48 protein-coding genes, 3 rRNA genes and 1 riboswitch (2 of these 52 only partly in view) are annotated in these 57,671 nt (G+C 67.5%); of the genes, 10 read left to right on the top strand and 41 right to left on the bottom strand.

Annotated elements, in window-relative coordinates; genetic code table 11:
• The 3 genes from sufD to ATL42_RS06255 all read right to left on the bottom strand — a co-directional run.
• Positions 1 to 1,051, bottom strand: partial view of a Fe-S cluster assembly protein SufD gene (gene sufD / locus ATL42_RS06245; RefSeq protein WP_098454608.1) — the 5' portion only. It extends 194 nt beyond the left edge of the window; only the first 1,051 of its 1,245 coding nucleotides appear in the window; its start codon is at positions 1,049 to 1,051; its stop codon lies off the left edge, out of view.
• Positions 1,051 to 2,499 (bottom strand): Fe-S cluster assembly protein SufB, encoded by a 1,449-nt coding sequence (sufB, locus tag ATL42_RS06250; protein ID WP_098454609.1) that lies wholly within the window; start codon positions 2,497 to 2,499, stop codon positions 1,051 to 1,053. Before sufB ends, sufD begins: the two co-directional genes overlap by 1 nt.
• Before the next feature lie 97 nt (positions 2,500 to 2,596).
• Positions 2,597 to 3,298, bottom strand: coding sequence for a helix-turn-helix transcriptional regulator (locus tag ATL42_RS06255; RefSeq protein WP_245862200.1), 702 nt, complete (start codon positions 3,296 to 3,298; stop codon positions 2,597 to 2,599).
• Between the two features lie 129 nt (positions 3,299 to 3,427).
• On the opposite strand from ATL42_RS06255, the gene ATL42_RS06260 reads away from it, so the two are divergent.
• From ATL42_RS06260 to ATL42_RS06270, 3 genes are all read left to right on the top strand, one after another.
• The gene (locus ATL42_RS06260) at positions 3,428 to 4,348 is read left to right on the top strand and encodes an ABC transporter ATP-binding protein (RefSeq protein WP_098454611.1); all 921 of its coding nucleotides are present in this window, start codon (positions 3,428 to 3,430) and stop codon (positions 4,346 to 4,348) included.
• The gene (locus ATL42_RS06265) at positions 4,345 to 5,157 is read left to right on the top strand and encodes an ABC transporter permease (RefSeq protein ID WP_098454612.1); all 813 of its coding nucleotides are present in this window, start codon (positions 4,345 to 4,347) and stop codon (positions 5,155 to 5,157) included. Before ATL42_RS06260 ends, ATL42_RS06265 begins: the two co-directional genes overlap by 4 nt.
• An 87-nt stretch (positions 5,158 to 5,244) precedes the next feature.
• Entirely contained in the window at positions 5,245 to 6,198 is a 954-nt protein-coding gene (locus tag ATL42_RS06270; RefSeq protein WP_425443188.1) for a COX15/CtaA family protein, read from the top strand.
• Between the two features lie 131 nt (positions 6,199 to 6,329).
• Here the strand turns inward: ATL42_RS06270 and ATL42_RS06275 are convergent, their stop codons facing one another.
• The 29 genes from ATL42_RS06275 to argC form a co-directional block, all read right to left on the bottom strand.
• Positions 6,330 to 9,110 carry a glycoside hydrolase family 48 protein gene (locus ATL42_RS06275; RefSeq protein ID WP_098454614.1) on the bottom strand — a complete coding sequence of 927 codons (2,781 nt, stop codon included), beginning with the start codon at positions 9,108 to 9,110 and terminating at the stop codon, positions 6,330 to 6,332.
• Positions 9,111 to 9,482: 372 nt separating this feature from the next.
• Positions 9,483 to 10,142, bottom strand: a complete 660-nt coding sequence (locus ATL42_RS06280) for an NUDIX domain-containing protein (RefSeq protein ID WP_098454615.1) — start codon at positions 10,140 to 10,142, stop codon at positions 9,483 to 9,485.
• Positions 10,139 to 11,821 carry a CTP synthase gene (locus tag ATL42_RS06285; RefSeq protein ID WP_098454616.1) on the bottom strand — a complete coding sequence of 561 codons (1,683 nt, stop codon included), beginning with the start codon at positions 11,819 to 11,821 and terminating at the stop codon, positions 10,139 to 10,141. Before ATL42_RS06285 ends, ATL42_RS06280 begins: the two co-directional genes overlap by 4 nt.
• Positions 11,822 to 11,835: 14 nt before the next feature.
• Positions 11,836 to 13,014, bottom strand: a complete 1,179-nt coding sequence (locus tag ATL42_RS06290; RefSeq protein WP_098454617.1) for a glycosyltransferase family 4 protein — start codon at positions 13,012 to 13,014, stop codon at positions 11,836 to 11,838.
• Complete coding sequence (gene murJ / locus ATL42_RS06295) at positions 13,007 to 14,623, bottom strand: murein biosynthesis integral membrane protein MurJ (RefSeq protein WP_245862202.1); 1,617 nt, start codon at positions 14,621 to 14,623, stop codon at positions 13,007 to 13,009. Before murJ ends, ATL42_RS06290 begins: the two co-directional genes overlap by 8 nt.
• Positions 14,620 to 15,390 carry a hypothetical protein gene (locus tag ATL42_RS06300; RefSeq protein WP_342748114.1) on the bottom strand — a complete coding sequence of 257 codons (771 nt, stop codon included), beginning with the start codon at positions 15,388 to 15,390 and terminating at the stop codon, positions 14,620 to 14,622. The genes murJ and ATL42_RS06300 overlap by 4 nt, the downstream gene beginning before the upstream one ends.
• Before the next feature lie 95 nt (positions 15,391 to 15,485).
• Positions 15,486 to 16,514: a copper transporter gene (locus ATL42_RS06305; protein WP_169925352.1), complete on the bottom strand. Its 1,029-nt coding sequence runs from the start codon at positions 16,512 to 16,514 to the stop codon at positions 15,486 to 15,488.
• A gap of 55 nt (positions 16,515 to 16,569) precedes the next feature.
• The gene (gene steA / locus ATL42_RS06310) at positions 16,570 to 17,757 is read right to left on the bottom strand and encodes a putative cytokinetic ring protein SteA (RefSeq protein ID WP_245862204.1); all 1,188 of its coding nucleotides are present in this window, start codon (positions 17,755 to 17,757) and stop codon (positions 16,570 to 16,572) included.
• 5 nt (positions 17,758 to 17,762) lie between these two features.
• Entirely contained in the window at positions 17,763 to 19,514 is a 1,752-nt protein-coding gene (gene recN / locus ATL42_RS06315) for a DNA repair protein RecN (protein ID WP_211281860.1), read from the bottom strand.
• Positions 19,515 to 19,518: 4 nt separating this feature from the next.
• Positions 19,519 to 20,436, bottom strand: a complete 918-nt coding sequence (locus ATL42_RS06320; protein ID WP_098454621.1) for an NAD kinase — start codon at positions 20,434 to 20,436, stop codon at positions 19,519 to 19,521.
• Positions 20,433 to 21,338 carry a TlyA family RNA methyltransferase gene (locus ATL42_RS06325; RefSeq protein ID WP_245862206.1) on the bottom strand — a complete coding sequence of 302 codons (906 nt, stop codon included), beginning with the start codon at positions 21,336 to 21,338 and terminating at the stop codon, positions 20,433 to 20,435. Before ATL42_RS06325 ends, ATL42_RS06320 begins: the two co-directional genes overlap by 4 nt.
• Positions 21,335 to 21,517, bottom strand: a complete 183-nt coding sequence (locus ATL42_RS06330; RefSeq protein WP_098454622.1) for a hypothetical protein — start codon at positions 21,515 to 21,517, stop codon at positions 21,335 to 21,337. The genes ATL42_RS06325 and ATL42_RS06330 overlap by 4 nt, the downstream gene beginning before the upstream one ends.
• Positions 21,518 to 21,675: 158 nt before the next feature.
• Complete coding sequence (locus ATL42_RS06335; RefSeq protein WP_098454623.1) at positions 21,676 to 22,695, bottom strand: HAD-IIA family hydrolase; 1,020 nt, start codon at positions 22,693 to 22,695, stop codon at positions 21,676 to 21,678.
• Positions 22,692 to 23,363, bottom strand: coding sequence for a hypothetical protein (locus ATL42_RS06340; protein ID WP_098454624.1), 672 nt, complete (start codon positions 23,361 to 23,363; stop codon positions 22,692 to 22,694). Before ATL42_RS06340 ends, ATL42_RS06335 begins: the two co-directional genes overlap by 4 nt.
• A gap of 38 nt (positions 23,364 to 23,401) precedes the next feature.
• On the bottom strand, positions 23,402 to 23,689 hold the full coding sequence (locus ATL42_RS06345) for a hypothetical protein (protein WP_098454625.1): 288 nt from the start codon (positions 23,687 to 23,689) through the stop codon (positions 23,402 to 23,404).
• A gap of 1,531 nt (positions 23,690 to 25,220) precedes the next feature.
• Positions 25,221 to 25,337: ribosomal RNA gene (gene rrf / locus ATL42_RS06355) — 5S ribosomal RNA — on the bottom strand.
• An 81-nt stretch (positions 25,338 to 25,418) separates the two neighbouring features.
• Positions 25,419 to 28,529 (bottom strand): 23S ribosomal RNA (locus ATL42_RS06360).
• Positions 28,530 to 29,008: 479 nt separating this feature from the next.
• Positions 29,009 to 30,532, bottom strand: a 16S ribosomal RNA gene (locus ATL42_RS06365).
• The 16S, 23S and 5S rRNA genes sit together here, the layout of an rRNA operon.
• 557 nt (positions 30,533 to 31,089) lie before the next feature.
• A complete protein-coding gene (tyrS, locus tag ATL42_RS06370; protein WP_098454627.1) occupies positions 31,090 to 32,355 on the bottom strand; it encodes a tyrosine--tRNA ligase in 1,266 nt (421 codons plus the stop codon).
• A gap of 60 nt (positions 32,356 to 32,415) precedes the next feature.
• On the bottom strand, positions 32,416 to 33,081 hold the full coding sequence (locus tag ATL42_RS06375; RefSeq protein WP_211281785.1) for a DNA-3-methyladenine glycosylase: 666 nt from the start codon (positions 33,079 to 33,081) through the stop codon (positions 32,416 to 32,418).
• The gene (locus ATL42_RS06380) at positions 33,078 to 33,704 is read right to left on the bottom strand and encodes a uridine kinase family protein (RefSeq protein WP_143556707.1); all 627 of its coding nucleotides are present in this window, start codon (positions 33,702 to 33,704) and stop codon (positions 33,078 to 33,080) included. Before ATL42_RS06380 ends, ATL42_RS06375 begins: the two co-directional genes overlap by 4 nt.
• A 49-nt stretch (positions 33,705 to 33,753) precedes the next feature.
• Complete coding sequence (argH, locus tag ATL42_RS06385) at positions 33,754 to 35,202, bottom strand: argininosuccinate lyase (protein WP_098456387.1); 1,449 nt, start codon at positions 35,200 to 35,202, stop codon at positions 33,754 to 33,756.
• A gap of 31 nt (positions 35,203 to 35,233) precedes the next feature.
• Positions 35,234 to 36,478, bottom strand: coding sequence for an argininosuccinate synthase (locus tag ATL42_RS06390; protein WP_098454629.1), 1,245 nt, complete (start codon positions 36,476 to 36,478; stop codon positions 35,234 to 35,236).
• A gap of 83 nt (positions 36,479 to 36,561) precedes the next feature.
• A complete protein-coding gene (locus ATL42_RS06395) occupies positions 36,562 to 37,089 on the bottom strand; it encodes an arginine repressor (protein WP_098454630.1) in 528 nt (175 codons plus the stop codon).
• A complete protein-coding gene (gene argF, locus ATL42_RS06400) occupies positions 37,086 to 38,030 on the bottom strand; it encodes an ornithine carbamoyltransferase (RefSeq protein ID WP_098454631.1) in 945 nt (314 codons plus the stop codon). The genes ATL42_RS06395 and argF overlap by 4 nt, the downstream gene beginning before the upstream one ends.
• Positions 38,031 to 38,032: 2 nt before the next feature.
• Positions 38,033 to 39,337, bottom strand: coding sequence for an acetylornithine transaminase (locus tag ATL42_RS06405; RefSeq protein WP_098454632.1), 1,305 nt, complete (start codon positions 39,335 to 39,337; stop codon positions 38,033 to 38,035).
• A complete protein-coding gene (argB, locus tag ATL42_RS06410; RefSeq protein WP_245862209.1) occupies positions 39,334 to 40,332 on the bottom strand; it encodes an acetylglutamate kinase in 999 nt (332 codons plus the stop codon). The genes ATL42_RS06405 and argB overlap by 4 nt, the downstream gene beginning before the upstream one ends.
• Positions 40,329 to 41,522, bottom strand: coding sequence for a bifunctional glutamate N-acetyltransferase/amino-acid acetyltransferase ArgJ (gene argJ, locus ATL42_RS06415; protein ID WP_098454633.1), 1,194 nt, complete (start codon positions 41,520 to 41,522; stop codon positions 40,329 to 40,331). Before argJ ends, argB begins: the two co-directional genes overlap by 4 nt.
• Complete coding sequence (argC, locus tag ATL42_RS06420; protein WP_245862210.1) at positions 41,519 to 42,601, bottom strand: N-acetyl-gamma-glutamyl-phosphate reductase; 1,083 nt, start codon at positions 42,599 to 42,601, stop codon at positions 41,519 to 41,521. Before argC ends, argJ begins: the two co-directional genes overlap by 4 nt.
• 86 nt (positions 42,602 to 42,687) lie before the next feature.
• Between argC and ATL42_RS06425 the strand changes: the two genes are divergently transcribed.
• Both ATL42_RS06425 and ATL42_RS06430 read left to right on the top strand, forming a co-directional pair.
• Positions 42,688 to 43,698, top strand: a complete 1,011-nt coding sequence (locus ATL42_RS06425) for a quinone oxidoreductase family protein (protein WP_098454635.1) — start codon at positions 42,688 to 42,690, stop codon at positions 43,696 to 43,698.
• A 25-nt stretch (positions 43,699 to 43,723) separates the two neighbouring features.
• Positions 43,724 to 43,972, top strand: a complete 249-nt coding sequence (locus ATL42_RS06430) for a hypothetical protein (RefSeq protein WP_098454636.1) — start codon at positions 43,724 to 43,726, stop codon at positions 43,970 to 43,972.
• On the opposite strand, the gene thiD is transcribed toward ATL42_RS06430, so the two are convergent.
• The 8 genes from thiD to infC all read right to left on the bottom strand — a co-directional run bounded on the left by thiD (position 43,960) and on the right by infC (position 52,713).
• Positions 43,960 to 44,820 (bottom strand): bifunctional hydroxymethylpyrimidine kinase/phosphomethylpyrimidine kinase, encoded by an 861-nt coding sequence (gene thiD / locus ATL42_RS06435; protein ID WP_098456388.1) that lies wholly within the window; start codon positions 44,818 to 44,820, stop codon positions 43,960 to 43,962. The two genes, ATL42_RS06430 and thiD, sit on opposite strands and share 13 nt — an antisense overlap.
• Positions 44,812 to 44,910, bottom strand: a riboswitch (TPP riboswitch). (Overlaps the previous gene by 9 nt.)
• A gap of 8 nt (positions 44,911 to 44,918) precedes the next feature.
• Positions 44,919 to 47,504, bottom strand: a complete 2,586-nt coding sequence (gene pheT / locus ATL42_RS06440; protein WP_098454637.1) for a phenylalanine--tRNA ligase subunit beta — start codon at positions 47,502 to 47,504, stop codon at positions 44,919 to 44,921.
• Positions 47,504 to 48,601 carry a phenylalanine--tRNA ligase subunit alpha gene (pheS, locus tag ATL42_RS06445; RefSeq protein ID WP_098454638.1) on the bottom strand — a complete coding sequence of 366 codons (1,098 nt, stop codon included), beginning with the start codon at positions 48,599 to 48,601 and terminating at the stop codon, positions 47,504 to 47,506. Before pheS ends, pheT begins: the two co-directional genes overlap by 1 nt.
• A 47-nt stretch (positions 48,602 to 48,648) precedes the next feature.
• Positions 48,649 to 50,028, bottom strand: a complete 1,380-nt coding sequence (locus ATL42_RS06450) for an amino acid permease (protein ID WP_098454639.1) — start codon at positions 50,026 to 50,028, stop codon at positions 48,649 to 48,651.
• 8 nt (positions 50,029 to 50,036) lie between these two features.
• On the bottom strand, positions 50,037 to 50,897 hold the full coding sequence (locus tag ATL42_RS06455) for a TrmH family RNA methyltransferase (protein ID WP_098454640.1): 861 nt from the start codon (positions 50,895 to 50,897) through the stop codon (positions 50,037 to 50,039).
• A gap of 70 nt (positions 50,898 to 50,967) precedes the next feature.
• Positions 50,968 to 51,354 (bottom strand): 50S ribosomal protein L20, encoded by a 387-nt coding sequence (gene rplT / locus ATL42_RS06460; protein ID WP_098454641.1) that lies wholly within the window; start codon positions 51,352 to 51,354, stop codon positions 50,968 to 50,970.
• Between the two features lie 69 nt (positions 51,355 to 51,423).
• Positions 51,424 to 51,618, bottom strand: coding sequence for a 50S ribosomal protein L35 (gene rpmI, locus ATL42_RS06465; protein WP_098454642.1), 195 nt, complete (start codon positions 51,616 to 51,618; stop codon positions 51,424 to 51,426).
• A 123-nt stretch (positions 51,619 to 51,741) separates the two neighbouring features.
• Positions 51,742 to 52,713 (bottom strand): translation initiation factor IF-3, encoded by a 972-nt coding sequence (gene infC / locus ATL42_RS16840; protein WP_098454643.1) that lies wholly within the window; start codon positions 52,711 to 52,713, stop codon positions 51,742 to 51,744.
• Positions 52,714 to 53,216: 503 nt separating this feature from the next.
• Here infC and ATL42_RS06475 point away from each other — a divergent pair.
• The 5 genes from ATL42_RS06475 to ATL42_RS06495 all read left to right on the top strand — a co-directional run bounded on the left by ATL42_RS06475 (position 53,217) and on the right by ATL42_RS06495 (position 57,322).
• Entirely contained in the window at positions 53,217 to 53,645 is a 429-nt protein-coding gene (locus ATL42_RS06475) for a Fur family transcriptional regulator (RefSeq protein WP_098454644.1), read from the top strand.
• Between the two features lie 71 nt (positions 53,646 to 53,716).
• Positions 53,717 to 55,210, top strand: a complete 1,494-nt coding sequence (locus ATL42_RS06480) for a catalase (RefSeq protein ID WP_098456389.1) — start codon at positions 53,717 to 53,719, stop codon at positions 55,208 to 55,210.
• Positions 55,211 to 55,326: 116 nt separating this feature from the next.
• A complete protein-coding gene (locus ATL42_RS06485) occupies positions 55,327 to 55,701 on the top strand; it encodes a DUF1844 domain-containing protein (protein WP_098454645.1) in 375 nt (124 codons plus the stop codon).
• Positions 55,702 to 55,820: 119 nt separating this feature from the next.
• Positions 55,821 to 56,567, top strand: coding sequence for a hypothetical protein (locus ATL42_RS06490; protein WP_098454646.1), 747 nt, complete (start codon positions 55,821 to 55,823; stop codon positions 56,565 to 56,567).
• A complete protein-coding gene (locus ATL42_RS06495; RefSeq protein WP_098454647.1) occupies positions 56,564 to 57,322 on the top strand; it encodes a S1C family serine protease in 759 nt (252 codons plus the stop codon). Before ATL42_RS06490 ends, ATL42_RS06495 begins: the two co-directional genes overlap by 4 nt.
• Positions 57,323 to 57,340: 18 nt before the next feature.
• Here the strand turns inward: ATL42_RS06495 and ATL42_RS06500 are convergent, their stop codons facing one another.
• On the bottom strand, positions 57,341 to 57,671 hold the 3' end of the coding sequence (locus ATL42_RS06500) for an SseB family protein (protein ID WP_425443189.1). The gene runs 431 nt beyond the window's last position; only the last 331 of its 762 coding nucleotides appear in the window; its start codon lies beyond the right edge, outside the window; it ends in the stop codon at positions 57,341 to 57,343.

The following is a 57,671-nucleotide window of genomic DNA, read 5'->3' on the forward strand; positions in this document are numbered from 1 at the left end:
CGTCGAAGCGTCCGGTGGCGCTCGCGTGGCCGGCACCCTCGATGAGACCGGTCTCGATCTCGAGGTTGGGGACGGAGTCGGCGCGCGCGCCCTCGGAGAGGACGAGGTTGCGGTTGAGCTCGTACGTGTCTGTGCCCTCGGCCTCGGCCCGGATGAGCACGTCGCCGATCCAGACGGTGTGGGCGGCTGCGCCCTGGAGCGCGCCCTTGTACGTGACGCGGGACTTGCAGCGCGGCACGGCGTGGTCGACGAAGAGGCGGTGCTCCTGGTGCTGGCCCGCGTCGGCGAAGTAGAGACCGATCATCTCGACGTCGCCGCCCTCGCCGGCGAACTCCGCGTCAGGGGTGACCCGCACGACGTCGCCACCGAGCGTGACGACGATGTGCTTGACCTTGGCGTCGCGGCCGAGGCGGATGCGCTGAGAGCTCGCGTGGACCGCGTCGGGCGCCCAGTCCTGGACGCTCACGAGCGTGAGGTGCGCGCCGTCGTCGACGACCACCTCGACGGTCTCCGTGAGGTGCGCAGAACCGACGTGGTCGAGGACCACGACAGACTCGCTCAGCGCCTCGGCGTGGACGAGCAGGTGGCTCGCGGCCGGGGCGAGGTCGATGCCCTCGACACGGATGGACGTCACGGACGACGCGACGACCTGTGACGGGATCGTGACGATGGTCGCTTCCTTGACGGAGCTCCATGCCGCGACCGCGCTGCGGTCACCGGGCTTGCCTGCCCGGCCGAGACGCGTGTCGGCGCGGTCGACGATCTCGACCTTCACCTCAGGCGCCTCGACGACCGTGGTCCGGACGCCGTGCGTGCTGAGGCCCAGCTCGAAGAGCGGCGCCAGCTTGGCGACGGGAGAGAAGCGCCACTCTTCCTCGCGGCCGTTCGGCACACCGATGACGTCGGGGTCGAAGGACGAGATCCGCTCGGCGCGGGAGCCCTGGGGCACTCCCCCGGCACCGTGCGAGTGTGCTCCCTCGGAGACGGCGCGCGTGTGGTCGGTGCTGAGGACCTCGGCGGCCGGGGTGTGATCTGTGGTGCTGGTGGTCATCAGCCGACGGACCCTTCCATCTGGAGTTCAATGAGGCGGTTGAGCTCGAGCGCGTACTCCATGGGCAGCTCGCGCGCGATGGGCTCGACGAACCCGCGCACGATCATGGCCATGGCCTCGGTCTCCTTCATCCCGCGGGACATGAGGTAGAAGAGCTGGTCTTCGCTCACGCGAGAGACCGTCGCCTCGTGGCCCATGGAGACGTCGTCCTCGCGGACGTCGACGTACGGGTAGGTGTCCGAGCGCGAGATCTGGTCGACGAGGAGCGCGTCGCAGAGCACGTTGGACGCTGAGTGGGACGCACCCTCGAGCACCTGGACGAGACCGCGGTACGACGTGCGGCCTCCGCCACGTGCGACCGACTTCGAGACGATCGACGACGACGTGTGCGGCGCAGCGTGCACCATCTTGGCGCCCGCGTCCTGGTGCTGGCCCTCGCCGGCGAACGCGATCGACAGCGTCTCGCCACGGGCGTGCTCGCCCATGAGGTAGATCGCCGGGTACTTCATGGTGACCTTCGAGCCGATGTTGCCGTCGACCCACTCCATCGTCGCGCCCTCGGCGGCCGTAGCGCGCTTCGTGACGAGGTTGTACACGTTGTTCGACCAGTTCTGGATCGTCGTGTACCGCACGCGGGCATTCTTCTTGACGATGATCTCGACGACGGCCGAGTGCAGCGAGTCGCTCTGGTAGATCGGCGCGGTGCAGCCCTCGACGTAGTGCACGTACGAGCCCTCGTCGGCGATGATGAGCGTCCGCTCGAACTGGCCCATGTTCTCGGTGTTGATGCGGAAGTACGCCTGGAGCGGGATGTCGACGTGGACGCCCGGAGGGACGTAGACGAACGATCCGCCAGACCACACCGCGGTGTTCAGGGAGGCGAACTTGTTGTCGCCGGCGGGGATGACCGAGCCGAAGTACTGCTCGAAGATCTCCGGGTACTCGCGCAGGCCGGTGTCGGTGTCGACGAAGATCACGCCCTGCTCCTCCAGGTCCTCACGGATCTGGTGGTAGACGACCTCGGACTCGTACTGTGCCGCGACACCGGAGACGAGACGCTGCTTCTCGGCCTCGGGGATACCGAGACGGTCGTAGGTCTCCTTGATGTCGTCGGGGAGGTCGTCCCACGTCGTCGCCTGCTTCTCCGTGGAGCGCACGAAGTACTTGATGTTGTCGAAGTCGATCCCGGACAGGTCGCTGCCCCAGTTCGGCATCGGCTTCTTGTCGAACAGCCGCAGGGACTTCAGGCGGAGCTTGAGCATCCACTCAGGCTCGTTCTTCAGTGCGGAGATGTTGCGGACGACCTCCTCGTCCACGCCGCGCCGGGCGAGACGGCCTGCCTCGTCGCTGTCGTGCCAGCCATAGCCGTACGAGCCGATCGAGGCGATGATCTCGTCATCGCTCTGTACCACTGGAGCATTTGCTGTGTCTTGCGTGGGGGCGCTCATCTGTTTCCTTCCACGAGCCGTTGGTCACGGGTGGTTCGATCGTTCATCGAGTGTGTGCAAGACGCCAGCCGGGCGGCAGCGTCCGAAGAGTGGTCTCTCATCCTGGCGACGACGGCCGGGCGGGCGTGTGGACAGGGATGTTGGTGGTGCAGACGTGGCCGCCGTTGGCGAGGGTCACGAGGCGTTGGGTGTGCGATCCGAGGAGACGGGAGAAGACCCTGGACTCGGCGTCGCACAGCTGGGGAAACTGCGCTGCGACGTGCTGGACGGGGCAGTGCCCCTGGCACAGCTGGACCGTCAGGGCTCCTTCGACGGGCCGGACGCTGGCGGCGAAGCCGTCCGCGGAGAGCGCTGCGGCGAGCTGCTCGACCCGGCCCCGCACGTCGGGAGCAGTGACCTGAGGGGCATACCGCTCCTCGAACGCGGCGAGCCGCCGGTTGGCGAACTCTTCGACGCCCTGCGCCCCGACCGCGTCTTCGATGAAGCGCAGCGCCTGGGCGGCGATGTCGGTGTACTCACCGTTGCGCGCCGCGTGCGCGCGCTCTGTCGCGACGTAGGCACGAGCCGGACGCCCACGCGCTCCGGTGCGCCGCCCGACCTCGCGGACAGTCACGAGGTCCGCTTCCTCGAGACACCCGATATGCCGACGGATCCCTGCGGCGCTCAGGTGAAGAGTGGCTGCGAGCGACGCGGTCGTGACCGGTCCCTCGGCGATGATGAGCTGGAGCAGCCGGGCCCGGGTGGTGGACTCGTGGTCAGCAGGCTCGGCGGGCACGGGGGCGCCGACGATCTCGTCCATCACGCTCTCCCTCCGTTGCTCATTCATTAGGCAACATCCTCGTTGGGTATATCCATTCCCGCAAGGTAGGAAACCCTCACCTGCGTCTGTAGCCGACCTCTCAGCGAGCGCGCACTAGACTCGACCACCGTGCCCCCAACCGCTCCAGCCGTCGAGATCGTCGGCCTCGTCAAGCGCTACGACGACCACGAGATCGTGCGAAGTCTCGACCTCGTCGCCGCTCGTGGGCAGGTGACCGCAGTCCTCGGACCCAACGGTGCAGGCAAGACCACCACCATCGAGTGCTGCGAAGGGCTGCGGCGGCCTGATGGCGGCACCGTCCGTGTCCTCGGTCTCGACCCGCTGACCGACGGACCGAGCCTGCGCCCCCGCGTCGGCGTCATGCTGCAGGACGGCGGGCTGCCGTCGTCGGTGCGCGCCCTCGAGCTGCTCGAGCACGTCTCGACGATGTACGCCGATCCCTGGGACGTGCCCGACCTCGTCGAGCGCCTGGGCCTGGCCGGGTTCGCCCGCACCACGGTCCGCCGGCTCTCCGGCGGGCAGCGCCAACGGCTCGCCATGGCCACAGCGCTCGTGGGCCGCCCGGAGCTCGTGTTTCTCGACGAGCCGAGCGCTGGCCTCGACCCCCAGAGCCGGCACGCGGTGTGGGAGCTCGTCCGAGCGCTGCGCGCCCAAGGAGTCTCCGTCCTGCTGACGACGCACCTCATGGACGAGGCCGAAGACCTCGCCGACCACGTGGTCATCGTCGATCACGGTCAGGTCATCGCGCAGGGCTCGCCGAGCGAGCTCATCGACTCGTCCGCACGAACCTCTCTCACCTTCGCAGCAGCACCGGGGCTCCCGACGATCTCTCTCGCATCGGCCCTCGGCGCCGGTGTGCAGGAGACGACGCCAGGCCACTACACGGTGAGCGGATCCGTCGTCCCCGCGACGTTGGCCACCCTCACCCGTTGGTGTGCCGACCGCGACGTCCTCCTCTCCCGGCTCTCGACCGGCCGACGCACCCTCGAAGACGTCTTCCTCGACCTCACCGGACGGAGCCTGCGATGACCTCGTCCACGCCGCCGAGCGACCAGCCCACAGCATCCCGGCCTGTTCTGCCCCCCAGCACCGCCGGCGCAGCGCCCGCGCGACGCAGGGTGCTCGCGCAGGCGACCTTCGAGGCGAAGACGATCCTGCGCAACGGCGAGCAGCTCATGGTGACGATCCTGCTCCCCGTCATGGCGCTCGTCGGGCTCTCGCAGACCTCGATCATCGACTTCGACACGGGCGGACGCTCCCGTATCGACTTCATCACACCGGGCGTCATCGCACTCGCAGTCATGAGTGCCGCCTTCACGTCCCAGGCGATCGCGACAGCCTTCGACCGACGCAACGGTGTGCTCCGCCTCATGGCCACGACACCGCTGGGCCGTGACGGTCTGCTCACCGCGAAGATCATCGGGGTGCTCACCGTCGAGGCGGTCCAGGTCGTCGTGATCTCGGCGGTCGCCCTCGGGCTGGGGTGGCGCCCGGACCTGGCCGGCATCCCGCTCGCGCTGCTCTCGGTGCTCCTGGGCACCGCGGCGTTCACCTCCCTCGCGATGCTGCTCGCCGGGACGCTGCGCGCCGAGGGTGTGCTCGCCATCGCGAACATCGTGCTCGTGCTGCTCACCGTCCTGGGCGCAGTGCTCATCCCCGCCGAGCAGCTGCCCGACGCCCTGCGCCACGCAGCTCTGCTGCTGCCCTCCGGCGCTCTCGGGGAAGCCGTGCGGGGCTCGTTCTTCGACGGCTCGATCCCGGCCTTCTCGCTCGTCGTCCTCGTCGCCTGGACCGTCGGGCTCGGCTGGGGTGCGGGCAAGCTCTTCAAGTGGGACTGACGCCTCCGTCCTGCGCCCCTGCCGACCGGACACATCTCACAGACCATGGGGGCCGGTCCCGCGTCGGGTGACCACTACGGTTGGAGCGTGAGCACCCTGCCGACACCGACCGCACAGACCGCCAGATCGAGCCGACGGTCGTGGGCAGCCATCGTCCAGCGCTGGACCCGGCCTGCGATCATCGCGAACCTCGTCGGCCAGATCGCCATCGTCGGGACCGGAGGCGCGGTGCGCCTGACCGGTTCAGGCCTGGGGTGCTCGACCTGGCCCTTGTGCGAGCCTGGCGAGTTCACTCCGTCGTTCCACGACGCCTCCTCGATCCATCCCTTCATCGAGTTCGGCAACCGGACCCTCACCGGTGTGCTCGGGGTGCTCGCGATCGCGGTGGCGATCCTCGTATGGACCAATCGATCCCGATCGATGTCCTATCGGCTCTTGGGCCTCGCTCCCCTCGTCGGTGTGGTCGTCCAGGCGGTCATCGGTGGGATCACCGTCCTCGTCGACCTCCACCCCGCCATCGTCGGAGGGCACCTGCTCATCTCGATGGCGCTCGTCGCGGTCTCCGCGATCCTGCTCGACCGCGCCGCTGAAGGTGACGGCCCGCGTGTCCCGCTCGTCGCACCCCGCGTCCGCCGGCTCACCTGGCTGCTCGAGCTCGCCCTCGTCCCGGTGCTCGTGCTCGGCGTCGTCGTGACCGGCTCGGGCCCGCACTCGGGCGACGCCGAGGTCGGCTACCGCTTCGCTCTCGACCCGGCTCACGTCACACGGTTCCACTCGGTAGCCGTCTGGCTGTTCCTCGCTCTGCTCGTCACGCTCACGATCTTCGTCTGGCGGACCCGTCCGGAGGTACCGCACGCACGACGAGTCGTGGTCGTGCTGCTCGCCCTCACCCTCGCGCAGGGTGCGATCGGCTACGTGCAGTACTTCACCGGCCTCCCCGAGATCCTCGTCGGGCTCCACATGCTCGGCGCCGCGGCGCTGACAGCCGGCGCCGCACGGGTTCCCGGAGCGTTTCGCACCCGCTCGTCGCTCCCTGCCTGAGCCCCGCACGCGTTCACCGCTCGTCTCGACCCAGCCACCATCTGGTGCTGGACGACCTGGTGCCCGTGCCTCTCGACGAGAGACACGGGCACCAGGCGTTCGAGCTGGTCGTGCGGGTAGTGCGGGTGGTGCTAGCTGCAGGTGGTGCCGTTGAGGGTGAAGGTGCTGGGTGCTGTGTTGGTGCCGGTGTGGGTGGCATTGAAGCCGATGTCGACGGAGGCTCCGGCGGCGAGGGTTCCGTTCCAGGCCTGGTTGGCGGCGCTGACGGTGGTTCCGGTCTGGGTGAAGATGGCTGACCATCCCTGGCTGATCTGCTGTCCGGCGGGGAAGGTGAAGGCCAGGGTCCAGGCGCTCAGTGCGGTGCTGGAGGTGTTGGTGATCTTCGCCGAGCCGGTGAAGCCGGTGTTCCAGTCGTTGGTCGAGTAGGTGACCTTGCAGGCTCCGGCGGGTGTGGTGGTGGCTGCCTTGGTGCTGGCGGTGACGGCTGCGCTGGCTGCGGAGACGTTGGCTGCTGCGTCCTTGGCGCGGACGGAGAAGGTGTAGGCGGTGTCAGCGGTCAGTCCGGTGACGGTGTAGCTGGGCGTCGTGGTCGAGGCGATCTTCACGGTGCCCTGGTAGACGTCGTAGCCGGTGACGGCGACGTTGTCGGTCGAGGCGGTCCAGGTCAGCGGGATGCTCGACGTGGTGGTGGTCCCGGCCGTCAGGCCTGCCGGGACGGTCGGCGAGCTCGTGTCAGCCGGGTCCGTCGTGGGATCCGTCGTCGGGTCCGTGGTGGGATCCGTCGTCGGGTCCGTGGTCGGGTCCGGCGTCGGGTCGACCGTCCCCTCGGAGAACAGCCGGTCGTAGTCTGCGAGCGCGGTCGCGACCGCGGTCTGCGCCCAGAACCGGTGGTAGTTGAACTCCGGTGCGGCACCTCCGTCGAGGTAGGCCTGGACCTTGGGCCAGTCAGGATCGTCGAGGTACCAGCTGCGGATGTCGAGGAAGCTCTTGCCTGCGACGATGTCGTCCCCGTTGGGCATCGTCCCGGTCCAGCCTGCAGGCACGTAGAGACCGTCGCCGGTCGTGTCCGTCAAGACGTCGTCGAAGCGCTTGAAGTCCTCGCGGACCTCTGTCGTCGAGACGCCGATGGCATCCTGGTCATAGGTCCAGATGCTGTCGAGGAGCGACTTGGCGACAGCCTTGGACTCAGCGTCCCCGGACTTCGCGGCGTAGTACATGAGCGTCCTGGCGTAGGCGCCGGCGACGCCGACGTCTTGGCCGGTGGACGTGACGGTCACGTGCAGCCCTGTGTTGGCGCCAGGGTTCGTGGCGTCCCACGTGTCAGGCGCGCCGGACCAGCCGAGGCTCGACGGGATGGACCAGTCGGCGCCGCCGGTGGCGTCGGTGTTGGCGAGGGCCCAGGGCACCCACTTGTCGAGGATCGCCTTCGCTTCGGCGTTCCCTGAGGCGTAGTAGAGCTGCGCGACCCGTTCCATCGACCAGGCCTGCATGCCGAACCACTCGTTGGAGGGCGGGTCGTGGTAGACAGGCGCCTCCGTGTAGCCCATGCCGTAGAAGGTCGGGGTACCTGCTGGCGGTGTGCCGTAGTCCCCGTCCCAGCTGTTCGTCGCGCCGCCGGCGATGCCGCCTTCGGCGGACTGCAGCCAGGCGTAGAACTCGAGCTGGCGGTCGAGGCTCTTGCCCCAGTCTCCTGCTCCGGTCGGCGATGCGGGCTCGAGGGCCGACTGCGTCGAGAGCGCCCAGGCGGCCATGGGGTTCTGGTAGCCGAAGTGGCTCGCGCTCGAGCCGATCCGCCAGGCCCAGCCGGAGGACGTGTCGAGAGAACCGCCCCAGGCGTAGTACCAGGACATGAGGTAGTGCGAGCTGTCCTTCCCTGTACCTGCTGCGCAGGTCAGGCTCGTGCAGCCGATCGCCTTGAAGTACTTGTCATACATCGAGTACCGGAGGTAGTCCCCCATCTTCGATGCCTTGGAGACCGTGGCTGCCACGTCGCTGGCCTTGCCCTGCTCGTTCGCCCAGGTGTAGGCCCAGTACGCTGCGTCGATCGCGCGTGCGTCGGCGTCCGGCGCGTTCGTGTACTTCCACTGCTTGGCGTAGTTCGCGTCCTGTGTGAAGAGGTCGAGATAGCCGTTGGTGCCGCCGTACGTGAACTCGTCGCACGAGGGCTGTGGGACTGTCTCCCAGACCGATTCCTGCGGACCGCGCTGGAACGTGTTGATGTAGGAGGTGCCGGTAGACGACGGGCCGAGCTCGCACCCGGCTCCTGGGGCAGCGCCGAACCCATACTTGTTGTCGACGTCGGCGAGCCAGTGCATCCCGTAGATGTCCGACGTCCCGTAGGTCGTCTTGAGCTCGTTGGCGATGGGGTCGACGCCGGTGGAGACGCCGCTGTTGAGCGCCGAGGGGTACTGGCTGGGGTGGTCGTACTCGGACGCGTAGGTCCCCGGGCTCTGCGGGTTGTAGAAGGAGTTCGTCGGCTGGTCCGCCGACTGCGGGATCATGTACGTCTCCATCGTCGTCCACGCGTCGTTGAACGGCGCCCAGTCGCCGGTCGCCTGACCGTAGGCCGCTTCGAGCCAGATCCAGAAGCTGTAGGCCTCCGACGTCGTCTCGTGACCGTAGTCGGGCGCCTCGACGATGAGAGTCTCGACCGAGTGGTACGGGATCCCCTGGGGACTGAAGTAGCCGTTGGCGGGGTCGTGGATCTTGTCGTAGAGCTCCAGGAACCGTTGCGTGTACTCGCCGTCCACCGCATCTGCGGCGGGAAGCACCGCGGCTGTGGTGGACCGCGTCGTGTCGACCGCCGGTGGCGCCGCTGCCTGTGCGGGCTGGAGCCCGGCCAGTGCGACGATCGATCCGGCTCCGAGGGCAGCGACCGCTGCCCAGGGAGCTCGTCGGGATTGTCTGAGCATGTGACTTCCCTCTCTGTGGGACCGGCACACGGTGCGCATCGAGCGCGACCAGCCACGGTGCCAGTAGGTGAGAGCGCTCCCACACCCACGACATCGGAGGTAGGTCACGCTCAGGACGTCACTGTCCATCGTCCGCCGTTGGACGATGCTGCCAGTCCTGCAACGACCACAGGCCTGGCCTGGTGACGGCCTGCACCTACCCTGGCAGGCTCGAACCAGAAATCGAGAGCCTTAACCGTTTCACGCTTCGGATTCACCCCGCCCGCAGATGAGGGCAGCGTGCGACGTCCGAGCGCCGGACCACGAGCATGCCGGGCTCTGTGACGAGGACTCTCTGAGCGGGCCGCTCGACTGTGGCGAGCTAGACGGGTATCAGCTCCGGCGCTCCGGCCACGGAGCGTCCGCCGGGCGCAGGCTGGCCCAGCCGCCAGCCTTGGAGACCGCCGCAGCGAGCAGCCCCACCACAGCTGAAGGGTTGTGGACGTCACCGGCCAGCACCGCGGTCACTGCGTCGTCGAGCGGCACCCACCTCACGCTGATGTCGGCTTCCTCGTCCTCGCGGACGTGACGCTCGGACTCTGGGACCGGTGAGACGTCACGAGCCAGGAAGACCCGGAGCGCCTCGTTGTTCCCGCCGGGAGTCGTGAAGTAGTCCACGAGCACGTGCCAGGACGCGGCCACGAGGTCGGCTTCCTCGGCCAGCTCCCGCGCGGCAGCGACCTGTGCGGGCTCTCCTGACACGTCGAGCAGGCCGGCCGGTGGCTCCCACAGCTCTCGGCGGACCGGGTGACGGTACTGCTTAAGCAGCAGCACCCGGTCGGAGTCGTCGAGGACGATGACCGCGACGGCACCCGGGTGGTCGATGTACTCGCGGCGCACCCGCGTGTGCCCGAGGTCGACCTCGTCGCTGACCAGGTCAAAGATTCGACCGGTGTAGAGCAGGTCGTGGCTGAGCACCTCCCGGGGAGCGCTGACGTCGGCTGGAGCCGAGCTGACGTCCCGACTCGTCGGACGCGACTCCTCGCTCGTCACACCGACACGCCCTGCCGCACCAGAGCAGCCTTGACGAGCCCCTCGAAGAGCGGGTGGGCACGGGTCGGACGAGACTTGAACTCCGGGTGAGCCTGCGTCGAGATGTAGTACGGGTGCACCGAGCGGTCGAGCTCGACGAACTCGACGAGAGTCGAGTCGGGCGAGGTCCCGCTCATCGCGAGTCCCGCGGCCTCGAGCTGCTCGCGGTAGGCGTTGTTCACCTCGTAGCGGTGCCGGTGCCGCTCGGAGACGAGCTCCTCGCCGTAGGTCTGCGCAGCGAGCGAGCCTGGTCGGAGCACCGCGTCGTACGCGCCGAGGCGCATAGTCCCACCAAGATCACCGGCACCCTCGACGAACGCGTGCTGCTCCTCCATGGTCGCGATGACCGGGTGCTCGCACCGGGGGTCGAACTCCGACGACGACGCGTTCTCGAGACCGAGCACGTTGCGTGCGAACTCGATGACCATCGACTGGAGGCCCAAGCAGATCCCGAGCGTGGGGACGAGCCCTTCGCGGGCCCAGCGCAGAGCCCCGAGCTTCCCCTCGATGCCGCGGACACCGAAGCCTCCGGGCACGAGCACGGCATCCACCCCGGCGAGCGACGCCTCGGCGCCCTCTCGCGTCTGGCACTCGTCGGACGGGACCCAACGGATGACGACCTTCGCATCGTTCGCGAACCCGCCTGCCCGCATGGCCTCGGTCACCGACAGATACGCATCGGGAAGGTCGATGTACTTGCCCACGAGAGCGATCTCGACGCGGTGCTCCGGCTCGTGGACACGCTCGAGAAGCTGTGACCAGCCCTCCCAGTCGACGTCGTGGAACGGCATGGCGAGGCGTCGGACGACGTAGGCGTCGAGACCCTCAGAATGGATGACGCGCGGGATATCGTAGATGCTCGGCGCGTCCTTGCACGTGATGACAGCCTCGTTGTCGACGTCGCACATGAGCGCGATCTTCCGCTTGGTGGCCTCGGGCACGTCTCGGTCGGCGCGGAGCACGATCGCGTCCGGCTGGATGCCGATGCTGCGCAGCGCCGCGACCGAGTGCTGGGTCGGCTTCGTCTTGAGCTCGCCGCTCGGGCCGATGTACGGCACGAGCGAGACGTGGAGGAAGAAGACGTCGTCGCGGCCCAGCTCGTGGCGCACCTGGCGCGCAGCCTCGAGGAAGGGTTGCGACTCGATGTCTCCGACCGTGCCACCGACCTCGGTGATGATGACGTCGACGTCGTCGCCTGCCTGGGCGCGCATGCGGCGCTTGATCTCGTCGGTGATGTGCGGGATGACCTGGACCGTGTCGCCGAGGTACTCGCCGCGACGCTCCTTCGCGATCACCTGCGAGTAGATCTGGCCGGTGGTGACGTTGGCCGCAGCAGCAAGGTTGACGTCGAGGAACCGCTCGTAGTGCCCGATGTCGAGATCTGTCTCGGCGCCGTCCTCGGTGACGAAAACTTCACCGTGCTGGAACGGGTTCATCGTCCCTGGATCAACATTGAGATACGGGTCGAGCTTTTGCATCGTCACCCGGAGCCCACGGGCACGCAGCAGGCGACCGAGGCTAGAAGCCGTCAGTCCTTTGCCGAGCGAGGAGGCGACGCCTCCGGTCACGAAGATGTGCCGTGTCGTATTTTCCGACCGGGAGCGGTTGTTGGACTGGAGCCTCTTCACATGGTCTGCCACGGGGTTCTACTCTATCAGCCGATCCCTCGGGAGGGGCGTGCACGCGACGTCTGGTCGGCGCGTCCGCGCTCTGAGCGCAGGGTTGCGTAGAGGTCTGTGAGACTTCCCACGACGTCGGCGACGGACGGCAGCGTGGAAGCCTGTGCGAGCGCCGCCGCCGCCAGTGCGTCCCGGCGCCCCCCGTCCGTGAGCAGATCAACGACACCTGCCGCCACAGCTGGAGCATCCCCGACGGAGACGAGCACCGCCGCGTCACCCGTCACCTCGCGAGTGCCGCCTGCGTCGGTCGTGACGACGGCGGAGCCGAGGCCGAGCGCCTCCTGCAACCAGATGGGTTGTCCCTCCCACACCGCGGTGCTCACGACCACCTCGGCTGCGGCCATGAGGTCTGGAGCATCGTCACGGAACCCGAGCAGCCGGACCGGCAGGCGTTCAGCATCGATGCGTCCCTGGAGCTGCTCACGCAACGGCCCGTCTCCCGCGACCACCCACACCACACCGCCGGAGACTCCCGCCGTGTCGAGGATCGCGGCAGCGTCGCACAGCGTGTCGAGCCCTTTCTGCGGGGCAAGCCGGCCCACCGTGACGAGCAGCCGCGCGCCTGCAGGTACTCCGAGGTCTGAACGAACCCGGTTCGTGCTGCATTCGACGTCAGGGCGCGAGGGAGCCGGCACGAGCGCACGACCCGTATGACTCGCCCCCTGTTGCCGAGCACGGTCGACGAGGTCCAGGCTGACCCCGAGAACTGCGTCAGCATGCCGAGAGACGAGGCGCTCGAGCACGAACGACACAGCGCGGACGCTGCGGGGTCCGACGGGCAGGTTGTGGAGCGTGACGACCACTGGTGGCGCACCCCGGAGACATCGTGTGGCGATGATCACGAGTGCTCCAGCCCGCAGCCCGTGCGCATGAACGACGTCAGCCCCTCGTGCCAGGTCGCGCAGCCTCCGGAGGCTGGTCACGTCTCCCGGTCCGGGCCGATCGGAGATCTCCACAGCCGTGAACCGCACCGCAGACCCCACAGGCGCCACGACGTCACGCACCGAGCCAGGACCGGCGACCTGCACGATGCTGCCTGTCTCCCCCTCGGTGTCCGCGCCCAGTGCCTCGGCAACCTGCGCGACGTGCCGCGCGACGCCTCCTGCGCTCGATCCCAGAACCTGCAGCACGCGTGCCTGCGACGACTCAACCACGAGTTCTCCTTGCTTCGAGGTCTGTGAAGACCGACCTGTCCCCGACGAAGACAGCACCGACGACCACGCCCGCCGCGACGAGAGCGCCGACCAGCCCTACACCGATCGAGAGTGGCCACCACGGGTCGACGGGAAGCAAGGCCTCGGACGTCGAGCTGCCGACCCACGCTGCGATCACGCCACCGAGCGCGAGCACTGCGGTGGTGCGGCCGAGTCCCTCGAGGGCGGCGTCGCCCGCATGGCGATACAGCGCCCACAGCAGCAGGCCCCCTGCGACCGCCATGCCGAGGGAGTTCGCTGCGCCGAGCGCCGCGAGAGTGGCACTGATGTCGGTCCGGCCGTCCACGACGATCGGGGGCAGCAGCACTGCCACGAGGACCACCACCGACCAGCCAGCGGCTGCGGCGCCCACCGCAGCGCGGCCTCGATCGATCGCGTAGAGCGTCCGGGAGAGCGCGAAGATCAACGCGAACCCGACCAGGCCTGGCGCAGACCACGCGATAGAGACAGCCATCCCGTCAGCACCGCCCGGGGTGAACGCGTCGAACACCGCCTCGACTGCGCTCGCCCCTGCGACCAGCGCGGCGGCTCCGAGGGCCGAGACCGCGAGCACGGCTCGGGTGGTCCGTGCGGTGAGCTGAGCGAAGCCTGCTCTGTCGTGCTCTCCTGCTCGCGCAGCCAACCGGGGGAAGGCGCTCGTCGCGAGCGGGACGGCCAGCACCGCGTAGGGCAGGACGTACACGGCCTGGGCGTACTGGTAGATGTTGAAGGCACCGTCGCCACCGTAGCGTCGCGCTGCGAACATCACGGCGAGCACCGAGAGCTGCTGCGCGGCGAGAGCCCCCAGCCCTGCGGACGCGAGCCTCCGTGCACGTGACCCGGCATCTCCCGGGAAGGAGAACGTCGGGCGGAGGCGGACACCGAGTCGCAGCACCGGCACGAGCAACGGCAAGCTCATCACGGCGACCCCGGCTGTCGTTCCCCAGGCAAGCCACGCGAGAGCAGCCGACGAGAGCGCTCCCGGGTCTCCCTGCTGCCCTGCGGCGAGCTGCCCGAACACCATGTAGGCGACGATGACGACGATGCTGGAGAGCATAGGGGCCGCCGCAGGCCAGAAGAACCTCCGGTGTGCCTGAAGGATCCCTCCCAGCACGACGCTCACGCCGTAGAGCGGCACCTGGACGGCGAAGACCATGAGGAAGTACTGCGTCACCCGAGCGTCTCCCCCGTCACCGACGCTCACGAGCATCCGTGCGAGCGGGCCGGAGACGACGGCGAGGAGGATGCCGATCGGGACGAGCACACCGAGCGCCCACGTGAGGAACGCGGAGGCGACCGCGGAGACCTCGGTGCTCGCTCTACGCGCGAGCGGTGCGACGAGGAGCGGTATCACCGCGCCTGCCAAGGCCCCGCCGGCTGCGACCTCGAAGAGCACGTTCGGCAAGAGGTTGGCCGCTGCATAGGCGTCGGCGACGCCGCCACGACCGACCTGCCAGGCTTGAGTGAACCACCGACCGAAACCGAGGAGCCTGCTGGCGATCGTCACCGCAGTGATCATGACTGCTGCGCCGGTGAGCGTCTGGGTCGCGGCGCCCAGGCGGGCTCTCACGCCGTGCCGTTCCCCAGCGTCTGCTCCTGGGGATCGAGCGGTCGACGTCCGATCATGTCGAGCCTCTCGAGCCAGGGCGTCTCCGCGATGATGCGAGAGAAGCTCACCCGCTCGCTCGCAGCGGTCAGTCCCAGCACCACCACGAGCACGAGCCTCCGCACAGGGCGGGACACGCTGGAGACTGTCGCGGCTCCGAGGAGCGCACCCACCGCGTTCGCTCCGCAGTCACCGAGCATGTCCTGCTCAGCGAGATCGGCGGACCATGCGGACGAGGCTGCGCCGACGACAGCCAGGGCGTGGGGAGAACCGCTGATACCGAGCGCCGCCGCCGCGAGGCCACTCGACTTGAGCGCGCGCCCGGGCCTCAGGTCGAGGAGGTTGACGAGGTTGGCCGACGCCGCGACGAGCGCTCCGTCCGCGAGGACGTCGACCGCTCGCCGGACGGCACCCAGATCACGCTCGACGAGCAACGCGGCAGCGACCAGCCCGCTGGCTCCGATGCCGAGCACCTTGAGACCACCTGTCGTCAGCCGGCCCTGCCGAGCTGCACGAAGGTGCCCTCGGAGACCCTTCGACCGTTCGGACGTGTCCTCGGCGAGATCGTCGATGACGCCGAACACCGCTGCCCCGCCCGTCGCCAGCGCCAGCGCAACGGTCTTCCGAGAGCGCCCTGCAGCAGCTACGCCGCACACGAGGCCCACAGCGACCGCTGGTCCCTCCAGAAGGCTGATGGGCTCGCCTCTGTGGTTCGTGCGAGACCATCGCACGGCGCCTCCAGGGGGCCGTCTCCGCAGCGTCTCGCGAGCAATCGCTGTGGCCCCCGATGCTACGAGAGCGACGAGAAACCTGCGCGACCCGGTCGTCATCCTGCGTCCGGTGCCTGCACGGTGCCGTCAGGAGCGGGAGTCTCTTCCGGCGTACGGTCGACCGGAGCGAGCGTGACGGCAGGCGGGACGAGTGCGGTCGCGTTCTCGTCGGCACCGAAGTGTCCTACCTCTCCGTCGACGCGTGCAGCCAGTGCCAACGGAAGGTTGACCTGACCGACGATCCTGTCGATGTCCGTCACGGTGGAGATCGAACCTGCCCGCGCCTGGTCCTCGCGGACCCGTGACACGAGGTCCCCCTCGCTCAACGACGTACCTGCGACGACCGCGCCCTCAGAGCCGTCCTGGGCGGCCTCGGCCAAGGTCAGCTCGATCGTGGCTGCGGCTTCGAGGTCCTCCGAGGTCGGCACGTCCTCGCCGTCCACGGGGGACGCATTCGAGTCGAGCAGGACGATGACGTCGGCAGGACCCGAGACGTCGCCGATGACGTCGATGAGCTCGCTGCTCGTGAGGATCTCGCGGATGAGCGTCGCATCGGCCGAGAAGGCGTCTGGTTTCGCTGCGTCGCTGCCGGTGAGCGTCTCGACGAGGGCCCGCGCGAGGGTGACGTCGAAACCGTCCGCGTCGGCGTCTTCGGGAAGGTAGTCACCGAGCGTGGCGGCATACGACTGACGCGAGTCGGCCTGGTCCTGAGCAGTCCACGACGATGCAAGCTGCGCCCTCGTGGACACCGTGGCACCGGCTGCCTTGATCTGCTTCTCGATCGCCGCATACGTCTCGTCGTCGACCGGCCCGAGCTGGACCACCGCGACGCGGCGGTCGGTGAGCGTGCCCGAGAGGATCGTCGACGCCGAGGCAGAGACGTAGGCGTCGCTCGCTACCAGGTCGGCGTGAGAAGCGTCCAGCTCGACCCGCAGCTCGTCCTTCTCCGTGCGCAGCACGTCGACCTGGCCCGTGAGCTGTTCTCCGATCGATCCCTCCAGCGGGCCTGCCCCCAGGATGATGCCGACGGCAAGAGCCAGGAAGACCGAGATGAGGGAGACGATGTGGTACCGGAAGTCGATCACGGGAGACGAACCTTCTGAGGTGTGGGGAGGCGACGGGGCAGGCAGCGGAGGTCGGTCAGGACGTCCACCACGCGAGGTGGTAGATCCACGACCAGAGGTCGTCGATCCGTGCACCGAGCAGCCCGATGAGCGTCTGGCCCGCAGACGTCGAGATGAGAGCGGCGCTGACTGCGACGAGACCGGCAGCGGCGAGGAGCATCAGCTGGACGTTGGAGATCCTGTGCCGGTACAGGCGAGAGACCCCCTTCGCGTCGACGAGCTTCCCGCCGACCCGCAGGCGTGTGAGAAAGGTGCTCGCCATGCCTGCGCGACCCTTGTCGAGAAACTCGACGAGCGTGGCGTGGGTCCCTACGGCCACGATCACCTCTGCGCCCATGTCGTCGGCCAAGAGCATCGCGATGTCTTCGCTCGTACCTGCCGCAGGGAAGATGACGTGGGGAACGCCGAGCCCGGCGACGCGCTCCATCCCGGGTGCACGGCCGTCACGGTACGCGTGGACCACGACCTCTGCTCCGGAGCGCAGTGCCTTGTCAGACACGGAGTCCATGTCGCCCACGATGAGGTCGGGCGACCACCCGGCCTCGATGATCGCGTCGGCTCCCCCGTCGACGCCGATGAGGATCGGACGATACTCCTTGATGTACGGGCGAAGGGTCTGCAGGTCTTCCTTGTAGTGATAGCCGCGCACGACGATGAGGACCTGCCTGCCCTCGATGACGGTCGTGATCTCCGGGATCCCGACGCCGTCGAGCAGAAGGTCACGCTCGCGCCGGAGGTAGTCCATCGTGTTGGCGGCGAACGACTCGAGCTGTGCTGAGAGCCCCTCGCGTGCGGACTCGAGCTCGACGCCGACGCTCTCGACCGTCTGCAGCACGCCCTCGGCGACGAGGTCGGTCCCGCTGAACACGGAGCCGTCGACGATCCGCAGGGTGCGTCCTTCGCGGACGGACATGATGTCGGGACCGAGGTCGTCGATGAGCGGGATGCCCGCTTCGACGAGGATGCTCGGGCCGAGGTTCGGGTAGCGGCCCGAGATCGACTTCGCGGCGTTGAGGACGGCCGCAGGCCGCGCGAGGAGGAGGGACTCCGCTGCGATCCGGTCGATGTCGAGGTGGTCGATGACCGCGATGTCACCGTGCTGTACGCGCTTCGTGAGGTCCTTTGTACGCCGGTCCACCTTGGCGATGCCCCGGATCCCGGGCTCGGTGTCCGTCACGACCTGTTTCGCTGAGAAGAGCTTCATCAGCTTCATGATCTCACAGCGGACTGTTCCAACAGCTCCGCTGCGTGGCGCAGGGCCGCCTCTGAGCCTTCTTGGCCGGAGAGCATCCGGGCCAGCTCCTGCACCCGGCTCGCGTCGTCGACGATCCGGATGTCCGACTGTGTGATGAAGTCGTCTGAGACCTCACCCGGCTCTGGAGCGACCCCGGATCCCTTGGTCACGACCAGCTGGGTGTCCGCGAACGCCGCGACCTGGGCAAGGTGCGTCACGACGATCACCTGGGTGGTGCGAGCCAGCCGAGCGAGCCGACGTCCGATCTCCACCGCAGCCTTTCCACCGACACCTGCGTCGACCTCGTCGAAGATCATCGTCGGGGTGCGTCGCGCCTGGGAGGCGTCCGACGTCGCGAGCGCGACCTCGATCGCGAGCATGACGCGAGAGAGCTCACCTCCGGAGGCCCCTTTCCCGAGCGGCCGTGGTGGCCCTCCCCGGTGTGCACTGAGCAGCATCTGCACAGAGTCGGCTCCCCACGGACCGGGCGCGTCGAGCGGCTCGACCTCGACGTGGAGTGCTGCACCCGCCATCGCGAGCCCGCTCAGCTCGTCGGTCACCGCGGTCGCGAGCAGCTCAGCGGCCTGCTCCCGCGCGCTCGTCAGGACAGCGGCGGTCGCGGCCAGCTCGCCGTCGAGATCAGCAGCGCGCGCCTCGAGGGTCTCGATCTGCCCGTCGTCGTCCTCGAGGTCGAGGAGCCGGAGCCCCGCAGCGCTCGCCCACTCGAGGACCGCATCGACATCTTCGCCGTACGAGCGTGTGAGATGGCCGAGCTCTGCACGTCGCGCCTCGACGGCTTCGAGGCGTGCTGGGTCGGCATCGAGCGCAGCGAGGTAGCTGCCGAGGTCGGCGCCCACGTCCGCGAGGACGTAGGCGACGTCGGTGAGCCGGCGGCCGAGCGCAGCCAGCTCTGGGTCGTACTGCCCTCCGTGCTCTGCGAACCGCTTGGCTCGGTCCACGAGCTCGACCGCGCTGCTCTCGTCAGGAGAGGTCACGTCGCCCAGGTCTTCTCCTGCGACGGCGACGAGCGCGTCGCGTGCAGCAGTCCGGAGCTCTTCGGCGTTGCTCAGCCGCTCGGCATCGCGGTTGAGCTCGACGTCCTCTCCCGGCAGCGGGGCGACCCGCTCGATCTCAGCCAGCCCGAGCCGCAGCAGCTCTGTCTCGCGGGCGCGTTCCTGCGCTCTCTCGGTGAGGTCGGCGAGGCGAGCCCGGACGGCGACGCGTTCGCTCCACAGCGCCCGATACGTCTCGAGGGTCGTGGCGACCGTGGCGCCAGCAAACTCGTCGAGAGCCTCGCGCTGGCGCTGCGAGGACCGCAGCCGCATCTGGTCCGACTGTCCGTGGATCGTCACGAGTTCGTCAGCCAGGTCTGCCAGCACTCCCTGAGGGACGGACCTCCCGCCGAGGTGTGCCCGCGACCGGCCCTGCGCAGCGACGGTGCGCACGACGAGCAGCGTGCCGTCGTCGTCGAGCTCTCCCCCGGCATCGTCGATCCGAGCGAGGAGCGCAGGGCCATCGACCGTGAGACGTCCTTCGACGACGGCACGGTCGGTGCCGGACCGAACAGCCCCGGCATCGGGCTTGCCTCCCATGAGGAGGGTGAGACCCGTGAGGATCATCGTCTTGCCGGCGCCGGTCTCACCCGTGATCGCGGTGAGACCTGCCGCGAACTCCACACGGGCCGCGCCGATCACACCGAGGTTCTCGATACTCATCTCCTGAAGCACGTGCTCACCTCGATTCTGCTGCTCGTCGAGCGTCAGCGACCTCACGCCACCCTGCGACGGGCAGCGAGAACTTGCTCACCAGCCGATCCGTGAACGGCGCCTGGTTGAGACGCGCGAACCGCAGCGGCATCGAGCTCGTCCGGACCTCGACACGCGAACCGACCGGAAGCTCCGTGCGCCGACGTCCGTCGGTGATGAGGACGCCTCGAGCCCCCGACCGGGCGGTGACCTCGACGGCGAACTCGGACCGGGGGCCGACGACGAGAGGCCGTGCGAAGAGTGCGTGTGCCGAGATCGGCACGAGAAGCTTGGCGTCGACGTCGGGCCACATGACAGGCCCGCCCGCCGAGAACGCGTGCGCGGTCGAGCCGGTCGCGGTCGCCATGACGACCCCGTCGCAGCCGAAGGACGACAGCGGCCGGCCGTCGACCTCGATGGAGACCTCGATCATCAACGTCCGCTCGTGCTTCTCGATGGTCGCCTCGTTGAGCGCCCAGTCGTGGATCGGTTCCGCGCCGCCAGGACGCTGGACGAGGACGTCGAGGACGCCTCGTTCCTCGACCGCGTAGTCGTGGTCGGCAAGGCGTCGCACGGCGTCGCGCAGGTCTTCTCGCTCGCTCTCGGCGAGGAATCCGATGTGGCCCAGGTTGACTCCGAGCAACGGCACCTGTGTCCCGTGCGTAATCTCGGCCGCACGCAGGATCGTGCCGTCCCCTCCGAGGACCATGACGAGCTCCGCACCGTCGAGCGAGCTCTTCGTGTCGTCGAGCTCGAACTTTTCGGCACCCAGCTCGACCGCGAGATCGTGATCGTGCAACAGCACCTCGAAACCTGCGGCCCTCAGCTCAGGAACTGCCTCACGCAACCCTGCGACAGCTTCGTGCCGCCCACCATGGGTCACGACGAGAATCTTGCGGCTCACGGTCTTCCTCCAATTCTGGGCGGTTCGGTACCTACCCAGTGTGCGGTCGGGACAGTCCCCTGCGGGTCGCCACGTACAGCCTGCTCGATGGTGCCATCGATGGTGTCCGTATGCGCTTCAGCGCGCGTGAACCAGACGAAGAACTCACGGTTGCCGTGCGGCCCCGGGAGCGGGCTAGGAATGACCGCACGGGCACGCGCCCCTGCGGCATGAGCGCTCGCGACGACGTCCCGCACTGCTTGCTGGTGCAGAGCCGGATCCCGGACGACGCCTCCGGAGCCGAGCCGCTCCCGACCGACCTCGAACTGCGGCTTGACCATGACGAGCAGGTCGAGGTCCCCCGCAACGGCATCGAGCACGGGTGGTACGACGAGCGTCAACGAGATGAACGAGACGTCCGCCACGACGAGACGCGGCATCCACGGAAGGTCGGACGCCTTGAGGTCCCGAGCGTTGCAGCCCTCGATCACGTGCACGCGAGAATCAGACCGGAGGTGCGGCGCAAGCTGGTCGTGACCGACATCGAGAGCGACCACGCGCCGCGCGCCGCGCTCGAGGAGGAGCTCGGTGAATCCGCCGGTCGACGCGCCGACGTCGAGGCAGTCAGTGCCCTCGACCGTGGGGCCGAGCCTGTCCAGCGCGTCGAGCGCACCTCGCAGCTTCAACGCTGCACGAGAGACATAGTCGATATCGCCTCTGCCTGCGTCGACACGGATGTCAGCCGCAGCCGGCACCATCGCAGAGGCCTTGGAGATGCGTCGACCGTCGACGAGGACGGTTTCGTTGGCCAGCAGACGGACAGCATGACCTCGGGACCGCGCCAGGCCTCGACGGACAAGCTCAACATCGATCCTCGATGCGGATCGGCCTACGGGAGCGGTCGGTGGTGGCGCACCAGTCACAGGTCAGGCTCCACCAGCAGCCGCTGCAGGCCCGCATGGATACCCTCGAAGATCGGGGCATGCTCGCCCAGCGGCGCCCGCTCGAGAGTCTCCAGGGGAGCAAGCACCTCGTCGACAGGCGATGCGCTCTGGACGTCGACGACGTTCTGGTCGTCGAGTCGTGCCTGCTCGTCGGTCATCGCTCTCCCCTCCTGGCTGGTGGTCGGTCTCCGCGGTCGATGCCCGCTCACCGTACCGTGGAGAGGAGCGGCTGCGGTGTTCTCCACGGAAGGTCCTGCGCACCGTCGCCGCTCTGGTCGACGACGGTGCGGACCCCAGGTCCGCTCGTGAAACGTCCTCAGACTGCGAACTCCGGGACGCTCTCGGTCTGGAGCACCCCGCCCGCATCGACGAACGTCCAGGCAGCATTGCACGACGCACGCACCACGTTGACCGGGTCCTGCTCGGCCTCATCGACCACGACCTCGAGCTTCCCGTCGACGACGCGCGCAGACGACGCACCGCACGTCCACCACCCGGACTCGCCCAGGACCGGCGCGTCGTGCGCGAGCGTCAGGCTGCGCAGGTCCGCACCGATGAAGTGCGGCCGCTCGCCCGGCGCAGCCAGCACGTCGTCCCGGGCGCTGCTGACACCGGTGAGCACGTGGAAACCGGGGTAGCCGCCAGCACGCGCACCGGCCAGGTCCGTGTCGAGCCGGTCTCCGATGACGAGCGGGCGCTCAGCACCGGCACGCGCCACCGCCATCGCGTACATCGTCGGAGCCGGCTTCCCGGCGCTGAAGGGTTTCACGCCCGTCGCTGCAGAGACCGCTCCGACGAGCGCCCCGTTACCGGGAGCGAAGCCGCGTGCTGTCGGGAGCGACAGGTCAAGATTGCTCGCGACGTGCACGGCTCCACCAGCCACGGCATACGCCGCCTCGGCGAGATCACCCCAGCTCAGTCCAGGTGAAAAGCCTTGCGCGACGGCAGCCGGCTGGTCCTCGGCACTGGTCACGACGACGTAGCCCGCCTCGGTGACCGCAGTCACGAGACCCGCTCCGCCGACGACGAGCACCCGCGAGCCAGGAGCGACGTGGTCGCCCAGCAGGGTCGCGCACGCCTGGGCAGCCGTCATCACGTCGTCGCTCGCCGCTGGGATGCCGAGCGACGACAGCTGATCAGACACCGATCCCGGTTCCCGAGACGCGTTGTTCGTCACGAACACCAGGCGCATGCCAGCACGGCGAGCGAGCGCCAAGCCGTCCGCAGCGTGCGCGATGGGATCGTGCCCGGCATACGTGACGCCGTCGAGGTCGACGAGCCCGAGGTCGTAGGCCTCGACCAGCGGCGCTGCACTGCTGAGGAGAAGCTCACTCACGCGTCGTCTCCCTCGACCTCGTCCGACTGCTCACGGATCGGCTGGCTGTCGTCGTCGACGGAAGCCTGCGCTCCGTCGGACGCTGTGCCGGCGACAGACGCGACCTCCGTCTCGTCGTCGAGGTCAAAGACGACGATGTCGTCGTCCGGTGCGTCGTCTCGTATCGAGGCGCGCTCGCGATCGCTCAGGGTCGCGAGGAGAGCCGCAGCAGCGTCGGTCCGGCCCATCGACTCGAGCACCCCGATCCGCGCCTCGACGACCCGTACCTCCAGCTCGCGGTCCCCCTTCGGCACGACGAGGCTGTCGAGGACGGCCTGGGCCGCTTCTCCCTCACCGAGGTCGAGACGCGCTCCGCTCACCACGATCGCCAGCTCGATCGCCTGGGTCTCGTCCAGCGTCTCCGCCTCGGGCGACGCAGCGAGTGCGATGGCGCGCTCAGGCCGTTCGAGGCCACGTTCGCAGTCCGCCATCACGGCGAGGTGCTCCGAAGAGCCGTTGAGGCGCCGGACGGTACGGAGCTCTCGGAGTGCCTCAGCAAAACGACCTGTCGCATACGCCGTGAGACCCGCTGCCTCACGCACGATGTCGACACGGCCTGCACGCCGCACCGCCTCCTGGGCGTGCTCGTACGCCAGCTCGGGCTCGGAGTCGATCAGGCGTCCTGCCATCACGAGGTGGAGCCCGACAGTCTCCGCGTTCTCCTTGGTCAGGGTACGCAGACGCCCACGAGCATCTCGATCGAGGTCGGAGAACTGGATCCCTTCGGGCAGCGGCGGCGCAGGAACCCGCGGCGGACCGTCGGTAGGACGCGATCGGTCGTCGCTAGACGTGGTGCGGTCAGGACGTCCGCCTCGTGCGCCACGGTCAGGTGCATCCGAGCGTGCAGGACGTGCCGAACCACGCGTGTCTGCTGTGCGGGGACGTTCGTGCCGATCGGTACGAGCCGGGCGCTCTGCCCGCTCGTCACGAGCAGGCCGGCTAGGTGCGGCGTCACGCTGCGAACGGTCGCCGTAGGGATTCTCGGTCCGGGTCACACTGCCGTAGCTCCCGGAACGGGCAGGTGCTCCACGGTCGTCACGTCGTGCACCACGATCATCATCGCCACGGGCGGACGAAGGACGCTGGCCCCCGCGATCCGGTCGGTTCCTGTCGTCGCTCGTCGGACGGTACCCACGAGCGCTGTCGCGCGGCGGGCGCGACTCGTATCCGGAGCTACCTGAATCCGATGCACGTGGTGCGCTGTTGTACCCGCCAGTACGTGGCGCCGGTCCGCCAGAACGATCGTCACGACGCGGTGCACGGCTGTCGAAGGACGACTCGCTCGACCGGGTGTCCCGAGCCGGGCGTGAGTCAGAGCTGTCGTAACGGGGAGGGCGCGACTGACGAGAGTCGTAGCCTCCGGACCGCGATCCTCCTCCGGACTGCTGGTCGTCGCGACGAGGACGGTCACCGTAGGTGCGTTCTCCTCCACGATCGTTCCGGGCCGGCTGTGCGCCGTAGCGGCCGTCGCGCTGTGAACGAGGCTCCTGTGAACGAGACTCGTAGCTGCCCGACCTTGGTGCGCCACCCTGTCGGTCGTCGCGACGCGGACCACGGTCGTCACGCGGCGAACGCGACTCATAGCTGCCTTGGCTCGGCGGACGCGAGCCGTCGCTCGTCTCACGGGGTCGGTCCGAACGCGGACCAGCGCCGTATCCACCCGACCGTGGTGCATCGCCAGCACCACGTTGGTCGCGACGCGGACCACGATCACCGTAGGAGCGCTCAGCACCCCGATCGCCGCGGGGCGAGCGCGCCTCGTAGCCGCCGTGGCTAGAACGCTCAGACGCTTGACGACGGTCGCCGGTGCCGGCGGGGCGTTGCCCGCCGCTCGTCGGCCGTTCATCGCGACTCCCGCGACGGTCACCATAGCTACGTGGTGCATCGCGCTCTTCCCGTGCCGGGCGTGCATCGAAACCCGTGCGCGGCGGGCGACCTTCGTAGCCGCCACCGGTACGTTCACCGCGAACGGCCGATGACGAACCACCCGAGCGCGAAGATCCGCCGTCAGATCGGTCGTCCCGGCGTGGTGCGTCAGACCGCTGGCCTGCTCCACGGTCGTCGCGCGCTGGGCGGTTGTACTGAGAGTCGCGTGAACCGCCGGACTGCGGACGGCTGCCTGAACGGCTCCCACCAAACGAACGTGGTGCACCTGAGCCACGGGGAGCCCCGCTCGCAGAGGCACCTCGCCCCGCTCCGCCGTCGCGTCGGGCGCCACCCTTGTTGCCGCCGTCGCGGCCTTGGCCGGTGCTCGAGCGTTCTTGGTCGTCGCTCACGTGGACTCCTTCATCAAGTTTTGAACGTGCAGGTCCATCTTCCCACCGTCGTCTGACGATGGGCCGTGCAAGTGGGTGATCCGCGACGCGCGGACAGCGACTCTCAAGGGCGCTAGCCGTGTGGCCTTCACCTGTAACTGAGCTTTCACTACCCAGCGCTTCAACGACAAGAGCCCACCCCGTCTCCGGGGTGGGCTCTTGTGAATGGTGTTCCGGCGGCGTCCTACTCTCCCACACAGTCTCCCGTGCAGTACCATCGGCGCTGGAGGGCTTAGCTTCCGGGTTCGGAATGGGACCGGGCGTTTCCCCTACGCTATGACCGCCGTAACTCTTTTGGGTTTTCAAGCCGGGTTCTCGGCCGTCTCCCGAGAACCGCACAGTGGACGCGTAGCACAAGTTTTATTGTGTGTTATCAAGTTATCGGCTTATTAGTACCGGTCAGCTCCGAGGGTCTTTCGTCCCCTCTTCCACATCCGGCCTATCTACCCAGTGGTCTACTGGGAGCCTCTCGGGACGAATCCCGTGGAAACCTCATCTCGAAGCAGGCTTCCCGCTTAGATGCTTTCAGCGGTTATCCCTTCCGAACGTAGCCAACCAGCCGTGCTCCTGGCGGAACAACTGGCACACCAGAGGTTCGTCCGTCCCGGTCCTCTCGTACTAGGGACAGCCCTTCTCAAGTTTCCTGCGCGCGCAGCGGATAGGGACCGAACTGTCTCACGACGTTCTAAACCCAGCTCGCGTACCGCTTTAATGGGCGAACAGCCCAACCCTTGGGACCTACTCCAGCCCCAGGATGCGACGAGCCGACATCGAGGTGCCAAACCATGCCGTCGATATGGACTCTTGGGCAAGATCAGCCTGTTATCCCCGGGGTACCTTTTATCCGTTGAGCGACGGCGCTTCCACAAGCCACCGCCGGATCACTAGTTCCGACTTTCGTCCCTGCTCGACTTGTCAGTCTCACAGTCAAGCTCCCTTGTGCACTTGCACTCGACACCTGATTGCCAACCAGGCTGAGGGAACCTTTGAGCGCCTCCGTTACATTTTAGGAGGCAACCGCCCCAGTTAAACTACCCATCAGGCACTGTCCCTGATCCGGATTACGGACCGAGGTTAGATATCCAGAGCGACCAGAGTGGTATTTCAACGTTGACTCCACACACACTGGCGTGCATGCTTCACAGTCTCCCACCTATCCTACACAAGCCGCACCGAACACCAATACCAAACTATAGTAAAGGTCCCGGGGTCTTTCCGTCCTGCTGCGCGTAACGAGCATCTTTACTCGTAGTGCAATTTCGCCGAGTTCACGGTTGAGACAGCGGAGAAGTCGTTACGCCATTCGTGCAGGTCGGAACTTACCCGACAAGGAATTTCGCTACCTTAGGATGGTTATAGTTACCACCGCCGTTTACTGGGGCTTAAATTCTGAGCTTCGCCTTGCGGCTGACCCGTCCTCTTAACCTTCCAGCACCGGGCAGGCGTCAGTCCGTATACATCGTCTTGCGACTTCGCACGGACCTGTGTTTTTAGTAAACAGTCGCTTCTCCCTGGTCTCTGCGACCCTTGCACGCTCCCCCAGCTAGTGGGTTCACGCTCCGGGCCCCCCTTCTCCCGAAGTTACGGGGGCATTTTGCCGAGTTCCTTAACCATGATTCTCTCGATCGCCTTAGTATTCTCTACCTGATCACCTGAGTCGGTTTAGGGTACGGGCGGCTAGAACCTCGCGCCGAGGCTTTTCTTGGCAGCATAGGATCACCCAATCATCGTCCATACGGACTCACCATCAGTTCTCAGGATATGTGAACAGCGGATTTGCCTACTGTTCTCCCTACAACCTTGGACGTGGACAACCATCGCCACGCTGGGCTACCTTCCTGCGTCACCCCTGTTAATACGCTTACCTAATGCCGGTTCGGGTCCCGCGCTCCCCTGAGTCCTCAGCCCCGAAGGGCCTGTGGACCAGGCTTGGGCGGTTAGCATCACCGGGGTCGGTATTGGCGGTTCTTCGCCGGTAGGAGAATATCAACTCCTTGTCCATCGACTACGCCTGTCGGCCTCGCCTTAGGTCCCGACTTACCCAGGGCGGATTAGCCTGGCCCTGGAACCCTTGATCATTCGGCGGACGGGTTTCTCACCCGTCATTCGCTACTCATGCCTGCATTCTCACTCGTGTAGGCTCCACCGCTGGATCACTCCGCGACTTCACTGCCCACACGACGCTCCCCTACCCATCCACACACCTGGACCACGAAGGCCTGGTTATTATGTGAATGCCACAGCTTCGGCGGTGTACTTGAGCCCCGCTACATTGTCGGCGCGGAATCACTTGACCAGTGAGCTATTACGCACTCTTTCAAGGGTGGCTGCTTCTAAGCCAACCTCCTGGTTGTCTGTGCAACTCCACATCCTTTCCCACTTAGCACACGCTTAGGGGCCTTAGCTGGTGGTCTGGGCTGTTTCCCTCTCGACCATGGAGCTTATCCCCCACGGTCTCACTGCCACGCTCTCACTTACCGGCATTCGGAGTTTGGCTGACGTCAGTAACCTTGTAGGGCCCATTAGCCATCCAGTAGCTCTACCTCCGGTAAGAAACACGTGACGCTGCACCTAAATGCATTTCGGGGAGAACCAGCTATCACGAAGTTTGATTGGCCTTTCACCCCTACCCACAGGTCATCCCCCAGGTTTTCAACCCTGGTGGGTTCGGTCCTCCACGCGGTCTTACCCGCGCTTCAACCTGCCCATGGGTAGATCACTTCGCTTCGGGTCTAGACCCAGCGACTATGTTCGCCCTATTAAGACTCGCTTTCGCTACGGCTTCCCCACACGGGTTAACCTCGCCACTGAGCACTAACTCGCAGGCTCATTCTTCAAAAGGCACGCTGTCACCCCTGCTAGGGAGGCTCCAACGGATTGTAGGCACACGGTTTCAGGTACTATTTCACTCCCCTCCCGGGGTACTTTTCACCTTTCCCTCACGGTACTTGTCCGCTATCGGTCACTAGGTAGTATTTAGGCTTATGAAGTGGTCTTCACGGATTCACACGGGATTTCTCGGGCCCCGTGCTACTTGGGATCCCCTTCGGGAGGCCGCGTCATTTCGTCTACGGGGGTCACACCCTCTACGCCGGGCCTTTCAATGCCCTTCGACTATAACGCGGCTTTCTGACTCCCTGAAAGTTCGGCAGAACAATCTGAAAGGTCCCACAACCCCGCCCATGCAACCCCTGCCGGGTATCACACATGAACGGTTTGGCCTCATCCGCTTTCGCTCGCCACTACTCACGGAATATCTCTTCCTGTCGGTACTGAGATGTTTCACTTCCCGACGTTCCCTCCACACACCCTATATATTCAAGTGTGGGTAACTGGACATGACTCCAGCTGGGTTTCCCCATTCGGAAATCCTCGGATCACGGTTCGTTTGCCAACTCCCCGAGGCTTATCGCAGGCTACTACGTCCTTCATCGGCTCCTAGTGCCAAGGCATCCACCCTGTGCCCTTAAAAACTTGACAACAATAAAATTGCAGAGAACAAAGATAAATCTTTGATCTTACAAAGATGCTCGCGTCCACTGTGCAGTTCTCAAGCTACGGACGATCCCACCCAACACCGACGCCTACCCACACGCCCGAAGGCATGCACGTGGTTCGACCGGTTCAGGGTGACCCGTGTCAGCTACCAGACCTTTTCACCACCCGATCCCCCGTTACCAGGAAACCGACCAGCAGGTCCGACGGCCCGAAGATCACCAGCGCCATACGGCGCCCGTGCCCTCAGGACCCAACAGTGTGCTTGCGTCCACCCACCCCACCACCAGCAGTTTCCGATCCGAACCCAAAGGCCCGAACGTACTCCCACCCGCAACGAAGCCGGCATCCATAGTCAATGTTCCACCCGTGAGCAACCGCCCACACCCTCATTCGGAGTGTGGAAGCGGCCACCTGAACACACCCGGTACGCATACAGGGCATGCCAGTGTGTAGCTCCTTAGAAAGGAGGTGATCCAGCCGCACCTTCCGGTACGGCTACCTTGTTACGACTTAGTCCCAATCGCCAATCCCACCTTCGACGGCTCCGTCCCACAAGGGGTTAGGCCACCGGCTTCGGGTGTTACCGACTTTCGTGACTTGACGGGCGGTGTGTACAAGGCCCGGGAACGTATTCACCGCAGCGTTGCTGATCTGCGATTACTAGCGACTCCGACTTCATGGGGTCGAGTTGCAGACCCCAATCCGAACTGAGACCGGCTTTTTGGGATTCGCTCCACCTCGCGGTATCGCAGCCCTTTGTACCGGCCATTGTAGCATGCGTGAAGCCCAAGACATAAGGGGCATGATGATTTGACGTCATCCCCACCTTCCTCCGAGTTGACCCCGGCAGTCTCCTATGAGTCCCCACCATAACGTGCTGGCAACATAGGACGAGGGTTGCGCTCGTTGCGGGACTTAACCCAACATCTCACGACACGAGCTGACGACAACCATGCACCACCTGTACACCAGTCCGAAGACGCGACCATCTCTGGCCGATTCCGGTGTATGTCAAGCCTTGGTAAGGTTCTTCGCGTTGCATCGAATTAATCCGCATGCTCCGCCGCTTGTGCGGGCCCCCGTCAATTCCTTTGAGTTTTAGCCTTGCGGCCGTACTCCCCAGGCGGGGCACTTAATGCGTTTGCTGCGGCACGGAACTCGTGGAATGAGCCCCACACCTAGTGCCCAACGTTTACGGCATGGACTACCAGGGTATCTAATCCTGTTCGCTCCCCATGCTTTCGCTCCTCAGCGTCAGTTGCGGCCCAGTGACCTGCCTTCGCCATCGGTGTTCCTCCTGATATCTGCGCATTCCACCGCTACACCAGGAATTCCAGTCACCTCTACCGCACTCTAGTCTGCCCGTACCCGATGCAAGCTCAAGGTTGAGCCTTGAGTTTTCACACCAGACGCGACAAACCGCCTACGAGCTCTTTACGCCCAATAATTCCGGACAACGCTTGCGCCCTACGTATTACCGCGGCTGCTGGCACGTAGTTAGCCGGCGCTTCTTCTGCAGGTACCGTCACTTTCGCTTCTTCCCTACTGAAAGAGGTTTACAACCCGAAGGCCTTCATCCCTCACGCGGCGTCGCTGCATCAGGCTTTCGCCCATTGTGCAATATTCCCCACTGCTGCCTCCCGTAGGAGTCTGGGCCGTGTCTCAGTCCCAGTGTGGCCGGTCGCCCTCTCAGGCCGGCTACCCGTCGACGCCTTGGTGGGCCGTTACCCCGCCAACAAGCTGATAGGCCGCGAGTCCATCCTTGACCGAAAAACTTTCCAAGCACACCCGATGCCGGGGCGCTTCATATCCAGTATTAGCCCCGGTTTCCCGGAGTTATCCCAGAGTCAAGGGCAGGTTACTCACGTGTTACTCACCCGTTCGCCACTGATCAAGAGAAGCAAGCTCCCCTATCACCGTTCGACTTGCATGTGTTAAGCACGCCGCCAGCGTTCGTCCTGAGCCAGGATCAAACTCTCCGTAAATGTATTAACATCAACCAACCCCAAAGGACCGGTCAACAACCATACGAAGCGGAACACCCCTGCAAAGAGGCACTCCATTAATCAAGGCTACAAACCGAAAACTTGCGTTTTCAATTCATACCAAATTTACTCCGCCAGACATGACCAACCACCCCACAACGAGGCAGCCAACCACACCCAAGCGAAGGGTCTTGGCATTGACTATTAAGCACACTGTTGAGTTCTCAAAGAACGGACGCTCACCATTCCAGACCTTCCAGCCTGTACTCGGGGCAGCCTCTCTAGCCTAACCTAGCTGAACTTTCCTGTCCAACCGCCTTGGAAGGCAGTTGGAGAACAAGTCCTGACCAGGCCACCACGCTACACCTGCGATGAGCCGTAGCTCAACCACTGGTGTTCACATGGAATCCAGCCTTGGGACCAGCCACTTCGCGCCAGTTCCGAAGAACTTCGCCGTGGTGTCTGTGCCTCCCAACCGGGCTGACTTCCAGAACATTACGTGGAGATGAACACCAGCGTCAAGTCCTGCGCTCGTGACCCACGCCACGACCCCAAGTTCACCCGACGGCGGTGCGTGCAACAGCAAGAGTCTTCTTGCCACGCCGGAGCAACGCCCACCGGCCGTGGAGCAGGTCTGCTGCGTCGAGCACCGCATCCTCCGAGGTCACCTTGACGTTGTTGACGTATGCGCCACCCTCGGCGATCGCGCGCCGCGCTGCGGCCTTCGACGTCACCAGACCGCTCGCGATCATGAGGTCGACGATCGTCGTCCCTAGTTCAGCATCAGTCGCTGGGAGCTCAGCGACTGCTCCACCGAGCGTTGCAGCGTCGAGCGCCTCGAGGTCTCCTCGGCCGAAGAGTGCATGGCTCGCTGCGATGACGCTCTCCGTTGCGGATGCGCCATGCACCAACGTCGTCACGTCGGCTGCGAGCGCACGCTGGGCCTCGCGGGCGGCAGGTCGCTCCACGACCGCCTGCTCCAGCTCGGCGATCTCGTCTCGGGAACGGAACGTGAACGTCTTGAGCCAACCAACGACGTCCGCATCGTCTGCGTTGACCCAGAACTGGTAGAAGGCGTACGGGCTGAGCATCTCGGGATCGAGCCAGATAGCACCCCCTTCTGACTTGCCGAACTTCGTGCCGTCCGCCTTGGTGATGAGCGGCGTGGTCAGAGCGTGCACCGTCCGATGCTCTGCCTTGCGGACGAGCTCGACGCCAGCGAGCAGGTTGCCCCACTGGTCGTTGCCTCCCGTCTGGAGCGTGCACCCGTGCCGACGGTTGAGCTCGAGGAAGTCCATTCCCTGGAGGATCTGGTAGCTGAACTCCGTGAAGGAGATCCCCTGGTCGCTGTTGAGCCGGCGTGCGACCGTCTCCTTGGCGAGCATCGTCCCGAGGCGGAAGTGCTTGCCGACGTCACGCAAGAAGTCGATCGCCGCGAGCTCGCCTGTCCAGTCGAGGTTGTTCGCCATCGTCGCAGGGTTCTCACCCTCGAAGGACAGGAACCGTGCGATCTGACGACGCAGGCGCTCGACCCAGTCAGCAACGATGTCTCTCGAGTTGAGGACCCTCTCCCCTGACATTCGCGGGTCGCCGATCAGACCGGTCGCTCCGCCGACGAGAGCGATCGGTCGGTGTCCCGCGAGCTGCAGGTGACGCAGGACCACGAGCTGGACGAGGTGTCCATGGTGGAGGCTCGGCGCAGTCGGGTCGAAACCGCAGTAGTACGTGACGGGTCCGCTCTCGAGCGCCTCACGCAGGGCCTCGATATCGGTGGTCTGAGCCACCAGCCCGCGCCATTCCAGCTCGTCAAGAACGGTACTCACTGCGATCTCCCTCGGTCCTGTGCCGCGTCCGGTCCGCGACCCGCGTCCTAGTCTGCCGTGTCATCGTGGCTCCCCCGAACCTCCCGGTGCCTGACGGTCTCGCGTCGTCGCCGCCCGGTATGCCGAGACCGTCGGTTCACCGTCCAACCAGAGGCGCCACGGAAACGTGGTGCCGTCACCGCCAGGACCTGAGACGCCTACCCGTGGGCCGCACGAGACTGCGCCCCCGCTCGACCGCGCCGGATCGTGCAGGACGACGACGCCGTGAGGATCGGTCAGATCCGTCCCGTCCAGGGAATGGTCGATCCCCAGCGCCACCGTGAGCCGTGCCGGACCGCGTGCCAGGTCGCGCGCCGAGCCCACCACCCCTCGACGTGTCCGCCGGGCCTGCGCGAGCTCCTGCCCCTCGACGATCTCCCCCGCGCGCAGCAAGATCCCGGACGCCTCGTCGCCCGACCCGGCAACGATGTTCATGCACGCATGGAGGCCGAGGTGGCGGTAGACATAGAGATGACCTGCAGGTCCGAACATGGTGGCGTTGCGTCGCGTCTGCCCCCGGAAGGCGTGCGACGCAGGATCCTGGGATCCACGGTAGGCCTCGACCTCCGTGATCCGCACGGTCACGGTGCCTTCGTCGATGCGGCTGTTCACATGCATGCCGAGCAGGTCGTGCGCCACCGCGAGCGTGTCCCGTTCGAACCACGAACGGTGAGCCACAACCGTCATCGTGCGTCCTCGTCCTGCGCCCCGCCCAGGAGCGACGGGGCAGCCGGTCGTGACGGGCCGTCCTGCCGCTCCCCCTCCCCGTCGAGGTGCACATGCGCACGCTGTGCAGTGAGGTTGGCTGCGTAGTGGGCGCGCTCCTGCGTCATGAAACGGGACCAGTGCTCGAGGGCGTCCGTCCCGTCCCGTTCGAGACCGCGCGCGAGCCGAACCGCGTCCGGCGCCTCGACCCAGACGATCGTCGGCAGAAACTCGTCGACGCTGGACGACGCAGAGCCACAGCCCTCGACGACGATCACGTCCGACGGCTCGACGACCACGGTCTCGGCATACGAGTCCGCGATCCAGTCGAAGCGCCGGTACGTTCCTGATATCCCCTGCGAGAGCGGGGTGAGGACCGCGCCGAGCAGCTGGTCCACACCTGCATCCAGCCCCGTCCAGCCCGCATAGAGGTCGTCCATGTGGACGATCGTCGCACCGAGGGCCTCGACGATCTGGGCCGCCAGGGTGGTCTTTCCTGACCCGGCCGGCCCGTCGATGCAGACCAACCGGGCTCCCCCGAGGCCCGCCGGCCCGCGACCGATGTCCTGGAGGAGCCCGGCCAGGACACCCGCCGGGACGGTCATCGCACGGAGAGCGTGCGACGACCGTCCCGAGGACGTGCGTCGTGCTCGATCATCCGTTGACCCAGAACCGGTACTCCGCCACCCGGACCTTAGCGGCCTCGAGCTGCTCTGCGACCCGCTCCGGAGCCGTCCCGCCCACCGCGTTGCGCGAGGCGAGCGATCCCTCCACCGTGAGCACGTCACGGACCGCTGGCGTCAGGTGCTCAGAGATCTCGGCCAGATCAGAGTCGGAGAGATCCCACAGCTCGATGCCGCGCTCCTCGCATGCCTGGACACAGGCTCCGGCGACCTCGTGCGCCACCCGGAACGGGACGCCCTCGCGGACGAGCCACTCGGCCACGTCTGTCGCGAGGGAGAAACCCTGCGGTGCGAGCGCAGCCATCCGGTCCACGTCGAAGGTCAGCGTCGAGACCATGCCCGCGAAAGCCGGAAGCAGGACGGTGAGGGTGTCGACCTGGTCGAAGACCGGCTCCTTGTCCTCTTGCAGGTCCCTGTTGTACGCGAGCGGAAGCCCCTTGAGCGTCGCGAGGAGACCCGTGAGATCGCCGATGAGACGCCCAGCCTTGCCGCGAGCGAGCTCCGCGACGTCAGGGTTCTTCTTCTGGGGCATGATGCTCGACCCGGTGGAGTACGCGTCGTCCAGACGGACGAAACCGAACTCCTTCGTGTTCCAGACGATGATCTCCTCAGCGAACCGCGACAGGTCGATCCCGAGCATCGCCGAGACGAACGCGAACTCGGCGACGACGTCGCGGCTCGCCGTCCCGTCGATCGAGTTCTCCACCGCCGAGTCGAACTCGAGCTCTGCCGCCACGGCTTCCGGGTCGAGCCCGAGAGACGAACCCGCCAGCGCACCAGAACCGTACGGCGACCTGGCCGCGCGAACGTCCCAGTCGATGAACCGGTCCACGTCGCGCAGCAGCGGCCACACGTGCGCCAGGAGGTGGTGCGCAAGGAGCACCGGCTGGGCGTGCTGGAGGTGGGTCCGACCAGGCATGGCTGCCCCCGGGTGCGCCTCGGCCTGGCCGATGAGCGCGTCAGCCACGTCGAGGGCGAGCCCGCCGACGACCTTGGCTTCTTCGCGGAGATACATCCGCACCAAGGTCGCGATCTGGTCATTGCGCGAACGTCCGGCACGGAGCTTTCCACCGAGGTCGACGCCCGCACGCTCGATGAGCCCACGCTCGAGAGCCGTGTGGACGTCCTCGTCGGCAAGGACCGGCAGGAACGTCCCAGACTCGACGTCAGCAGACAGGGCGTCGAGCGCGGCGAGCATGTCCGTCAGCTCGTCCTCGGTGAGCAACCCCGCGGACCGGAGCACGCGAGCGTGCGCCCGTGACCCGGCGATGTCCTGCTGTGCCAGACGCCAGTCGAAGTGCGTGGACTGCGACAGCGCCTGGAGAGCCTTGGCAGGACCACCTGCGAAGCGTCCCCCCCACAGGCTCACGGGCGCGTCAGCAGCAGGCGTGACCGTCTGGTCGTCGCCTCCAGACGTCAGCGACGCTGCCGGAACGATCTCGTCTCCCACGTCAGGCCTTGGTCGCCGGGAGCGACGTGCCCGAGAGGTCCACGCCGTTGCCGAACTTCACGTCGCGCGCTGCCGAGAGCTTGGCGGTCAGGCCGTAGATCTCGATGAAACCACGAGCCTGCGACTGGTCGAACGAGTCGCCCTCGTCGTAGGTAGCGAGGTTGAAGTCGTAGAGGCTCGACTCGCTGCGACGTCCGCTCACCGTGGCCCGGCCACCGTGCAGCACGAGGCGGATCTCTCCCGAGACGTACTTCTGCGTGTCGTCGATGAAGGTCTCGAGAGAGCGCTTGAGCGGCGAGAACCACATGCCGTCGTAGACCAGCTCGGTCCAGCGCTGCTCGACCGTACGCTTGAACCGCGCCTGCTCGCGCTCGATGGTGACGTTCTCGAGCTCCTGGTGCGCGGCGATGAGTGCCATGGCCCCCGGTGCCTCGTAGATCTCGCGCGACTTGATACCGACGAGGCGGTCCTCGACGATGTCGATACGCCCGACCCCCTGGGCGCCGGCTCGGCGGTTCATCTCCTGGATGGCCTGCAACGGGGTGACAGCGATGCCGTCGAGCGCGACCGGGATGCCCTTCTCGAACGTCACGACGACCTCGTCCGCCACGGGCGGGAACGTCGGGTCGTCGGTGTAGCTGTAGACGTCCTTGGTCGGCGCGTTCCAGATGTCCTCGAGGAAGCCCGTCTCGACGGCGCGACCCCAGACGTTCTGGTCGATCGAGAACGGGTTGTGCTTCGTCGTCGCGATCGGGAGGCTGTGGTTCTCGGCGTAGCCGATCGCCTTCTCGCGCGTCAGCGCAAGGTCACGGACCGGCGCGAGGCACTTGAGGTCCGGAGCGAGCGACGTGATGCCCACCTCGAAGCGCACCTGGTCGTTGCCCTTGCCCGTGCAGCCGTGGGCGACCGTCTGGGCATCGAACTGGCGCGCAGCACGGACGAGGTGCTTGACGATCGTCGGGCGCGAGAGCGCAGAGACGAGCGGGTACCGGTCGAGGTAGAGCGCGTTGGCCCGCAGCGCCGGCATGCAGTACTCCTCGGCGAACTCGTCGCGGGCGTCCGCGACGTAGGCCTCGACGGCCCCGCAGTCGAGGGCACGCTGGCGGATGACCTCGAGGTCTTCACCGCCCTGACCGACGTCGACGGCCACAGCGATGACCTCGGCCCCGGTTCGCTCGGCGATCCATCCGATAGCAACGGAGGTGTCCAGGCCGCCCGAATAGGCGAGCACGACGCGTTCAGTCATGGCTTTGTCTCTTTCTCGACGTGGTGTGTATGGAGCAAGTCTGTCATCGGGTCACGCCGGGCGTGACCCTCACGCAAGCAGGTCTATGGGGTGTCGCTCGCAAGAGCGACGAAGCGGGCGGCGAGCTCGTCGCCCCCGTCCGCCTCGCGGGCGATGACGAGCACGGTGTCGTCTCCCGCGATCGTGCCGAGCACGCCAGGGAGCACCGAGTGGTCGATCGCCGACGCCAGGTACTGCGCCGCGCCCGCCGGTGTCCGCAGGACCACGAGGTTCGCAGAGCTCTCTGCTGACACCAAGAGCTCCCCGCACAGACGAGTCAGCCGGGCGGCAAGATATTCCCGGTCGTCGGTCGCCTGCACAGAACGGTCGCCGCCCTCGCCAGGGACCGCGTAGACAAGGACACCGCTCGACGTGCGGACCTTCTCGGCGCGCAGCTCGATGAGGTCTCGAGACAGCGTCGCCTGGGTGACGTGCAGCCCGTCCGCAGCGAGAGCCCGGGCCAGCTCGGCCTGAGAGTGGATCTGCTCACGGACGAGCAGCTGGACCACCCGCGCATGACGTGCAGTCTTCGTCGCAGGAACGCTGCCGACCGGGACGCTCTGGAAGGTCATGACCTGTCCATGAGCCACGTCATGAGCGCCTTCTGCGCGTGCAAGCGGTTCTCCGCCTCGTCCCAGACGACCGACTGCGGGCCGTCGATGACTTCGGCGGTGATCTCTTTGCCACGGTACGCAGGCAGACAGTGCAGGACGATGGCGTCGGACGCCGCGTGCGCCAGCAGGGCAGAGTCGAGCTGGTACGGGACGAACGGCTCAGCACGCTCGTCCGCGGTCGCCTCGTCGCCCATGGAGACCCAGGTGTCGGTCGCTACCGCGTCCGCCCCCTGGACCGCAGCGAGCGCGTCCGACGTCACCGTGACCGAGCCGCCCGTCTGCTCGGCGACGGCTGCCGCAGCCGCGAGGATCCCGGCGTCCGGCAGGTAGCCGTGCGGGGTACCGACCCGGACGTGCATCCCAGCCGTCGCGCCCCCGAGGAGGTACGACTGCGCCATGTTGTTCGCGCCGTCACCGACATAGGCGAGCGTCTGGCCCCGCAGCGCAGCGACGCCGCCGCGGTGCTGGGCGATCGTCGTGAGGTCGGCCAGGATCTGGCACGGGTGGAAGTCGTCCGTCAGCGCGTTGACGACGGGCACCCCGCTCACCGCTGCCATCTCCTCGACGCGAGACTGCGCGTGCGTGCGCCACACGACCATCGACACCTGCCGGCCGAGCACCCGTGCTGTGTCGGCGATCGACTCACGGACCCCGATCTGGGCCAGGTTGCCGTCGACCACGAGCGGGAAGCCGCCGAGCTCGGCGATCCCGGTGGTGAAGGACACCTGGGTCCGCAGCGTCGGCTTGTCGAAGATCACGGCGACCGCGCGCGGGCCCGCGAACGGCGTGTGCGCGTGGCGGTCCGTGCGGAACCTGAGCGCGAGCTCGAGCACCTCGGCCTGCTCGGCCGGGTTGAGGTCGTCGTCGCGGAGCAGGTGGCGGATCGGTCCGGTGGGCATCGTCAGGACTCCTTGGCTGTGAGGGCTGCCGGCGTGCGCGGCAGGGCGGCGAGGAAGGCGACGAACTCGTCCGCCTGCTCGCGGGTGAGGATGAGCGGCGGAGCGAGCCGCAACGCTGTCGGGCTGACCGCATTGATGATGAACCCTGCCTCGAGCGCTGCCGACGCCACGGTGGGCGCCACGTCGGACGTCAGCTCGATGGCGATGAGCAGGCCGGTCCCCCGCGCCGACGCGACGAGCGGGTGCCCGAGGGCTTCCACCGCGGCACGCAGGTGAGCACCGACGGCCGTCGCCTGAGCGAGCAGACCGTCGCGCTCGATGACCCCGATCGTCGTCAGCGCGGCCGCGGCCGCGACGGGGTTCCCGCCGAAGGTCGACCCGTGTTCTCCCCGGCCGAGCAACGTCGCGCAGTGCGGTCCGAACGCGACCGCGGCCCCCATGGGGAACCCACCGCCGAGCCCCTTGGCGAGCGTGACGACGTCCGGGACCACGCCCTCGCCGATGTGCGGCTGCTGGTGTGCCAGCCACGACCCCGTCCGGCCCATGCCGGTCTGGACCTCGTCGAGGACGAGCAAGGCACCGTGGTCGCGCGTCAGCTCACGGGCCCGGGTGAGGTAGCCCGGGGGCAGCGAGCGCACGCCGGCCTCGCCCTGGATCGGCTCGATGAACAGGGCTGCGACGTCCGACCCGACCGAGAAGGCGTCCTCGAGCGCCCGGACGGCACCGAACGGGAGGAACTCGACACCGCCGGGAAGAGGCTCGAACGGCTCGCGGTACGCCGCCTTGGAGGTCAGGGCGAGCGCCCCCATCGTCCGACCGTGGAAGCCGCCCTCGAGCGCGAGGACGCGCGGACGACCCGTGCGTCGTGCCATCTTGAAGGCGGCCTCGTTGGCCTCGGCGCCCGAGTTGGTGAAGAAGACACGCGAGCCCTCGGGCGCGCCGCTCAGATCGATGAGCCGCTCAGCGAGCGCGATCTGGGTGGGCGTGCCGAAGAAGTTCGAGACGTGGCCGAGCGTGCCGAGCTGGGCGCTGATCGCCGCTGTGAGCGTCGGGTGGGCATGGCCGAGGGCGTTGACCGCGATTCCGGCAAGGAGGTCGAGGTACCGCTGACCGTCTGCGTCCCACACGTAAGCACCCTCGCCGCGCACCAGCACACGCTGGGGTGGACCGAACGTGTCCATGACCGAGAACGTATAGCGCTGGGTCCATTCCGTGACGGAACCCGCCACAGCATCCCTGCGGTGGGACGGCGCCGAAGTGGCCTGCACGGACGAGGCCTGGGCGGAGGTACGGCTCAGCTCGCTCATGACTCGGCTCCGGGGGGCGTCGCGCGGGTGATGGGCGCGGCTGCTGCGTAGGTCGTGTGCGGTACAGAGAGCCGACCGTCGCTGTCTGGCACCACCATCGTGCCGATGCCTCGCGCGGTGAAGACCTCCATGAGCACGGAGTGCGCGACGCGTCCGTCGATGACGTGCGCCTGGCGCACCCCGCCACGCACCGCGCGCAGGCAGGCTTCCATCTTGGGCACCATCCCGGACTCGAGCGTCGGCAGGAGGTCGGCGAGCGCCCCGACGGAGATCTCGCTCGCGAGAGACGTGCGGTCGGGCCACGACGTGTACAGACCCTCGACATCCGTGAGGATGATGAGCTTCTTCGCACCGAGCGCGACAGCGAGCGCGGCGGCGGCCGTGTCCGCATTGACGTTGAGGACCTGCGTCGGGTCCGCGATGTCGGGAGCGATGGTCGAGACGACCGGGATACGACCAGCGTCGAGGAGGTCTTGGACAGCACGCGGGTCGACCTCGACGACGTCGCCCACGAGCCCGACGTCGACGGGCTCGCCGTCGACGGTCGCGGTGCGCCGGCGCGCGCGCAGGAGCCCGCCGTCCTCGCCAGACAGGCCGACCGCGTTGGGTCCGTGCGCGTTGAGGAGCCCGACGAGCTCGCGGGACACCTTTCCGGTGAGCACCATGCGGACGACGTCCATCGCTTCGGGGGTCGTCACACGCAGCCCTCCGCGGAACTCGCTCTCGATGCCGAGGCGATCGAGCATCTCCGTGATCTGCGGACCGCCGCCGTGCACGATGACTGGCCTGAGGCCGACCTGGCGCAGGAACACCATGTCCTGGGCGAAGGCCGCCTTGAGGCCGTCGTCGATCATCGCGTTGCCGCCGTACTTGACCACGACGAGCGCACCGTCGAACTGCCTGAGCCAGGGCAGCGCCTCGATGAGCACCTCGGCCTTCTGCGAGGGTGCGAGGTCTGCTGCCACGTCGATGTCGCTGAGATCGAGAGTGCTCATGAGGAGTACGCGCTGTTCTCGTGGACGTAGTCGTGCGTGAGGTCGTTGGTCCAGACGGTCGCTTCCGCGTCCCCGGCGTGCAGGTCCACGACCACGGTCACGTCCCTGTCGGAGGCGAGGTCGACGAGCTCACGGGCATCCCCGACGCCACCGGCGCGGCACACCTGGACACCGTTGATGGTGACGTCGAGCCGTGCTGCGTCGAAGGGCGCCACCGACTCGGGGACGGTCCCCACGGCAGACAGGACGCGGCCCCAGTTCGGGTCGTTGCCGAACACTGCGGCCTTGAAGAGGTTCGAGCGCGTCACGGCACGGGCGACCGCGACGGCTGCGTCCTCGGTCGTCGCGCCCACGACCCGGACGGCGATGTCGTGGCTGGCGCCCTCGGCGTCGCCGACGAGCTGACGGGCCAGGCTCGCGCACGCTTCTGTCAGGGCGTCGGTGAACTCCTCGGCCGAGGGGCGGGAGCCGCTCGCCCCGGACGCGAGCAGGACGACCGTGTCGTTGGTCGACATGCAGCCGTCCGAGTCCACGCGGTCGAACGTGCAGGCGGTGGCTGCGCGCAGGGCGGCGTCTGCGAGCGCGGCGTCGATCTCGGCGTCGGTCGTCAGGACGCAGAGCATGGTGGCGAGGCCGGGAGCGAGCATCCCTGCACCCTTGGCCATGCCGCCGATCGTCCAGGTCCCGAGGTCGGGTGCCGCGTCGCCGTCGGAGGTGATCGTGACGGTGACGACCTTCGGGACGGTGTCGGTCGTCATGATCGCGTGCGCAGCGTCGTCGCCGCCGTCGCTGGAGAGGTGGGCGACGGCGTCGTCGACCCCGGCGAGCAGCGCGTCCATGGGCAGGCGTGTGCCGATGAGTCCTGTGGAGCAGACGAGGGTGTCGCCCGGAGAGATGTCGAGCGCAGCGGCGAGGTGCTCGGCGGTGCGGTGGGTATCGAGGAAGCCCTCTGGCCCGGTGCAGGCGTTCGCTCCCCCAGAGTTGAGGACGACGGCCCGCGCACGGCCGTCGGCTGCACTCTGCCGCGACCACGTCACGGGAGCTGCCTCGACCCTGTTGGAGGTGAAGACGGCGCTGACCACGTCAGACGGGCCGTCGTTGACCACGACGGCGACATCTGGCTTGCCGGTCGACTTCAGACCGGCCGCGACGCCCGCTGCCCGGAAACCTTGTGCTGAGGTGACGCTCACGGGGCTGTTCCTTCGTGTTCGAGGCCCATGGTCTGAGGTAGACCGAGAGCGATGTTCATGGACTGGACGGCTGCGCCGGCAGTGCCCTTGACGAGGTTGTCGAGAGCGGTGACGGTGACGACGCGTCCTGCGCGTCGGTCGATCGCGACCTGGACGAGCGCGGTGTTGGCGCCGACGGTCATGGCCGTGGTCGGCCACTGCCCTTCGGGGAGGAGCTCGACGAACGGCTCTCCGTCGTAGGCCTGCTCCCATGCACGACGCACGTCGGTGAGCGTGGCGTGCTCGTGCCCTGCAGCGAGACGCGCGGTGGCGGTCGAGAGGATCCCGCGGGACATCGGCACGAGGACGGGCGTGAAGGAGACCGTGACCTCGGGGGCGCCGGCGAGGCGAAGGTTCTGCTCGATCTCGGGGACGTGCCGGTGGGAGCCGCCGACCCCGTAGGCCTGCGCTGAGCCGAGCGCCTCGGAGGCGAGCAGGTGCGTCTTGAGGCTCTTGCCTGCCCCGGAGTAGCCGACGGCGAGCACGGCGACGAGGTCTCGTGCGTCGATGATCCCGGCGGCTACACCGGGCTGGAGGCCGAGCGTCACTGCGGTGACGTTGCACCCGGGGACGGCGATGCGACGCGCCCCGGCGAGGTTCTCTCGCTGCTTGGTGACGGCCCGCTCGCCGTGCACGTCCGAGGCGAGCAGGAGCTCGGGCAGCCCGTAGGGCCACGTTCCCGAGTGCTCGGAGCCGTAGAACTCGGTCCAGGCGGCCGGGTCGACGAGCCGGTGGTCGGCACCGAGGTCGAGGACGAGCGTGTCAGCAGGCAGGAGCGACGCGATCTCGCCCGAGGCTCCGTGCGGCAGCGCCAGGACGACCACGTCGTGGCCTGCCAGGTTCTCTGCGGTCGTCGGTTCGAGGATGCGTCCGGCGAGGCCGCGGAGGTGCGGCTGGTGCTCACCGAGCGCCGAGCCTGCGTTGGAGTGCGCAGTGAGGGTGCCGATCTGGATCTCCGGGTGGCCGCTCAGGAGCCGGAGAGTCTCGCCGCCGGCGTATCCGCTCGCACCTGCTACCGCTACCGTGAAGACCATGTGCATAACCATACACTCCGACGGAAGATGATGCACCTATCGCGATAGGCTCCGACGACGGACATCGAACCGATAACGGACAGGAACGATCCATGAACGACACCACGCCCTCCGCCCCCCGACAGGTCGTCCGCGCGCTGCGTGCTGGCGGCGTCGAGGTCCTCGAGCACCGCGACGAACCGGCTCCCGTCGCCGGACCGGGCGAGGCTCTCGTCGACGTCGCCGCGGTCGGCGTGAACTTCATCGACACCTACCTTCGGTCCGGGGTCTACCCGACGACCTACCCGAGCGTCCTGGGCTCGGAAGGCTCCGGCGTCGTCGCCGCTGTCGGCACAGGTGTCACAGACGTCTCCGTCGGCGACCGTGTCGCCTGGTGCGACGCCCCCGGCTCGTACACGAGCCAGGTGATCGTCCGTGCCGAGCGACTCCTCGTCGTCCCCGACGAGGTCGACATGCGTACCGCGGCCGCCGTCCCGCTGCAAGGACTCACCGCCCACTACCTCGCGACGTCGACGTACCCGATCTCCCCCGGCGACGACGTCCTGCTGCACGCCGGCGCCGGCGGCGTCGGCCTCCTCCTCACCCAGCTCGCGACCGCCCGAGGCGCCCGGGTCATCACCACCGTCTCGACGGACGCGAAAAAGCGCCTCTCGCGCGCCGCAGGAGCACACGACGTCATCAGGTACGACACCCTCGAGGACCTGACGTCCGACCTTCCAGCGATCGTCCGCAGCCTCACCGACGGCCGCGGGGTGCACGTCGCCTACGACTCCGTCGGCAGGGACACGTTCGACGCATCGCTCGCGTCGCTGCGTTCCCGCGGGATGCTCGTCCTCTTCGGCGGCTCCTCCGGACAGGTTCCCCCGTTCGACCCGCAGCGTCTCAGCGCGGCCGGATCCGTGTACCTGGTCCGGCCGACGCTCGGAAGCTACGTCGCCACACGAGAAGAGCTCGTCTCACGATCCGACGAGGTCTTCGCAGCAGTGCGCAGCGGCGCTCTCTCGGTACGCATCGGCGCGACCTACCCGCTCGCCGACGCAGCCCAGGCGCACGCGGCCCTCGAGTCTCGCTCGACCACCGGCAAGGTCCTGCTCCTCCCCTGACCCACCAGCCAGCTACCCTCAGAGCATGAACAGCTCGTGGGCCGACGGCGGATACGAGGACCGAGACCCCGGGCCGTCGCGCGCCGCACGGACCACGCTGACCGTCCTCGTCCTCCTCGTCACCGCGCTCAGCGCCGTGGTGTACCTGAAGTTCGGTCTCGACCAGTCCCGCGACGAGTGCTACCGCGACGCACCGCGAGGGACCTCCGTGGACGAGATCACGACCGGCCTCCGCTGGTTGCCTCCGGGCTACGACTGCTCCTACGACTCCTGAGCCCCTCGCGGCGAGGGGTACCGGGCAGCGCCGGCCAGCACCTCGACGTGGTGGAAGTGATCGATCGGACCACGTCCGTGACCGACCTGCAGCCCCTCGCCTGCACGCAGCGCGCCCGTCAGCCAGGCCTTCGCCGTACGCACGCTCTGCTCCCAGGAACCGAGACGCGGCTGGAGCGCAGCAACAGCCGAGGAGAGCGAGCACCCGGTGCCGTGCGTGCTCGTGGTGCGCACACGAGGCGCATCGAGCTCGACGACCCCACCGTCGACGACCAGCGCGTCTGGGCTGCGTCCCCCTGTGAGGTGACCGCCTTTCACCAGAACCGCAGCACCGACCGTCGCTTCGAGGCGGATCCCCTGGGCGACCGCCTCCTGCCACGAGGTAGCTGCCGGCTCGTCGACCAGGACGGCCAGCTCGGCCAGGTTCGGGGTCACGAGGTCCGCCCTCGAGAGGAGCCGGACCAGCGCCGTCCGTGCATCGTCGTCGAGCAGGCTGTGCCCGCTCGTCGCGACCATCACCGGGTCGACGACCACCACCGGGACGCGCACCTCCGCGAGCCACCCGGCGATCACGTCAGCGTTCGCCGCCGTCGCGACCATCCCGACCTTGACCGCGTCGACGACGACGTCGTCGCTCACTGCTTCGAGCTGCGCACGCAGAAAGTCCGCCCCCGGGACGTGCGACGAGCGCACCCCCCGGGTGTTCTGCGCGACGAGCGCCGTCACGACCGCCATGCCGTACGCACCGTGGGCCGCGAACGACTTGAGGTCGGCCTGGATCCCGGCACCACCGGTCGGATCGGTCCCTGCGATGCTCAGGACACGGGGACGAGCAGGGGCAGACGTCATGAGCGACATCCCTTCGCTAGTACGAGCTAGATCAGGTTCGACGGGTGTGGTCTCAGCCCGAACCGTGCGCGGGCACCCCGTGTCGCTCACGACGATACTCAACCTCGCAGGACGGCTCCTACCTGACGGTGTGCCTCGGCGACAGCGGCCTCACGGACGGCTGCTGTGTCCGCCGCCGTGAGCGTGCGATCGGCTCCACGCAGCCGCAACGAGAACGCGAGCGACTTCTTGCCCTCACCCACCTGCTCTCCGACGAACACGTCGAAGAGGCGCAGCTCCTCGAGCAGCGGCCCTGCGCCCTCCTCGACCGCGTCGAAGACCCGCTGTGCAGGCACGTCGGCATCGACGACGAGCGCGAGGTCTTCCTTCGCGAGGGGGAAGGTCGAGACGGTCGTCCCCTGGAGCGGCTCGGTCGCAGCCGCGGCGAGCAGCACGTCGAGATCCACCTCGAACGCGACCGCACGGGCAGGGAGGCTGAGCTCCTCGACCGCCTTCGGGTGCAGCTCGCCGGCGTGGCCGACCACGGTCCCGTCTACGAGCTCGAGGCGCGCGCAGCGCCCCGGGTGCCACGGCGCGTGGTCGGCATCGCTCGTCACCGTGACCTCGACCCCCACCCGTTCCGCGACGAGGCGCGCTCCTGCGACGGCGTCCGTCCAGTCGGCGGGGCGCCCTGGTCCCCACCACCCGGCGAGGTCACGCTGTCCGCACAGCACCCCGGCGACCCGACGAGGCTGGTCGGGAACCGCGGCGTCGATCTCGGCGAGCTGCTCTGCGGAGGGACGCACAGCCCCCGGAAAGAGCGGCGCGGCGGGTGCGCCAGGTCGCGGCCGGGTCACGAGACCGATCTCGAACAGCGCGAGGTCGCTCTGCCCGCGCGCGACGTTGCGACGTGCGGTGTCGAGAAGCGTCACCAGAAGGTTCGTGCGCATCTCGTTCTTCTCGGCAGACATCGGGTTCGCCAGGACGAGGGCGGTCCGCCGCGCGTCGTCGGGTGCAAGACCGAGCTCGTCGTGCTGCGCTCGACCGACGAACGGGTAGCTCAACGTCTCGACGTACCCGTCCTCAGCCAGAGCGCGCGCGACGCTCCGACGGACCCGCTGGTTCGAGGTCAGGCCCCGCCCGGCTGGCGCAGCAGGAAGGATCGACGGGATCGCGTCGTACCCGACGAGCCGCGCGACCTCCTCGACGAGCTCAGCAGAACCGACGAGGTCCGACCTCCAGCTCGGTGCCACGACGTCGACGAGACGCGGCTCGCCGGCGACCGGCGCGACCTCGCACCCGATCTCCGTGAGGACCGTACGCACCTGGTCCGGCGTGTACGCGACACCGACGAGACGTTCAGGCTCGTCCAGCGCAAACCGGATCGTCGTTGCTGGCAGCACCACGTCGAGCACGCTCACAGCGTCGTCGGCCGTGCCACCACCGAGCTCGACGAGGAGCTCTACGACACGCTGGGCGGCTACTGCCGCCAGCCGTGGATCGACACCGCGCTCGAACCTCTTCGCGGCTTCGCTCGGCAGCTTGTGCCGACGTGCCGTGCGGGCGACAGAGATGGGATCGAAGTGGGCGGCCTCGACGAGCACGTCCGTCGTCGCGGCCGTGACCTCGGTCTCGGCACCACCCATGACGCCTGCCAGGCCGAGGACCCGGGCACCGCGGTCGCCGGACGGGCTGTCGGTGATGAGGAGGTCCTCAGGGCTCAGGGCCCTGTCCGCACCGTCGAGCGTCACCAGGCGTTCACCCTCGACAGCCCGGCGGACGACGACAGGTTCGGCCACGGTCGCCAGGTCGTAGGCGTGCAGCGGCTGCCCGAGATCGAGCATGACGTAGTTCGTCACGTCGACGGCGAGCGAGATCGGCCGCATCCCGGCCTGGGCGAGCCGACGCTGCATCCAGGCCGGCGAAGGAGCGGACGCGGCAACACCCCGGACGATACGGGTGACGAACGCGTCGCACCCGGTGATCCCGTTGACCGGACCGTCGTCCGAGACCTCTACGCGGAACCCGGTCGCCGTCGCTGCAGGGACCGCTGCCGTCGGCAGACCACGGTCGGTGAACGCTGCACCCGTCGAGTGTGCGTACTCACGGGCGACCCCTCGCATCGAGAAGCAGTATCCCCGGTCCGGCGTGACGTTGATCTCGAGGACCTCTTCGTCGAGCCCCAGCAGCGCGAGCGCGTCCGCGCCCGGCGTCACGTCGTGCCCCGTCGCCGCAGAGTAGCCGAGCCGCTCCAAGACGATGATCCCGTCGTGGTCGTCGCCCAGCCCGAGCTCGCTCTGGGAGCAGATCATCCCGTCCGACAGGTGTCCGTACGTCTTGCGTGACGCGATCGGGAACGGTCCAGGAAGCACCGCACCGGACAGCGCGACGACGACGAGGTCGTCGACGACGAAGTTGTGCGCACCGCAGACGATCCCGCGCGGGACCGTCGGCAGGCCAGAGTCGTCGAGGACGTTGTGCCCGCCGACGTCGACCTGGCACCAGTTGATGACCTTGCCGTTCTTCTGAGGCTCCTTCTCGAGCGAGACGATCCGTCCGACGACGAGCGGTCCCGTGACGCCGCTCGACCGGACCCCCTCCTCCTCGAGCCCCACCCGCACGAGCGCGGCGGCCAGCTCTGTCGCGGTCAGGCCCACGGGCAGCTCGACGTGCTCTCCGAGCCAGGAGAGTGCGATGTTCGGCATCAGATGTCCATTCCGAAGTGCTGGGAGAAGCGGATGTCGCCCTCGACCATGTCGTGCATGTCAGCGATCCCGTGGCGCAGCATGAGGGTCCGTTCGATCCCCATGCCGAAGGCGAACCCCGAGTACACGGTCGGGTCGATGCCCGCCGCGAGGAGCACGTTGGGGTTGACCATGCCGCACCCGCCCCACTCGATCCAGCCGGCGCCCCCCTTCTTCTGCGGGAACCACAGGTCGAGCTCTGCGCTCGGCTCCGTGAACGGGAAGAACGACGGGCGCAGGCGTGTCTTGGCCTCTGGCCCGAACATCGCCTTCGCGAAGTGGTCGAGCGTGCCGAACAGGTGAGCCATGGTCAGGCCCTTGTCGACTGCGAGACCTTCCACCTGGTGGAAGACGGGCGTGTGGGTCGCGTCGAGCGCATCGGTGCGGAAGACCTTGCCCGGGCACGCGACGTAGACAGGGAGCTCACGCTCGAGCAGGGTCCGCGCCTGGACCGGAGAGGTGTGCGTGCGCAGGACGAGATGGGACTCCGTGGTCAAGCTCTGGTCCTCACCAGCCGCACCTGCGACGAAGAACGTGTCCTGCATCTGACGTGCGGGGTGGTCCGGCCCGAAGTTCAGGGCGTCGAAGTTGAACCACTCGGCCTCGACCTCCGGGCCGTCGGCGATCTCCCAGCCCATCGAGACGAAGAAGTCTCCGACACGCTCCTGGAGCGCCTCGAGCGGATGCCGTGCCCCGGGTGCGCGGCGCACAGGAGGGAGCGTCACGTCGACAGACTCCTCGACGAGGACCCGTGCGGCACGCTCGGCGTCGAGCTCGACCTGACGTGTGGCCAACGCCGTGGAGATCCGCCCACGGGCAGGGCCGAGAAGCTTGCCGGCGACGGCCTTCTCAGCAGGTGCCAGACGACCGATCTCACGGTTCGCGAGCGCGATCGGGCTGCGGTCCCCCGTGTGCGCGATCCGCACAGCCTTGAGCTCGTCGAGGTCTTGAGCCTCCAGCACCGCGGTGAGCGCCGCACGGACGGCGGACTCGACCGCGGTCGAGTCGAGAGGAGAGAACGGCGGGACGGCGGGATCGGGCGCTGCAGGGGTGGACATGCTGACCTTCCGAGCGGAGGGGGTTGAGCCGAGCGGCCCTGAAGATTCTATGCGCGCCCCTTCGGTGCACGAGCCGGATATCGGCTCGTGACCGCACGTCGGACGAAGTACGACGCGACCACCACCACGACCAGACCGGCTGTCGCGGCGAGCTGTCGGCGCGCAGTCTCGTCGAAGAGCATGAGCACCCCGACCCCGCCGAGCCCGGCGATCGTCGCCCACGTGAGGTAGGGGTACCCCCACATACGGACGATGAGCAGCCCTTGCTCCTCGAGGCGAGGTCGCAGGCGCAGCTCAGACACTGCGATGAGGACCCACATGACCAGGAGGCTCGCGCCGACAGCGTTGAGGAGGATGCCGAGGATCGCGTCCGGGAGCCAGGCGTTGAGCGCCACGGACACGAGCCCGAAGACGATGGACGTCCACACCGCGACATCAGGGACGCCGCGCCGGGAGACGTGAAGGAACATCTGCGCGCCGTCGTCGCGCTGGGAGAGCGAGAAGATCATGCGCGACGTGCCGTAGACGTTGGCATTGAAGGCGGAGAGCAGCGCGACGACGACCACGACCTCCATGATCGTCGCCGCGGCCTCCAGGCCGGCGAACTCGAGGACCGCGACGAAGGGTCCCTGGAGCAGACGCTGCGAGTCCCACGGCAGGACGAGAACCATGACGGCGACCGAGCCGATGTAGAAGAGCAGGATGCGCCAGACGGTGCTCGCCGCCGCGCGGGCGATGCTGCGCTGAGGATCCTCGGCCTCGGCCGCCGCGATGGTGACGATCTCGATCCCGCCGAACGCGAAGACGACCGCCAAGAGCCCGGCCGCGATCCCGGCGACGCCCTTCGGTGCGAACCCGCCGTCGTCGAGCATCGGTGTGATGCCGACAGCCGACGGGACGTCGACGACTCCCGTGAGGAGCAGCACGCCGACGACGAGGAACGCGCCGATCGCAGCGACCTTGATCGCCGCGAACCAGAACTCGAACTCACCGAAGCTGCGGACACCGGACAGGTTCACGACGGCGAAGAATGCCACCACGACGAGCGCGACGAGCCACTGCGGGACACCGGGCAGCCAGCCGTGGACGATCTGGGACGCACCGGTAATCTCCACACCGAGGACCATGACGAGCATGATCCAGTAGAGCCAGCCCATCGTGAATCCGGCCCATCGACCGATGCCGATCTCTGCGTACATCGAGAAGGCGCCGCTCGACGGCATGGCCGACGCCATCTCGGCGAGCATGCGCATGAGCATGATGACGAGGAGACCGGCGACCATGTACGACACGAGGACGGCCGGGCCTGCGGCCTTGATCCCCTGGCCCGTCCCGAGGAAGAGGCCTGCGCCGATGGCCGACCCCAGACCCATCATCGTCAGGTGGCGCACCTTGAGCCCCGAGGAGAGGTGCTGCTCCGATGCCATCGTCGCTCCTAGCGCTGAGCGCGAGCGCTGGCGTACAGGCAGACCGTGGCCGCCGTCGCGAGGTTGAGCGACTCGGCCTTGCCGCGGAGCGGCACCCGGACGACGGCGTCGGCGAGAGCACGCTCGTCCGCGCGCAGGCCCCAGGCCTCGTTCCCGAACACCCAGGCCGTCGCGCCGGCCAGGTCCGGGGTCCCTGCGGCCCGGCGACCGTCCGGACCTGCGACGTCGAGGAGGTCGTCGAGATCGAGGTCACCCGACCCGTCGGCGGCCAGCACCAGGAGCCCGTTCGCCTGCAGCGCCCCCACGAGCGCGCTCACGGTGATCCCGGTCAGGACAGGCAGGTGGAACAGCGACCCTGCAGTCGACCGGACGACCTTGGGGTTGTAGATGTCGACGCTCTCGCCGGCGAGCACCACGAGGTCAGCACCGGCGGCGTCCGCCGCACGGATCACGGTTCCCGCGTTCCCAGGGTCGCGAACGTTCGAGAGCACCGCGACCAGGCGCGGGGCCGTGCGCAGCTGCTCCAGAAGGAGGTGCTCTGTGCTGCCGGTCCCTGCGGTCGTCGCGCTCTGCTCCACCACCGCGAGAATCCCCTGTGCGTCGGGGCTCATCGCTGCGAGCACCTCGTCGCTCACACGATGCACGCGGAGGTCGAGGGCGCGCGCGCTGCCGGTGATCTCGTCGTAGCGCGCGTCGGCCGCAGCCGAGACGTACACGTCGCGGATCCGTGCAGGAACGAACGCGACCGCCTCACGTACACCCTGCGGTCCCTCGACGAGGAACCTGTTGGTCCGGGAACGCGCAGAACGCCCGGCCAACGACCGTACCGACCGCACCCGCTCACTGCGGGAGTTCGTCAGCTCAGTCATCGTCCGGGCGTCCTGGAAGTCTGTCGTGGTCCGGCACAGCGACGAGCGCCGTGACCGTGCAACGACTGGCTCAGGCTGCGTTCCTGGGGGCGTTGACGTCCTCAGGGAGAGCAGCCTTGGCGACCTTGACGAGCGCGTTGAACGCTGCAACGTCGCTCACAGCGAGCTCAGCGAGCACGCGACGGTCGACCTCGACACCAGCAGCCTTGAGGCCCTGGATGAGACGGTTGTATGTCATTCCCTCGGCGCGGGCCGCAGCGTTGATGCGCTGGATCCACAGCTTCCGGAAGTCTCCCTTGCGGGCCTTGCGGTCACGGTAGGAGTAGACGAGGGAGTGAGTGACCTGCTCCTTCGCCTTGCGGTAGAGACGCGAGCGCTGACCGCGGTAGCCGCTGGCGCGCTCGAGTGTTGTACGACGCTTCTTCTGGGCGTTGACCGCCCGCTTCACGCGTGCCACGTGATGCTCCTTGCAGTTAGGGGCTGGATGGTGGTCCGTCGACCGAGCCGCGAGGCCCGGTCAGGTGGGTCACTTACCGAGCAGCTTCTTGATCTTCTTGACGTCGGCAGCGTTGACAACCTGGTCGGAGGACAGACGGCGGGTGCGCCGGCTCGACTTGTGCTCGAGCAGGTGACGCATGCCAGCCTGCTCGCGCATGATCTTTCCACCGCCGGTGGTGCGGAACCGCTTCTTGGCGCCGGAGTGAGTCTTGTTCTTCGGCATGGCTGCCGCTTCTCCTTGGGTCTGGTCAGGCGTCACGTTCGATGCTTGACGTATGTCGGGCTGGGACCGGTAGGTGCCAGCTCGGTGAGGTCTAGGACCTCTCCAGGTGGTCGTGGTGCTGTGCTACTCGCTCTTCTTCGGAGCGGGCTTCGCAGCAGGTCGCGGGGTGGCTGGCTTGGGCGTCGCCTGCTTGGGCATCGCCGTGGGCTTGGCCATCGGCCGCGGGGTGGCTGGCTTCGGCGTCGCAGGCTTCGGTGCTGGCACCTTCGCGCTCGGTGCTGCCTTCGCGGCCGGCGCCGTCTTGTCGACCGGTGCAGCCTTCTGCGCAGGCGCAGCAGCCTTGACCGGAGCAGCCTTCTCGGCAGGAGCCTCGGCGACGACCGGTTCGGGCGTCGGCTCAGGCTCTGCTGGAGCTACCGGGGCAGGCTCAGCCGCTACCTGCGCCTGTGCTTCGAGGACCTGGGTCTCGAAGTCGGGCCGGTCCGCAGCCTGGTCCGAGTCGTCCTCGGCCGGGCGCTCGGTGCGCTCCGGCTTGGTCGGCTGGGTCTCCTGCGTGCGTCGACGCTGCTCGCTCTTGGCGTCAGCCTTCTTCTTCGTCGGGCCGAGCACCATGATCATGTTGCGCCCGTCCTGCTTGGGCATGCTCTCGATGAAACCGAGCTCGACGACGTCCTCAGCAAGACGCTGCAGAAGACGCACGCCCATCTCAGGACGAGACTGCTCGCGCCCACGGAACATGATCATGACCTTGACCTTGTCGCCGGCGCTGAGGAAGCGCTCGACGTGGCCCTTCTTGGTCCCGTAGTCGTGCGGGTCGATCTTGAGACGGAAGCGGATCTCCTTGAGGACGGTGTTCGCCTGGTTGCGGCGCGCCTCACGGGCCTTCATGTCCGACTCGTACTTGAACTTCCCGAAGTCCATGAGCTTGCACACCGGCGGGCGTGCGTCAGGGGCGACCTCGACCAGATCGAGATCAGCGTCCTGGGCAAGGCTCAGGGCGACCTCAATGCGGACGACGCCGACCTGCTCCCCACCTGGGCCGACGAGTCGGACCTCGGGGACGCGGATCCGATCGTTGATGCGAGGCTCGCTGATGTGATGCTCCTAAACACTCGGTAGCTGGTCCGTCGGGAATGAGAAAGGCCCCCATCCCTGAGCGCAGGGTGGAGGCCATCACATCCGACGAACGCACTGCTCCGCTCACACATCACGCGAGGCACTGCTGCTCACGTCCGCGGATCGTCGAGACTCCGCGGACAACTCGGACCGGACCCGGACTCTGCTGTCACTTGCGTGAGCGATCGAGACTCGGGTGGGATGAAATCCACTTGCGCACCTGTGGTCGCGCTGCGCTGTCACCAGAGAAAAGATCTACTGACGACTACACGAGCAGCAAACACAAGTCGGTCGACTGATGACTCTACCACCCGTTCACCGAGATGCTCGACACGGCATTGCACCCCCGGGGCTACATCGCCGACCTCGACCTCGGAACGTCTGTAGCGACCTGCTCGCTGGTCGCCGTTCAGCCACGCACACATTTTCATGGAGTTGATCGAATCCTGGACTCATTCCAGATTGCATGCTTTGATGAAGTCATGACAATCGCCCCGTTCGACGTCGAGCTCCGCTCGGCAGGACTGCGCGTGACCGCAACCCGGCTGGCGGTCCTCGAGGCCGTCAGCCGTCACCCTCACGCGGACGTCGAGCACGTCGTCGCGGCCGTCCGCGCTGCCATCGGCACCGCTTCGGTCCAGGCGGTCTACGACATCCTCGCGGCGCTGGCAGCCGCGGGCCTCGTCCGTCGGATCGAGCCGGCCGGGCACCCAGCCCGCTACGAGCGTCGGGTCGGCGACAACCACCACCACATCGTGTGCCGTCGGTGCGGAGCCCTCGAAGACGTGGACTGCACCATCGGGCACGCCCCCTGCATCACACCCACGACCGACCACGGCTTCACCATCGACGAGGCCGAGGTCACCTTCTGGGGGCTCTGCCCCCACTGTCGAGCACGCAGCATGCCGTGAGCGTGCACGCCTGCCGTCCTGATCTTCTCGACCACGAGCACCCATCGTCCGACCACACCAAGGAGACACCTGTGACTGACAACTTCACGACCAGCCAGACGGGGGCGCCCGTCCCGAGCGACGAGCACTCCCTCACCGCGGGTCCCGACGGTGCGACGGCGCTCCACGACCGCTACCTCGTCGAGAAGCTCGCGCAGTTCAACCGCGAGCGCATCCCGGAGCGCATCGTCCACGCCAAGGGCGGCGGGGCGTTCGGCACCTTCGAGGTCACCGGCGACGTCTCTCGCTACACGCGCGCAGCCGTCTTCCAGCCTGGCGCCACAACCGAGACGCTCCAGCGCTTCTCCAGCGTCGCCGGCGAGCAAGGCAGCCCCGACACCTGGCGCGACGTCCGTGGGTTCTCGGTGAAGTTCTACACGACCGAAGGCAACTACGACATCGTCGGGAACAACACCCCGGTGTTCTTCATCCGCGACGGCATCAAGTTCCCCGACTTCATCCACTCCCAGAAGCGTCTGCCGGGCTCCGGGCTCCGCGACGCCGACATGCAGTGGGACTTCTGGACCCTGTCGCCCGAGTCGGCGCACCAGGTCACCTACCTCATGGGCGACCGCGGGCTTCCCCGCTCGTGGCGCGAGATGCCCGGCTTCGGCTCGCACACGTACCAGTGGATCAATGCCGAGGGCGAGCGGTTCTGGGTCAAGTACCACTTCACCTCGAACCAGGGCAACGTCGAGATGGAGGGCTCTGAGGCCGAGCTCATCGCCGGCGGGGACGCCGACTACTACCGTCGCGACCTCTACGAGGCCATCGAGTCGGGCGACTTCCCGTCCTGGGACGTCCACGTCCAGGTGATGCCGTACGAAGAGGGCAAGACCTACCGCTTCAACCCCTTCGACGTCACGAAGGTCTGGCCGCACTCCGACTACCCCCTCATCAAGGTCGGGACGCACACGCTCAACCGCAACCCGGAGAACTTCTTCGCACAGATCGAGCAGGCGGCGTTCTCCCCGGCGAACCTCGTCCCGGGCATCGACGCGAGCCCGGACAAGATGCTCATGGCGCGCATCTTCTCCTACCCCGACGCTCAGCGGTACCGCGTCGGCACCAACTACAACCAGCTGCCGGTCAACGCGCCCAAGGCCCCGGTGCACAACTATTCGCAGGACGGCGCACAGCGTCACCACTTCAGCTCGGCGACGACGCCCGTCTACGCACCGAACTCCAAGGGTGGTCCCGTCGCAGACGAGGCCCGAGCCGGTGCAGGCAGCTGGGAGCAGGACGGCGAGCTCGTCCGCGCCGCAGCGACCCTGCGCGCTGACGACTCGGACTTCGGCCAGGCGGGAGCCCTCTACCGAGACGTGTTCGACGACGCGGCGAAGGCCCGCTTCCTCGAGACCCTCACCGGCGCCGTCGGAGGCGTCACGACGCCAGAGATCCGTGAGCGTGCGATCTGGTACTGGACGAGCGTCGACGAGACGCTCGGCGCCCAGCTGCGGGCCAACCTCGAGAGCCCGGCCCAGACCGCGAACGAGTCGGCCGAGCCCGTCGGCGTCGGCGAGTAGCTCCTCCGTCGCTCCACGAGCGTGACTGCAGGACCGGCATCCGCGCGGTGCCGGTCCTGCAGCCGTCATCACCACATGTTCACCCAGAAGTCCGTATTGTTTGTGACAATAGGACCATGACGTCTGAGACCAGCCACGAAGTCCCCGCCGCCGAGCGTCTCGCACCGCAGGCCGTCCGCGACATCGCGGACGTCGCCGCCGTGGAGGTCATCACGACCGCGGCGGTCCACCTCATGAGCGCCGCTGCCGTCAAGTGCGGCCTCGCCGACGAGGAGAACGCGGCAGACCACCTCGACCTCGACGAGGCTCGCAAGCTCATCTCCGCTCTCGCTGCGCTCGTCACGACGGCTGCACCGGACATCGGCAACCAGCATGCCCGATCCCTCCGGGACGGCCTGCGCTCGCTCCAGCTCGCGTTCCGCGAAGCGTCGATCTACCCCGACGCTCCGGGTGAGGGGCCGGGCGAGAAGTTCACCGGAGCCGTGAGTTGACCGGAACAGCGCCCGAGGACGCTCCCCGCCCTCTCACCGACGACGCGACCAGAGCCGACACGGAACCAGATCGGCATGCTGCCGCTCCTCCCGTTCCTGCGTCGATCGAGACCGTGGCCATGCCGGTCCTCGAGCCATACCCGGCTGCTCCCCGGCCGTCCTTCGACGTCCCTGCGTTCGCACCCGTCTCGGTGCACACCCCTGTCGTTCTCCAGCGAGTCAGCACACCCGTCGGCGTGCCGCACGCCGTCGACAGCGAGAACACGACGGCGCGCCACGCCGGAGGAGACGCGGCACACGGATCGACCGACCGGTCCCTGCCTGGTTCGCACACCTCGGCTCACACCTACCGTGCGCCGCGCAGTCGAGGCGCAGCGATCATCGTGCTCTCGTTCGCGCTTGCCCTCGCCGTCGGAGTCGGCACCTACCTGGCGATCCTCTCGAACCAGTGGGAGGCCCGCAGCAGCGAGTGGGAAGCACAGTCGCGAGACCTCGGAGGCGAGGTCGCCGACCTCACCGGGGACGTCGCCGGCATGACGTCTGAGCTGTCGATCGTCCGCGACCAGCTCGCTACCGCCCAGACGCGGATCACCGAGCTCGCAGACGAGAAGGCCCAGGTCGGCGACGACCGGGAGAGCCAGAAGATTCTCGCCAACGACGTCCAAGAGGTGGCCCAGACCGCCCTCAACGTCTCAGCGTCCCTCGGTGACTGCGTCACTGCTCAGAACACCGTCATGGGATACCTCGCGGCTCCCGACACGACGACGCCCGAGATCATCCAGACGGCTGCCACCCAGGCCGACACCGTCTGCGCGGCAGCCGTCGACGACTACAACTCGCTCCAGCGCGACCTGTCGGCCTCATGAGGACCGTCGGCAGCCAGCCGCTACGTCGGCTCCAGACCCTGGGGCTCGGGCTCGTCGCGACAGCACTCGTCATGACCGGCTGCGCCGTCGTCCCCGACTTCCCCGGACCGATGCCGACCTCCGTCGTTCCCGCCGAAGGATCCGGGACCGCACCCGTCAACCCCGGGAACCTCTCCCCCGACGGCTTCGACTCGGCCATGCGCATGGCCGTACGGATCCGCAACGTCAGCTGCGACGACGTCATCCGCGGTACCGGCTTCGCCATCGATGCCCGGACGCTCATCACGAACAAGCACGTGGTGGAAGGCAACCAAGACATCCAGCTGAGCACGTACGACGGGCGTGACGTCGACGTCACCACGTCGGGCACCGCCGCGCTCGCCGACCTCGCCGTCGTGCGGACCGCCGAGGACCTCGACGCCTATCCTGAGCTCGCTGAAGCCGACCCGAAGCCCGGTGACTCGGTCACCGTCGTCGGCTACCCGAACGGTGGGGCGCTCAAGGCGACGAACGGGACCGTGCTGGAGTACACGTCCGACCCGCTCAACGAGAACCTCGGGCAGGTGCTCCTCACCGATGCGCCCGTCGAGCCCGGAAGCTCGGGATCTGCGGCCCTCGACCCGGACGGCAAGGTCATCGGCGTCGTCTACGCGAAGAACTCGAACGGGCTCAGCTACCTCGTTCCGGTGACCACCCTGCGCGACCTGCTCGCTGACGAAGCAGGATTCGTCGCAGCCCCCGAGCCCGTCTGCTGACTCCCCCGGTCGGCGTGCTCAGTCGGCGCGACCGACCCGCAGCTCTAGCGAGTCGACCCGCTCGCTGATGACCGAGCTCGCCGCCAGAGCTGCGTTCACCGTGGCCAGGACGCCGGTGAGCTCCGTCCGCGTGAGACCTGAGTCGATCCCGAGGACCACAGCGACCTCTGCGGTCCGGCCCGTCTCAGCGCGCACCCGAGCGACCGACGGTAGTCCTGAGACTGCCTCGCGAACAGCGTCCGCGATCTCAGGATCGACCGTCCCGTCGACGACGGCGGGCCGCCACGGCTTGCCCTGAGCGATCGCCCAGACAGCAGGGCGCGGCACGAGGACGCTCACGGGACCACCA

This window comes from Sanguibacter antarcticus (genome assembly GCF_002564005.1).
In the GTDB taxonomy this organism is placed as follows: domain Bacteria; phylum Actinomycetota; class Actinomycetes; order Actinomycetales; family Cellulomonadaceae; genus Sanguibacter; species Sanguibacter antarcticus.

What these genes read in the sequence shown, in the direction of transcription:
- sufB (WP_098454609.1), bottom strand. Translation starts at nt 2,499, where the DNA reads ATGAGCGCCCCCACGCAAGACACAGCAAATGCTCCAGTGGTACAGAGC.
- ATL42_RS06255 (WP_245862200.1), bottom strand. Translation starts at nt 3,298, where the DNA reads ATGGACGAGATCGTCGGCGCCCCCGTGCCCGCCGAGCCTGCTGACCAC.
- ATL42_RS06265 (WP_098454612.1), top strand. Translation starts at nt 4,345, where the DNA reads ATGACCTCGTCCACGCCGCCGAGCGACCAGCCCACAGCATCCCGGCCT.
- ATL42_RS06275 (WP_098454614.1), bottom strand. Translation starts at nt 9,110, where the DNA reads ATGCTCAGACAATCCCGACGAGCTCCCTGGGCAGCGGTCGCTGCCCTC.
- steA (WP_245862204.1), bottom strand. Translation starts at nt 17,757, where the DNA reads ATGAAGCTCTTCTCAGCGAAACAGGTCGTGACGGACACCGAGCCCGGG.
- ATL42_RS06330 (WP_098454622.1), bottom strand. Translation starts at nt 21,517, where the DNA reads ATGACCGACGAGCAGGCACGACTCGACGACCAGAACGTCGTCGACGTC.
- ATL42_RS06340 (WP_098454624.1), bottom strand. Translation starts at nt 23,363, where the DNA reads ATGGCAGGACGCCTGATCGACTCCGAGCCCGAGCTGGCGTACGAGCAC.
- ATL42_RS06375 (WP_211281785.1), bottom strand. Translation starts at nt 33,081, where the DNA reads ATGACGGTTGTGGCTCACCGTTCGTGGTTCGAACGGGACACGCTCGCG.
- ATL42_RS06380 (WP_143556707.1), bottom strand. Translation starts at nt 33,704, where the DNA reads ATGACCGTCCCGGCGGGTGTCCTGGCCGGGCTCCTCCAGGACATCGGT.
- ATL42_RS06390 (WP_098454629.1), bottom strand. Translation starts at nt 36,478, where the DNA reads ATGACTGAACGCGTCGTGCTCGCCTATTCGGGCGGCCTGGACACCTCC.
- ATL42_RS06395 (WP_098454630.1), bottom strand. Translation starts at nt 37,089, where the DNA reads ATGACCTTCCAGAGCGTCCCGGTCGGCAGCGTTCCTGCGACGAAGACT.
- argF (WP_098454631.1), bottom strand. Translation starts at nt 38,030, where the DNA reads ATGCCCACCGGACCGATCCGCCACCTGCTCCGCGACGACGACCTCAAC.
- ATL42_RS06405 (WP_098454632.1), bottom strand. Translation starts at nt 39,337, where the DNA reads ATGAGCGAGCTGAGCCGTACCTCCGCCCAGGCCTCGTCCGTGCAGGCC.
- argB (WP_245862209.1), bottom strand. Translation starts at nt 40,332, where the DNA reads ATGAGCACTCTCGATCTCAGCGACATCGACGTGGCAGCAGACCTCGCA.
- argC (WP_245862210.1), bottom strand. Translation starts at nt 42,601, where the DNA reads ATGCACATGGTCTTCACGGTAGCGGTAGCAGGTGCGAGCGGATACGCC.
- ATL42_RS06425 (WP_098454635.1), top strand. Translation starts at nt 42,688, where the DNA reads ATGAACGACACCACGCCCTCCGCCCCCCGACAGGTCGTCCGCGCGCTG.
- ATL42_RS06430 (WP_098454636.1), top strand. Translation starts at nt 43,724, where the DNA reads ATGAACAGCTCGTGGGCCGACGGCGGATACGAGGACCGAGACCCCGGG.
- thiD (WP_098456388.1), bottom strand. Translation starts at nt 44,820, where the DNA reads ATGACGTCTGCCCCTGCTCGTCCCCGTGTCCTGAGCATCGCAGGGACC.
- pheT (WP_098454637.1), bottom strand. Translation starts at nt 47,504, where the DNA reads ATGCCGAACATCGCACTCTCCTGGCTCGGAGAGCACGTCGAGCTGCCC.
- pheS (WP_098454638.1), bottom strand. Translation starts at nt 48,601, where the DNA reads ATGTCCACCCCTGCAGCGCCCGATCCCGCCGTCCCGCCGTTCTCTCCT.
- ATL42_RS06450 (WP_098454639.1), bottom strand. Translation starts at nt 50,028, where the DNA reads ATGGCATCGGAGCAGCACCTCTCCTCGGGGCTCAAGGTGCGCCACCTG.
- ATL42_RS06455 (WP_098454640.1), bottom strand. Translation starts at nt 50,897, where the DNA reads ATGACTGAGCTGACGAACTCCCGCAGTGAGCGGGTGCGGTCGGTACGG.
- rpmI (WP_098454642.1), bottom strand. Translation starts at nt 51,618, where the DNA reads ATGCCGAAGAACAAGACTCACTCCGGCGCCAAGAAGCGGTTCCGCACC.
- ATL42_RS06475 (WP_098454644.1), top strand. Translation starts at nt 53,217, where the DNA reads ATGACAATCGCCCCGTTCGACGTCGAGCTCCGCTCGGCAGGACTGCGC.
- ATL42_RS06485 (WP_098454645.1), top strand. Translation starts at nt 55,327, where the DNA reads ATGACGTCTGAGACCAGCCACGAAGTCCCCGCCGCCGAGCGTCTCGCA.
- ATL42_RS06490 (WP_098454646.1), top strand. Translation starts at nt 55,821, where the DNA reads ATGCCGGTCCTCGAGCCATACCCGGCTGCTCCCCGGCCGTCCTTCGAC.
- ATL42_RS06495 (WP_098454647.1), top strand. Translation starts at nt 56,564, where the DNA reads ATGAGGACCGTCGGCAGCCAGCCGCTACGTCGGCTCCAGACCCTGGGG.